Raw genomic sequence first — 57,671 nt, 5'->3', positions numbered from 1 at the left:
TCAATCGCAGGGGTGAGGGGTGGGCATGGTCGTCAGCACATGGACGAAGATCGAGGTTCGGGCACTGCGCAAGGCCGCCCTGCGGATGACGCAGGAGCAATTCGCGGAGGCGCTCGGGTTCAAGGTCGAGACGATTCAGAAGTGGGAGCAGAAGTGTACGGCCGAGCGGCCGGTCAAGGGCGGGTCGGCCGAGGCGTTGGATACGGCGTATGCGCGGTTGGAGGAGGGGCAGCGGGAGAGGTTTCTGGCGGAGCTGTCGCGGGTGCGGGGCGGGGGGCATGCTGGTAGTGGCGGAACGACGTTCGCTGTGGCGGTACCAGGTGGTACCGGTTCCCTTGACTTCGATACCGACACAGGGGAAGTCGATGACGAGATGAGACGGCGCGAACTGGGCAAGTTGGCGGCAGCGGCCACGGGCACCGCGATCTTGGTGCGGGACGGGCAGATTCGGCTCGGGATGGCCGACGCTCGCCGAATTATGGCAGAGGTCGAGGCATTCAGACGACAAGATCGGGAGGCGGGCGGCGCGGCGTTGCTCGAACCCGCGCTTCGGCATTTGCAGGCGGCCAAGGAATTCCTCGACCGCGGCGCGTACGACAACGCAACCGGCAAGGCGTATGCCAGCGCGGTGGGCGAGTTGGCATCGATAACCGGCTGGCTCGCTTACGACGCCGATCGTCACGAACTGGCGCGTCGATGTTACGCCGAGGCAATGACTTTGGGCACAGAGGCCGACGACAACGACCTGATCGCACATGTCTGCATGGGTGCGGCCAACCTCGCATACGTTCTCGCGCGTACCGGCCGGGGCGGAAGTCCTTACCGCGCACTGCAATTCGCCGACCGGGCTCGCACGCTGGTGCGCGGACGGCCGCCGGGCCGGATACACGCGTTGATCGCCATCCGCGAAGCGCAGGCATACGGCCTGCTCCGCGATCGGACAGCGTTCAACCGAGCCGTCGCGACCGCATGGCGAGAACTCGACCAAGCCTTCCAGCTCGAGCCGTTGGCGGAGGCTCCGAAGTGGCTGCACTTCGTCAGACACGCGGAAGTCGTTGATCATGAGGCACGCGCCCACGCCGATCTCGGCGACCTCTCCAAGGCTGCGGAATTGTTCGCGACCGCCGCCGAGAGCCCGACCCAGACCCGAAACGCCACCATCATCCGCGCGTGGTCGGCCGCGAGCAGAGCGCAGCTCGGCGACACGACCGGTGCGTTGGAGCATGGCTCTCAGGCTTTGCTGAAGCTGTCTTCCATCAGTTCGACTCGGACGCTGCGTGTTCTGGAGCCGGTTCGCACTGCCGTGGACAACGTGGCGTCGGGGGCCGAATTCCGGGAGCTGTACGACAGTTTGGCGCGGAAGGCGGCCGGTAGGTGACAGTCCGACGGGAGGTTCTCGAACACCGGCGGCGATCCAGGCCCACGCTGGACGAGACATGGTAAGGACGGCCACCGCCGCTGCAAGGTGGAGGCAGCCCCGTTCGGCGACCTGCGCCACTCGCCCCGAAAACGCGCCACCCTACTCGTAGACCCCACCAGCTCCCGCGCCTACGACCGCTACCGCCACTGGGGCTGGCACAAGGTCGGCTGGCTCCGCCCCCAACCTCCCGAACGCCCCCTCGCTTCGACGTCCTGATCCGTGAATTCACGCAACCGTGAGCGAATCCAGCCGCGGCGGGGTGTGAGTTCCCGAGTCGTCGAGGAGAGCCATGAGCGCGGCCTCCACCTCGGCTGCGCCTGGAACAGACACTCCAATCGGTCGGCGTCGCGAGCGCACACGGATTCCAAGGTGCCCTGAGCTTCGAATTCGGCGACGGTGTCCTGCAACAACATTCACACTACGTCCGGCATCTTGGCTCCCTGGGCCGCGGTGACAGCGTTGTGATCGACCGACGGCAGGAACGGTCTGCTGGTCTTGTTTCAGATCGCGCGTTCGGGTCTCCTGGGAGTCGTGCGCGGCCTTGGCCGCGTCGCCCCCTCGAGCGCCGCGATCAACGCGGCCAATTGGGCGGTGCGGAAGTAGTGCCGAAGCGAGAGAGGACGTACTACGGTGCAACTACTCCGAGGCGACGCGGCCGACGACCCGTTTCGCGAGTGCCGGCGTAGCGCGTTCCACCTCGAGGTCCGGGACGCCTACACCACGGCCACCGAGTCCGAGCCGCTGCGACGATTCCTGAACGGCGAACCGACACCAGCGGACTACGCGGAACGTCCGTGGATCCAGTTCATGCGCGAGACGATCGCCCGCGGGGTTGTCGTCAGCCGTATTCGCGTGGTCACCGAGCCGCATTCGGATTACCACCGGTGGCTGCTGTCCATCACGGCCAGCAATATCGCGGCCGGTGAGGACATCCGCTATGTTCCGCGGCACCGGGCCGGAGACGTTCCCCTTGACGATTGGTGGCTGTTCGACGAGCGAGAGGTGGCGTTCAACCTGGTCGACCACGCGGGGCGGCCCGCGGGGATGGCCGTGACCACCGATCCGGGCATCGTCGGCGAGTGTCTGTCCGTGCAGCGGCGGCTGTGGCCGTCGGCGATTCCGTTCGCCGACTATGTAGGTGCGTCGCCGCAGCAGTGACCAACGAGGTTCACGACGCGAGAGAAGCACTCGGACAACAGCTCCGGGAGATTCGTCGTCGTGCGGGTCTGACGGGACGCCAGCTCGCGGCCTTGGCCGGTTGGCACGAGTCCAAGGTGTCCAAGCTCGAATACGGCAGACTCCGGCCTTCGGATGCCGACGTCCGCGCCTATTGCACGTTCGCGGGCGCGGATGATCAGCTGCCGGACCTCCTCGCCAGCCTGTACCACATCGACGCCGCCTATCTGGAAATGCGGCGACTACTCGGCGCCGGTACCGGCCGGGCGCAGGACGAGTTGGTCAAGCTCGCCGCCCGAACCACCCATACCCGGATCTTCCAGAACGTCCTGATCCCCGGCATCCTGCAAACCGCCGAATACATTCGCGCGATCCTCGAACGTTCCATCGCCCGCCACGCCATCCCGAATGACATCGATGCCGGTATCGCCAAACGTGTGGAGCGCCAACAGTTTCTGTACCGAGGCGACCACCGCTTCGCCATTCTCATCGCCGAACAGGCGTTGCGAACGACGGTCGGCGGGGATGATGTGATGATAGGACAGCTGGACCGGCTGCTGTCCGTGATCAGGCTGCCCCGGGTCCGGCTCGGCATTGTTCCCGCCGAGGCTGAAATTCCCATGCAGACAACCAATTTCGTCATGTACGACAACCGAATGGTGCTCGTGGAAACCATCACTGCCGAGCTGACGATCACCCGGCCACGGGAGATCGCCCAGTACGGTCGCGTTTTCGGTGCGTTGGCGGAGCTTGCGGTCGTCGGCGACGCCGCCCGTGGGCTGATCAGTCGAGTTCTGGAACAGCGGCGCTCGCGCTCCGTCGACGAATGGTAACCCGCGCTCGGCTAGCCAGCCGGGGCGCCGCGTCGACGAGATCAACGTTCGGGTACGGGAATGGTGACCAGCCGCGTGTCGGGATCCAGTACGTGGGGCCAGCCCGCCGCCGGAGCGTCGCCCCACCACTCGCGGCCGTCCGGAGAGGTCCATTCACGGCGGCCCGGGGCGCCGCCGCCGAGTTGGACCGTGTAGAGGTTCGACGCCTGCTCGGAAGCCGTGCGTGGCGGATAGGCCGGACCGAACAGTGGGGACACCTCGGGCCGGGCGAACCGAACGGCGAACCGGCCGCCAGTATTGCTGTAGCACAAGCACAGTGCGAGATCGGTGTCGACCCAGCAGTCGTCGACCACGTGCAATGCGTGCCGCTGGCGGGACAACCACACCACGTTCTCGCCGACCGCGGTCGCCCACCTGCGCCGGGGCTCGGTGAACAGGTCGGCATAGCGGGGGTTGTCCGGAGGCTCACCGATATCGGCGGGACGGGAGGACGTTTCTGTCCATCCCTCGCCGCCCGCGTAGTGCCTGTAGGGACCGGTCATCGAGCCGGAAGCTGGTTGAGCCAATCGGGGCAGCGTGGCATGTTCTCACAGTAGGCGGTGGTTGCTCGGCGATGGAGGATGCGATTCTTGCCGTTCGCGGCCCGCTCCTCGGCTCAGTTGCGAATCTTGTTCTCTCTCAGTCATTTCGGGCGACTAGCAGATGGCCTGGTGCCCTTTGTTCAGTAGGGGGGTCGAGGGAAGCCCGGCCGGTCTGCCAGCCAACGTGACGTGCCGGGCAGCAGCACCAGCACCAGCATCGCGACGTTGAAGACCGTGCCGACGACACCGATCAGGGTGAGTTGGGTGTTCAAGGTGACGCCGGTGTGCACGGTGCCGCCGTGGCGATGGTCGATGATGGTGAAGATGGTCGACAGGGCGAGATAGGCGGTTCCGGCGGCAGCGATCAGGATTTGTCCGGCTTGTTTGCGGAGCAGCAGGAGCACTGCGCCGACGAGCATGATGGCGGCGAGAACCGCGCCGAGGAGGATCAGCGGTTTCACGCTGCGCCAGAAGCCCGTCGGGTCGAGGTCGCTGCCGGGGAGGAATCGGATCGCGGTGAGCGCGTATACGCCGCGTGTGCCGCCGAGCAAAGCCAATATGGCGGCGAACATCGCGGTGACATTGGACTGCTGGCGCATGGGCGACCGCCCCCCCTTCCCCCGGTGAACCCCAAGCCTAACGCGAAGTCTCGCGTCTGCGAAAATCTGTGCTACTCAACAGTTCCCAGCAGGTCGTCCGCGCGTGGGGTCAGTCCGACGGCGCGGTCGAACTCAGGGACAACGAATGTCTCGGTGCGACACACGAATTCCAGCCCATAATTGTTCAACGTCATCGGCAGCGGCTTGTCCGGCGTGAGCCGCGAACCCCCGGTGAGCTGGAACTCCACCCCCTCGATCAGATGCGCCAACAGAGTACTAGTGGTGAACAGCACCAAATTCCGCCCCGGGCATTCCGCCGGTCCCGCACTGAACGGCACCAGCTGCGGATAGCTCTGCGCCCTCCCATCGACCCAGATGTCCGGGGTGAAGGCGTCGGCGAACGGGAGGAGTTCCGCGTCGCGGTGGAACACCGGGGCGGCGATGAGCACCGCCGTGCCGGGCTGGGTGATCGGGGCGTCGTCGCGCCAGGTGACCGGTTCGGTCGTGTCGCGGAGGATGGTGGGGGTCGTGGGCCAGAGGCGGATCGATTCCAGCATGCAGGCGCGGAGGTAGGGGCGGGGCTGGATGCTTTGGGGGGCAACGGATTCGGAGCGGGCGCGGTCGAGTTCGGTGGGGTGGGTGGCGAGCAGGGCCAGGGCTCGGGTGAGGGCTATGCCCGCGGCGTCGAAGGCGAACAGCCATTGGGGGATCTGGCCGATGGGGTCGACCGCGGCGTCGGTGGAGGCGGCGACCACCGCGCCCGCGAGGCTGTCGGGCTGGGGGTTGTCGCAGTAGCGGTAGAGCTGTTCGATGAAGCGGTCGCGGCGGCGGCGGTGTGGGGGTGCGGCGAAGGACCAGTTGGCGGCCGAGCGCAGGCGCCACAGGTCGTCGGTGATGTGGTGGTCGTCGCGGGCGGCGTCGCCGAGGGTGACGCGGCGGGCGATGCGGAACCAGGCGGTGGTGAAGCGGGCGGCGTCGATGTAGCGGTCGCGGAGGGCGGATTCGATCAGGTCGTCGGCCTCCTCGGCGATGACGCGGGCGAAGGGTTCGGCGAGGCGGTGCAGTTCCGAGCCCGTGTCGAGGGCCGCCTCGTTCACCGCGCGCCGCCGCTCCCGCACCGGGCCGCGCGAGATCAGCACGCCGTGCGGCTGGAACTGCCGCAATGCCGCGAGCTTCTCCTTGTTGGCGGGATGGAACGGACCGGGCGACTCCGCCAGCACACGGCCCACGTCGTCGGGATCGGTGACAACCACAACCCGCCGCACACCGAGGTCCAATTCGACCGGCCCCCTATCGAATTCGTCCCGCAGCCGCCGCATCCGGGTCAAGGCCCGCGTATCGGCCTGCCCCCGCTCGAGCAACCCCATCACCCGCCGCCGCCGAGCAATGACCCCCGCCGCCACCGGCGCGAACCCCAGATCCACAAGCACCCGCAACGCCCGCACCCCACGAATCCGCGCCATACCACCCTCCAGCATCCGATCGGCGATCCTTTGGGCAGGCGGTACCCGTCCGGCGAAGATCGAATCGTCTCCCCGCCCGGTTGCCGATACCGGAGCGGAACGGTCCGTCATGGAAAGATGCCGCGGCCGACACCGGGGGCCTAGACTCAATCCGCGGGGTACTCATGAAATAGCTTGATACACAGGGGGTTTGATCATGATTCGAGTGGTGTTCGCGTACTTCTGCGCTGCCGCCGCCGTCGCCTTCGCGGCCGGTCCGGTGTCGGCGCAGCCGCCGGACCGGGGCCGGTATTGGCACGAGGGGCATCTCACGTGGGTGTCGGTGGCATACCTCGAGGCGCATCCAGGGGTGCTGCCCGATCGAGTCGCGGTCGTCGACGGCCGCCTCGCGCTGGTCGGCAGTCCAGAGATGGAGCAGGCGAAGGAGGCGTTGAAATGCCGGGAGCTGACCTGCATCCATGTCTGGGGAGACAGCATCTTCGTGGACAGGTCTGCGCTGTACTACTACTCGCCACCGCAAGGCTGCATGGACAACTCCTGGCAGTACTTCCCGGCCGGTGCGAATCGCGTGGAAGGAATGCATCACACCGCGTGCCCGAAACCGGATGCCGCGGGATCGACGGACGGATTCTACTATGACGACCAGGGCCCAACCGGCGCCATCGCGGATGGGACGTTGATGTGCGGGAGCTGGATCGGCGGCAGGGGCGTTGCCTGCGCGGACATCAAGCGCTGACCTGGAGAGGCGGGACGTGATGGTGTTGACCCCGGTGACCGAGCGGCGCACGGACGGGCGGCTGACCTGGTGGGTCGAGGCCGGGCCCGCCGAGGAGATCATGGCGGCGTTGCATCCGGGCCGCGAGGTGCTGATGACCGATCTCCAGATCTCGGGGCCGGGCGTGAACGAGGGGTGGGGGTTCGGCGGACCGCCGCTGGAGGACGGTAAGCGAGTCGAGTTCATGTACGGCCGAGCCCAGGACGGCACCGAATTCGTGATCACCCGCTTCGACCCCGCCCTCCCCGCCCTGCACCTCGAAACTACCCGTCGCGTCATCACCGTCGACGCCCGCCCCCTCCCCGTCCACTTCGGCCTCAAATTCTGGGCCCAGCCCATCCCCCGCGACGAGGAGTTCGTCACCGCCTACGGTGATCCCTCCGAATCCCCGCCGCTGGGCTGGGTGCCGCCGCGGCACGACGGCTGACCCGGGTCACTCCGCGACGATGTCCACCCTGTTCTTGTAGAACGCCACATAATCCTTGATCGCCGCCGCGGCCTTCTTCGGCTCCGGGTAGTACCAGGCCGCGTCTCGCAGGGGCTGGCCGTCGCCCACGTCGATGGTGTAGTAGCTGGCCGTGCCCTTCCATGGGCAGACGGTGTGAGTTTCGGTGGGGCTGAAGAACTCTCGTTTGATCGAGCCGGGCGGGAAGTAGATGTTGCCCTCGACCGTTTCGTAGGTGTCGGTTTCGGCGATGGTGATGTCGTTGACGACGGCTTTCGCTCCCATACCTCGATGCTGCCGTCGGACGGGGCGCATGGCTCGGAGCCGGGCGAGGAGCAGGGCGGCGAGGGTGTAGAGCCAGGCGGCGACGGCTATCGCCAGCAGGACGCGGGCCACCGGGAGCAGCCGGGAGACCGGGAGGGCGGCGCCGGTGGTGTAGGCGGCCACCGCGGTCATGCCGAGCGGGAAAACCGTTGCCCACCTTCGGATGTCGTAGTCGGGTCGCGGGCGGACGGCCTCGGCGATCAGGAGCACCACGTATCCGGCGAGGTTCGCGGCGAGGACGACCGCGGTCGCCGCGCGCAGGGTGTGCAGCGGCCAGCCGGTCCACTGCCCGGTGGCGAGGAGTTTCGCCCCGGCGAGCGCGGAGATGGCGAGGGCGCCCGTGGCCACCCAGTGATCCCCGTGTCCGGTCCAGATCTGCCGGACGTCGAAATGGGTGAACGCCAGCGGGTACAGCGCCAGACCGCCCACGAAGAACGCCAGCCCCACCCAGCCCAGCCACGAAAGCCCTTCCGCCGCAGCGAGAGTCGCCGACAGCACCGCGATGCCCTGGGTCGACACGCACACCAGGAACGCCGCCCCGGGCATCCGCGCACCCCAATGCCGGATGACGGCGGTGAGCAGCAGCGGCCACACCGCGACGGCGAGGACGAGCCCCACCGCCGCCACGAGCTGCCAGCCCAGCAGCGAGAAGCGCGTCCCCAGCACGGTCGTGGCGGCCACAGCGGTGAGCGCGGGCGGCGTGTCGGCCTCCCCACGCCACCGGTCCCGTTCGTACAGCAAACGACTGGTGAAGTCGATCGCGAGGAGCACCCACACCGCCGCCCCGATCACCAGCCACACCAGCGACAGCACCTCGAGTCCCACGAGATGCCAACCCACCGAGACGATTTCGGTGGCCATCACGAACGACCCGGCCGCCGGGGGCAGGTCCCGCCACCATCGCTGTGCCACCCGGCCAGTCTAGGAGCAACCGCGCAGCGATTCCCACGCGTGTTCTCCCGCGCCCCGCGCGCACGGCGTGTTTTGATGGGCGCGCGAACGGCGGACCGCACCCAGGTGAGGGGAACCGATGAGCGAGGCGGATGCACTGCTGCTGCGGACCGGCAAGTACCTCCGCCGGGCGCGGACCTCGCCGGATCTGCACGCGGTGCACTACGTCGGCGGCCGCGAGGGCGATGCCTTCTACCGGGATCGCTGGAGTCACGACAAGATCGTCTATTCCACGCACGGGGTGAACTGCACGGGTTCGTGCCGGTGGAAGGTGTACGTCAAGGACGGCATCATCACCTGGGAGACGCAGGCCACCGACTATCCGTCGGTGGGCCCGGACCGGCCCGAGTACGAGCCGCGCGGCTGCCCGCGCGGGGCCGCGTTCTCCTGGTACACCTACTCCCCCACCCGCGTGCGCTACCCGTACATCCGCGGCGTGCTGCTGGAGCTGTATCGAGAGGCCAAGCGCCGCACCGGGGATCCGGTGCTGGCCTGGGCCGACATCCAGAACGATCCCGAGCGCCGCCGCGCGTATCAGCGGGCACGCGGCAAAGGCGGTCTGGTGCGGGCTAATTGGGACGAGGCCGTGGAGATCATCGCCGCCGCGCACGTGCACACCATCAAGACCCACGGACCCGATCGCATCGCCGGATTCTCCCCGATTCCGGCCATGTCGATGGTCTCGCACGCGGCGGGCGCGCGGTTCATGGCATTGATCGGCGCGCCGATGCTGTCGTTCTACGACTGGTACGCCGACCTTCCCGTAGCGTCCCCGCAGGTTTTCGGCGATCAGACCGATGTGCCCGAGTCCGGGGACTGGTGGGACGCCGCGTATCTGATCATGTGGGGGTCCAATGTCCCGGTCACCCGTACCCCGGACGCGCACTGGATGGCCGAGGCGCGCTACCGCGGGCAGAAGGTGATCGTGGTCGCCCCCGACTACGCCGACAACGCCAAATTCGCCGACGAGTGGTTGCATCCGCATCCGGGCACCGATGCCGCGCTCGCGCTGGCGATGGGCCATGTGATCCTGCGCGAATACTTCGTCGATCGCGCCGAACCGTTCTTCACCGACTACGTGCGCCGCTACACCGATCTGCCGTTCCTGGTGACACTCACCGAACACGAGAACGGTTACGTCCCAGCGAAATTCGTCCGCGCCGCCGATCTCGGCGACGAGAGCGAGGGCGCGCGGTGGAAGACCGTCGTCCTCGACGAACGCACCGGCGCGCCCGCGGTTCCCGGCGGCTCCCTCGGCCACCGCTGGACCGACTCCGGTCAGGGCCACTGGAACCTCGATCTCGACGGCATCGAACCGATGCTGAGCCTGTACGGCCCTGGCGCGCACCACGTTCCGGTGTCCCTCCCCCGGTTCGACACCGAGACCGGCACCGGCGTCCTGACCCGCGGCGTCCCCGCCCGACGCCTCACCCCCGACGGCCCCCTGGTCACCACGGTGTTCGACCTGCTGCTCGCCCAATACGGCGTCGCGCGCCCCGATCTGCCCGGCGACTGGCCCGCCTCCTACGACGACCCCGCACACCCCGGCACCCCCGCCTGGCAGGAGACCCACACCTCCGTCCCGGCCGCCGCCTGCGCGCGCATCGCCCGCGAATTCGCCGACACCGCGATCAGATCCGGCGGCCGGTGCATGATCCTGATGGGCGCGGGCACCAATCACTGGTTCCACTCCGAGACCATCTACCGCACCTTCCTGGCCCTGCTGCAACTCACCGGCTGCCAGGGCCGCAACGGCGGCGGCTGGGCGCACTACGTCGGGCAGGAGAAGGTCCGCCCGTTCACCGGCTGGTCCACCCTGGCCGGGGCGACCGACTGGGCGCGGCCGGCGCGGCAGATGATCGGCACCGGCTGGTTCTTCCTGCACACCGACCAGTGGCGCTACGACGGCTTCCGCGCCGACGCGCTCGCCTCGCCGCTGGGCAGCGGACGGTTCGCCGACATGACCGCCGTGGACTGCCTCGCCCAGGCCGCGGCCGCGGGCTGGATGCCGAGCTACCCGACCTTCGACCGCAACCCGCTCGTGCTCGGCGACGGTGCGGACGCCGTGGCGCGCGCGGTCGAGCAATTGCGTTCGGGCGAGCTGAGATTCGCGTGCGAGAACCCCGACGAACCCCGCAACTGGCCGCGCGTGCTGACCCTGTGGCGGTCGAATCTGCTGGGCTCCTCGGCCAAGGGCGCGGAGTACTTCACCCGTCACCTGCTCGGCACGCAGTCGACCGCCTCCGCCGCCGAAGCGCCGCCGGACGCCCGACCGCGCGATGTGGTGTGGCGCGAGGAGGCCCCCGAGGGCAAGCTGGATCTGCTGGTGTCGCTGGACTTCCGGATGACCTCCTCCACCCTGCTCTCCGATATCACGCTGCCCGCAGCCACCTGGTACGAGAAACACGATCTGTCCTCCACGGACATGCATCCGTTCGTGCACTCGTTCACCCCGGCCATCGATCCGCCGTGGCAGGCGCGCACCGATTTCGACACCTTCCGCGCGCTCGCCGACAAACTCAGCGAGCTCGCGGTCACCCATCTGGGCGTGCGCCGCGATCTGGTCGCCACCGCGCTGCAACACGACACACCCGGCGAGACGGCGCAACCCGGCGGCGTGGCCCTGGATTGGCGGCGCGGCGAGTGCGATCCGGTGCCCGGCCGCACCCTGCCGACACTGACCGTGGTGGAACGCGACTACACCGCGATCGGCGCGAAGTTCGCCGCCCTGGGACCGCTCGCCGAGCAACTCGGCCTCCCGGTGAAGGGCCTCGCGTTGCGCCCGGACGTCGAGATCGAATTGTTGAAGTCCCGCAACGGCGTCGCCCGTCACGGCCCCGGCGCGGGCCGCCCGCTGCTGGACACCGCCGTGCACATGGCCGACACCATCCTCGCCCTGTCCGGCACCACCAACGGCCGCCTGGCCGTGCAGGGCTTCCGCACCCTGGAGGCGCGCGTCGGAAAACCGTTGGCGCGCTTGGCCGCCGAGCACGAAGGCACCCAGGTCACCTACGCCGACACCCAGGCCGCGCCCGTCCCGGTCATCACCTCGCCGGAATGGTCGGGCAGCGAGACCGGCGGCCGCCGCTACACCGCCTTCACCCAGAACGTCGAACAGCTGCGGCCGTGGCACACCCTCACCGGGCGGCAGCAGTTCTTCCTCGACCACGACTGGATCCACGAATTCGGTGAGGCGCTGCCGATCTACCGGCCGCCGTTGAACATCCAGAAGCTGTTCGGCGAACCGGAATTCGGGCCCGACGGCGACCGGCAGGTGACGGTGCGCTACCTCACGCCGCACAACAAGTGGTCGATCCACTCCGAATACCAGGACAACCTGCTCATGCTGTCGCTCTCGCGCGGCGGCCAGTGCGTGTGGATGTCCCCCGCCGACGCCGCCGCGATCGGCGTGCGGGACAACGACTGGATCGAGGCGGTCAACCGCAACGGCGTCGTCGCGGCCCGCGCGATCGTGTCGCACCGCATGCCGACCGGCACCGTGTACATGCACCACGCCCAGGAACGCACCGTGAACACCCCGCGCACCGAGACCACCGGAACCCGCGGCGGCATCCACAACTCGCTCACCCGGGTGCTGCTCAAGCCGACCCATCTGATCGGCGGCTACGCCCAATTGTGTTGGGGCTTCAACTATCTCGGCCCCACCGGCAACCAGCGCGACGAGGTGACGGTCATCCGCCGCCGCCGACAGGAGGTGCGGTACTGATGCGCGTCATGGCGCAGCTGGCGATGGTGATGAACCTCGACAAGTGCATCGGCTGTCACACCTGCTCGGTGACCTGCAAGCAGACCTGGACCAACCGCGCGGGCATGGAGTACGTCTGGTTCAACAATGTGGAAACCCGTCCGGGACAAGGCTATCCGCGCGGCTACGAGGATCAGGCGCGGTGGCGCGGCGGGTGGCGGCTGGACCGGCGCGGGCGGCTGGTCCCGCGCGCGGGCGGGCGGCTGCGCAAGCTGGCGACGATCTTCGCCAATCCGGTGCTGCCGATGGTCGAGGACTACTACGAGCCGTGGACCTACGAGTACCGCGACCTGCACGCCGCACCGCTCGGCGACGACTATCCGGTGGCGCGGCCGCGGTCGCTGCTGTCCGGCAAGCCGATGGCCATCGAGTGGAGCGCCAACTGGGACGACAATCTGGGCGGGCTGCCCGAGCACGGCGACGCCGATCCGATGGTGCGCGCGGTGCGCGAGAAGACCTCGGAGCGGGTGCGTTTCGAGTTCGAGCAGAGCTTCATGTTCTATCTGCCGCGCATCTGCGAGCACTGCCTGAATCCGGCGTGCGTCGCGTCGTGTCCGTCGGGGGCGATGTACAAGCGCGCCGAGGACGGCATCGTGCTGGTCGATCAGGACCGCTGCCGCGGCTGGCGGATGTGCGTCACCGGCTGCCCGTACAAGAAGGTCTATTTCAACCACCGCACCGGTAAGGCCGAGAAGTGCACCTTCTGCTATCCGCGGACCGAGGTCGGCCTGCCCACGGTGTGCTCGGAGACCTGCGTGGGACGGCTGCGCTACATCGGGGTCGTGCTCTACGACGCCGACCGGGTGGCCGAGGCCGCGGCGGTGCCCGACGAGACGGCGCTCTACGAGGCGCAACTGGGGCTGTTCCTGGATCCGGAGGAGCCGACGGTGCGCGCGGCCGCGGCGGCCTCGGGCGTCCCGGCGGATTGGATCGACGCCGCCCGCCGCTCCCCCGTGCGGCGGCTGATCTGCGAGGACCGGGTGGCGCTGCCGCTGCATCCGGAGTACCGCACGCTGCCGATGGTCTGGTACATCCCGCCGCTGTCGCCGGTGGTGGAGGCGCTGACCGCCACCGGCTTCGACGGCGAGGACGCACGAAACCTGTTCGGCGCCATCGACAGTCTGCGCATACCCGTCGAATATCTGGCCGAGCTGTTCACCGCGGGCGATCCGAAACCGGTGCGCGACGCGCTGGCCCGGCTCGCGGCCATGCGGTCCTATATGCGGGACATCAATCTCGCCGACCCGCCCGACGAGGCCGTCGCGACCGCGGTCGGCATGACCGGGGAGGGGCTGTACGAGCTGCACCGGCTGCTCGCGGTCGCGAAATACGAGGACCGCTACGTGATTCCGACCGCGGCGGCCGGGGACGCCCGCGCGTTGGAGGAGTCCGTGGTGCCCGGCGAATGCAGCCTGGACGTCGAGGGCGGGCCGGGCATGGGCGAACCGGGTCCGTTCGGCGACGAGTCCAGCCGCACGTTCCTGCCGCTGGCCTCGGTGGAGAGCTTCCACGCGCTGCGCCGCCGCCAGACCGCCGACGAGGAGCCGCGATGAGGACCCGGCCCGCCTTCCATCAGGCCGTCGCGCACTGTCTGGATTATCCGGATCAGGCGCTGTATCAACGACTTTCGCTGCTGGAGGCGTGCGCGCCCCGGCTGCGGCCGTTCCTCGCGCACGTGGCCGCGACCCCGCTGGCCGAACTCGCCGAACAGTACGTGCGGGTGTTCGACTTCCAGAATCGGCACTGCCTGCACCTGACCTGGTGGCTGGACGGGGACACCCGCCGCCGCGGCGAATCGCTGGTCGCGCTCAAACGCGCCTACCGCGAGGCGGGCCTGGACCCGGTCGGCGACGAACTGCCCGACTATCTGCCGATGGTGCTGGAATACGTTGCGGCGACCGGGGATTCGACCATCCTGCGCACCCACCGCCCGGGGCTGGAACTGCTGCGCCTGGCGCTCGACGACGCCGATACGCCCTACGCGAGCGTGGTGAGCGCGCTGTGCGCCACCCTGCCCGGCCCCTCGCCCCGCGACCGGGCCGCGGCCCGGGCGCTGGCCCGGTCCGGTCCGCGCGCGGAGAACGTGGGCCTGGCCCCGTACGGACACCTCGAGCTGCTGCCGTTGCACACCCCGGGAGGCCACTGATGCGGACGTTCCTGTGGGCGGGTCTGCCCTACATCGCGCTCGTGTCGCTGATCGCGGGACTGATCTGGCGGCACCGTTACGACCGGTTCGGCTGGACGACCCGCTCGTCGCAGGCGTACGAGTCCAGGCTGCTCAATGTCGCCTCACCGGTGTTCCACTACGGCATCCTGTTCGTGTTCGTCGGCCATCTCATGGGCCTGTTCGTGCCCGAAAGCTGGACCGACGCACTCGGATTCACCGAACACCCCTACCATCTGCTGTCGCTGTTCGGCGGCACGGCGGCCGGGGTGCTGACGGTGGCGGGCATCGCGGTGCTGATCTACCGCCGCCGCACCCGCGATCCGGTGCTGCGCGCGACCACGCGCAACGACAAACTCATGTACGTGGTGCTGGTGGCGGCGATCGTCATGGGCATGTGGGCCAAGCTCGGCGAATCGCGGATCTCCTCGGGCTACGACTACCGGCGGACCATCGCGCCCTGGGCGCGCGGCGTTCTCACGTTGCGCCCGGACCCGGATCTCATGATCGGGGTGCCGGTGACCTATCAGATCCACGCGGTGATCGGGATGGCGCTCATCGCGCTGGTGCCGTTCACGCGGCTGGTGCACATGTTCAGCGCGCCGGTGCGGTACCTGTTCCGGCCTTATCTGGTGTACCGGTCCCGCGATCCGCGGCGGCTCGGTGAGCGCGCGGCGCGGCCGGGGTGGGAACCGATCGAGCGGTGAGCCCTACGTCGCGCTGAGCACGTTCGTGGCGAGCAGGCCCATGACCACCACGCCGAGGACGATGCGGTAGCCGACGAACCAGTTCAGCGAGTGCCGGGCCACGAATTTCAGCAGCCACGCCACCGACGCGTAGCCGACCACGAACGACAGCACCGTGGCCACCAGCAGTTGCGCGCCCGAGGCTTGCAGGCCCTCGCCCGAGGGTTGGAACGCGTCGGGGAGGCTGAACAGGCCCGACGCCAGGACCGCCGGGATCGCCAGCAGGAACGAGAACCGCACGGCCGCCTCTCGGGTCAGGCCCACGAACAGGCCCGCCGAGGAGGTCGCCCCGGACCGCGAGACGCCCGGGATCAGGGCCAGGCACTGGGCGAAACCCATGATCAAGCCGTCGCGGGTGGTGAGTTCCTCGAGGGGTCGCCGCCGCGCGCCGTAGTACTCGGCCGCGGCGATGACGAGCGCGAAGACGATCAGCATCGCCGCCACCAGCCACAGGTTGCGCGCGCCGGTGCGGATCTGATCCTTGAACACCAGGCCGAGCACGCCGATCGGGATGGTCGCGATGATCACGTACCAGCCGATGCGGTAGTCGAGTTCGCGCTGCGCGTCCGGGTCGAGCGCGTGCGGGTCGAAATCGTCGGTGTAGACGGGCAATACGGTGGTCGGCTGTTCGCTCACCGGCACCGGCACCCGCGCCTCACCGCGCACCCGCTCGACCAGCGTGGTGCACCAGGCCACCAGGATCCGCCAGATGTCCTTGGCGAAGTACACCAGCACCGCCGCCTCGGTGCCCAGCTGGGTCACCGCGGTGAACGAGGCGCCCGCGTCGTCGCCGAAGAACAGCGACGACACGATGCGCAGATGCGCCGACGACGAAATCGGCAAGAACTCGGTCAACCCCTGAACCAGGCCAAGCACGAGCGCCTGCACCCAGGTCATCGACTCACCCACGCACACTCCTTCCGTCTCCGGCAGGGACAGTACCGGGTCGGCGCGAGTGAGCCTAGGCGACCAGCTCGAGCAGCCCCCGCGGGTCCCACGGCATGGGGCCGGTCGGGAAGCTCAGGCGGACCAGGCGATGGGGTGGGTCGGCCTCGAAGTGGGCGACCGAGGGGGGCAGGAAGCCGCCGATCACCTTCTCCATGAGCATGTTCAATCCGGTGAAGCGGGGGCGCAGCCGGACCTGCCAGCCGGTGCGGCAGCCGGCGGGCACGTCGATCTCGGCGGTGTGCTCCACCTTGACCGCGAACGGGATGCTCACCGAGAAGGCCAGCCACAGATCGACCAGCTCCTCGGCGCCCTCGGTGAAATCCAGGCCGCGCAGCAGCGTGAGCCCGCCGAGCAGCGGCATCACATTGTCGGGGAACGGCGCCAGGCCGCCGCCGAACTGGAGATGCGCGGTGCCGAGGAAATTCGCCTCCTCCCGCGAGACAACCGTTGTGCCGGAACGGGTTTCGGCCCGGTAGTTCTCGGCCCGCAGCAGCCCGCCCGCCCGCTGGAAGCGCTGTTCGACGGTCATCGCGAAATTGCCGTGCCCCAGACTCACCTCCACGATCGAGCGGTAGCCGTCGCCGTCGTGGCCGACCACGCTGATCAGATCGAGTTTGGGCGGCCGCTCGGCGACGGTCACGGTGTAGACCGACTTCTCGCCGTCGGGGATGCCCGGATCACGAAACGCGGTGTGCACGCGTCCTCCTCACTGCGTTTCCTCGACCGCGGCCACGAACACCGCCTTCAGCGTGTCCACGTACCGTTCGACCGACCCGTGCGCCACGGGGGTGTCGGGATAGATGACGCTCAGCATGGTCCGATCGGCCAACCGGTTGATCCAGATCAGAACCTGTTCGGAGGCGGCGCGATTGGCGTACAGCCCGCACGAGGCGACGTCGAACAGATCGTTGCCGAGCAGTTCGCGGGCGTCGACGAAGGAGATCATCGGCGTCGCCCAGCCGGGCCGCAGATTCAGATCCGAATCGGCGGGCAGCAGTTCCACCACGCGCTGGAACGACGTGGCCGCCAAGCGCATTCCGTTCTCGTAGGCCCGGTGGGCGAGTTTCACCACCCGCGCGAACGTTGCGGTCGGCCCCAACGGGAACGCCACCGGCAGCAGCGTCGCGTACCAGCCGACCGACGCCCGTTCCTCCGGGGAGCTGCGGGTGCTGACCGGGGTCATGCCGAAGTAGTAGTCGCCGCCCACGAGATCGCGCTCGGCCAGCGCCGCGGCGGCGAAGACGCCGCCGACGAACTCCGCGCCGTTGTCGCGGCACACCCGCTCGAACCGCTGCGCGGTGGCCTCGTCGAACAGCGTGACCGTGCGGTGCGCGCTGCGGTTGTACACATCGGTGCGCCGCCCCAGATCCAAAGGGAACGAGGGCAATTCGCCGTCGTTGCCGCGAATCAGCTCCAGCCACTTGCGCACTCCCGGCGAGGACAGGGTCATCCGGCCGGTGTAGCCGCGCTCGGTGGCGCAGTAGTCCAGGTAGCTGGCCGCGGGGGTCAGCATCCCGGTGTCCTCCCACACCTCGTGCAGATACAGCAGCGCGAGGTCGAAGCCGGTCAGGTACTGCCCGAATCCGTCGGTGTGCAGGTGGTCGACCGCGGCGTACACCGTGGTCGACTCCTCCCGCTGAATCGTGCCGAAGGTGAAGCAGTCCCAGTCGAACGGCCCCGGCGTGGTCTTCTGGACGTGATCGCGCAGGGTGTCGGCGTCGTCGATGCGGCCGTACTCGATCGGCACGAACTCCACGTCCTCCTCGGGCACCAGATGCCGTTCGATCGCGCCCGCGGCGTCGATCCGGAACCAGGTGCGGAAGGTGTCGTGGCGCCGCAGGAACGCGTTGACCGCGCGGGTCATCGCGTCCAGATCCAGATCACCGGTCGGGATCTCCGCGGTCACCAGGCACAGGCCCGAGTACCGGAAGTCGGCCTCGGCGTGCCGGTCGGCGAGCCGCAGATACTGTTCCTGCTGATGGGAGGGCGGGGCCGGGTGAACCGGCGCCCGCCGGGCCCGCGCCACCGAATCCGGTGACGCGACCCAGCTGACCAGTCGCCCCGGTCCCGGCTCCCATTCGTCGATCAGTCCGAAACTGACCACGGTGCTACCTCTTTCGACATCGGTCGATCACGGCCGGGCGTCCGCGAGCACCGGCTCGGCGGCCGAACCGTTGCTCGCGACCGGTACCGGCGCCGGTGCCGGGTCCGGAACAGGTTGTCCCGCACCGGTTTCCCCGGCGAGGATCAGTTCCGCCACCTTCGGGCCCGCCTGCTCGAGGCTGAACGAGCGGCCCATCTGCAACGACATCAGGTCGATGCCGAGGGTCTTGGTGACCCGCGCGCCGAGTTCCACCGCCATGAGCGAGTCCAGGCCCAGTTCGGGCACCGGCACCGTCATGTCGATCGATTCCACCGGCACGCCCATGACGACGGCGAGTTCCTCGGCCATCTTGCGGGCCACGAACGCGCCCCGCTTGCTCTCCTCGATCGCGGCCACCTCCGCGCGCAGCCGGGCCAGCTCCGAGGTGTCCTTGGCGCTCGCCTGGGCCAGCGCGATGGTGCGGCCGGTCCGGGTCAGCTGCGGGAAGGTGCCGGTCAGCTTGCCCCAGTCGGTCGGGATGATCGCCGCCCGCGCCATGCCCAGCCGCAGCGTCTGCTCCAGATAGGCGGTGGCGTCGGCCATGTCGATCGGATCGAAGCCGACCAGATCCAGGTACTTGAGCGCGGTCTCGTCGGCGGCCATGCCGCCCGTCGCGCCGGACAGGTGACCCCAGCCGACGCACAGCGCCCGCTCGCCGGCCCGCGACCACTCCTCGGCCAGCGCCTCCACCGCGAGATTGGCCGCAGTGTAGTTGTACTGGCCGTAGATGCCGTACATCGAGCCGCCGGAGGAGCACAGCACGAACATGTCCAGCTCGATCCCGGCGTCGGCGACGGCCTGGTGCACCACGCGCGCGCCGTGCACCTTCGGCCGGTAGACCTTGGCGAGTTCCTCGAATTCCATTGCCGCCAAACGGTTGTCGGCCACCGCGCCGGCGGAGTGGAACACCCCGCGCAGCGGCCGCTCGGCGGTGTGGGCGCGGGCGACGATGGCGGCGATCGCCTCCGGATCGGTCACGTCGGCCCGTTCCTCGATCACCTCCACCCCGATCGTGCGCCACGCCTCGAGCTGACGGCGCGCCTCCTCGGTGCTCGCGCCGCCGCGGCCCAGCAGCACCAGCCGCCGCGCGCCGCGCAGCACCAGCCAGCGGCCCATCGCCATCCCGAAGCCGCCGAAGCCGCCGGTCACCAGATACGTTGCGTCGCTGTGGATCTCGACGCCGGGCAGGTACGGACGCACCGACGGGTTCGCCGAGTCCATCCGCAGCGCGATGCGGGACAGGCCGGTCGAGCGGATGGTCTCCTCGAACGCGTGGGCCACGTCGTCGGTTTCGAACGCCCGGTAGTCCAGCGGCTTGTAGACGCCCGCGATCACTTTCTCGTAGACCCGTTGCAGCAGTTTGGTCAGCCGCTGGGCGTCGACCGCGACGAGGCGGTCCAGATCCATCGAGAAGTAGGCCACGTTCTTGTCGAAGTTGGCCATCTCGAGCAGGCCGCCGGTGTAGATGTCGGCCTTGCCGACCTCCACGATGCGCCCGAATTCGGCGACGGCGTTGAAGTTCTGCCGCAGGATCTCGCCGGGCGCGCTGGAGACCACGACCTCCACGCCCTTGCCGCCGGTGAACTCGAGCACGTCGTCGACGAAGTTGAGCGAGCGCGAGTCGATGGCGTAGTCGGCGCCGAGTTCCAGCACGTGCGCGCGGCGCTCCTCGGTGCTGGCCGTGCCGATGATGCGCGCGCCGCGGTCCTTGGCCACCTGGATGGCGGCCGTGCCGACGCCGCCCGCCGCGCCGTGGATGAGCACGGTCTCGCCGGGCTGGAGGTTGGCCAGATCGTGCAGGGCGTATTCGGCGGTGCCGAAAGCGATTGTGCTGGTGCAGTATCCGGGATCGGTGTCGGGCGGCAGCGGAATGGTGAGCTCGCGCTCGACCACCACGTAGCGCTTCATCATGCCCTTGGCCGCCACCGCGACCTGATCGCCGACCGCGATCCCGGTGACGCCCTCGCCGACCCGGACCACCTCGCCGACGCCCTCCATGCCGGGCACCGTGCCGAAATAGGTGGGGGCGAGCTCGCGTTCGCCGAGCAGGCCGATGACCTTGAGCGGATCCTTGTAGTTCAGGCCGATGACCTTCATCCGCACCTCGAGCTGCCCCGGGCCCGGCTCGCGCCGCGGGCATTCCCGCCACGCCAACGCCGACAGCAGCCGCGTGCGCGGCAGCTCCAGCTCGAAGTTGGCCTCCGGATCGGTCAGCGGCTCCGGGGTGTCGAGGGCGTCGAGGCGCTCACCGAGCGGTTTGGCGATCATCGGGGCCCAGCGCTTGTCGCCGCGCAGCACGACCTCGTCCATGTTGTCGGTCCAGAACGCGCCCGGCACCGCCAGTTCGGTGACCAGCCGGTCGATGTCGGTGTCGGGTTCGACATCGATCAGCCGCCACCGCAGCGCGGACTGCTCGTTGAGCAGCACGCGGCGCGCACCGGCGAGGGCGGAGTGGTTGGAGTTCGGCGGGATCCCGTCGTCGGGCAGCGCGAACGCGCGTTCGGTGACGAGGGTGACGTGGCACCGGCCGTCGCCGAAAACACTCTGCGGCCCTTGGTCGTTGGTCGTCTCGGGGTGCACGAACTCGTCGATGGCGACCGCGATGCGCTCGAGGGTCCACAGGTCGGCCACATCGTCCTCGACCTCGCCCGCGACCACGCAGACGTGCAGCCGGTCGCGACCCTCGTCGGTGGCGGCCCGCAGGGTCGCCGAGAGGTCCGCGGCCAGTTCGCGTCCCGCGACCCCGGCCACGTAGAGCCGCGAACCGGGCAGGGCCGCGGCCAGCTGACCCGCGCGGCGGCTGGTGCTGCCCAGGGCGATGACGACGGTGCTCACCGAATCCTGCGGCAGCGCCGCGGGATCCAGCGCGTCGCGCTCCTCCATGGTCTCGGTGTAGAAGAAGTCGACCATGCGGTGCAACGGATCCTGGCCCGGGGAGATGGCGCCGATCTGCAAGCCGCTCAACCGCATCACGAGGTTGTGGTCGTCGTCGAGCAGATCCACGTCGGCGCGCAGCCGGGCCTTGGGGTCGCGGCGCGCGACGACGGTGATGCGTTCGGGCAACGGCGCGACCAGGCGCACGGCCGCCACCCCGACGGGAACGAGGGTGCCCTCGTCCACGCGGGCGTCGGCGAACAGCAGGGCCGCGCTCTGCATGGCGGCGTCCACGACCGCGGGGTGGGCGAGATGCCCGGAGTCGGCGGCGATGCTGCCGTCCACGGTCGCGACCACCGCGTCGCGGCCCACGCGGGCCGAGGTCACCCGCTGGAACGACGGACCGTACTGCAATCCGGCCGCGGACAGCCCGGTGTAGAACAGCTGCGGGTCGACGTCGACGCCGACCTCGAGGGTCGGCACGTTCACCTTGGTCTGGCGGTGGCTGCCGGTCAGGGTGCGGCCGGTGGCGTGCACGGTCCAGGCGGTGCCGGTCGCCGAGCGAGACCGGATCAGGAAGCGGTTGCTCGCCTCCTCCACGGTCAGCGCGACCAGCGGCACGTCCGGGCCGCCCATGATCAGCGGGGCCACGAACCGGACCTGTTCCAGCGCAACGCGTTTGGTGCCCATCCGGGTCGCGGTCGCGCTCAGCGCCGCGTCGAGGTAGGCCGCGCCGGGCATGATCTTGACGCCGTTGACGACGTGATCGGCCAGCCACGGCAGCAGTTCGGTGCCGACCTGCAACAGCCAGTCGGGACGGCCCTCCACGTCCGGGTCACCGAGCATCGCGTAGCTGCCCGGGGTGCCGAGGCGGGCCTGTTCGAACAGCGGCAGCGCCGAATGCAGCCGGGTGCGCTGCCAGGGGTAGCGCGGCAGCGGAACGTGCGGGACGGCCGGGCCGTCGGCGGGGAACAGCGCGTCCAGATCGAGCACGCCCGCGGCGTAGAGGCCGATCAGGGTGCGGCGCACGCTCTCCGAATCGGGCTGCTTGCGGTCCAGGGTCGACACGGTCGTGCCGTTGACGTCCGCGCCGAGCAGGATCTCGCGAATATTGCCCGACAGCACCGGATGCGGGCCGACCTCGAGGAACACCCGGCTGTCGGCGGCGATGAGTGTGCCGATGGCGTCGGCGAAGCGCACCGGTTCGCGGACGTTGGCGCACCAGTACTCGGCGTCCCAGTCGGGTCCGAGCACCGCCTCGCCGGTGACCGAGGAGTACAGCGGCACGGTCGGGGCCATCGGCTTCAGCTCCGCGAGCACCGTGCGCAGCTCGTCGAGGATGGGATCCATCAGGCGGCTGTGGTAGGGCACCTCGACGCGCAGGCGGCGCGCGAAAACGCCGTCCTCGGTGAGCTTCTCGGCGATCTCGTCGAGCCGGTCGGCGTCGCCGGACAGGGTCAGCGAGCTGGCGCTGTTGACCGCGGCGATGTCCACGCGCGGATCGTCGGCGATGAGCGCGCGGGCCTGTTCGAGCGACATGCCGACCGCGAGCATCCCGCCGGTTCCGGCGGTGGTGGCCTGCAGGCGGGCGCGGTGATACGCCACCAGCACCGCGTCGCGCAGCGACAGCATCCCGGTGACGTAGGCCGCGGACACCTCGCCCACGCTGTGACCGACGACGGCCGCGGGATGGATGCCGTACTGCGCCAGTTCCCGCACGAGCGCGACCTGCACGAGGAAGTTGGCGGGCTGGGCGACCTCGGTGCGCGGAACCCGCGACTCCTCCTCGGGCTTCAGCAGCTCCTCGATGATCGACCAGCCCGCGACCGCCTGGAACTCGGCGTCGATGCGCCGCGCCTCCTCGGCGAAAACGCCGTCGCCGGTGACCAATTCGCGCGCCATGCCCCACCACTGCGGGCCCATGCCGGAGAACACGAACACCGGTTCGGCGGTGCGGGCGATGATCGTGCGCGCCGCGTCGCGGCCCTCGCCCCCGGCGAACTGCCGCAGCTCGTGCACCACGTCGTCGGTGTCGCCGAGCAGCACGCCGGTGCGGTAGTGGTGATGCGCGGTGCGCGTCCACACCGCCTCGGCCAGGCGTTCGGCGTCGGTGCCCGCGCTGATCAGGTCGGCGTAGCGGCCCGCCAGCGCGCGGGCCGCGCCGGTGCTGCGCGCGGAGATCGGCAGGATGCCGAAATGCCGTGCGGGACCGGCCGGTTCGACGGTCTCGTGCTGGCGCGTGGGCCGGTACTCCTGGAGGATGGCGTGCGCGTTGGTGCCGCCGTAACCGAAACCGTTGACCGCGACCGACATCGGCGCGGCGTCCGCGGGCAGCGGCTCGGCCTCGAGCTGCACGTGAAGGCCCAGTTCGTCGAAGGGGATGTCGGGGTTGGGCTTCTCCAGCCAGCCCTGCGGCGGAATGGTGCGATGCCGGATCGCCAGCGCCGCCTTGATCACGCTCGCGACACCGGCCGCGGCCTCGGTGTGGCCGATGGTCGACTTCACCGAGCCCACGCCCAGCGACCGGGTGCGGCCCGCGGGGGCGCCGAACACGCGGCCCAGCGCGCGCAGCTCCACCGGGTCGCCGACCAGGGTGCCGGTGCCGTGCGCCTCGACGTAGGTGATCTCCTCGGGCGCGAGTCCGGCGCGCTGGCACACCGAACGGGCCAGCGCCTCTTGGGAATCGGCGTTGGGCACGGTGATCGCGGTGGTGCGGCCGTCCTGGTTGGCGCCGGTGGCCTTGACCACGGCGTAGATGCGGTCGCCGTCGCGCTCGGCGTCCTCGAGCCGCTTCAGCGCGACCATGCCCGCCCCCTCGCCGCGGCCGTAGCCGTCGGCGGAGGCGTCGAAGGATTTGCAGCGGCCGTCGGTGGCCAGGAAGCCGCCCTTGCACATGAGCACGAACGTCTCCGGCTGCAACATCACGTTGACGCCGCCCGCCAGGGCCATCTCACAGTCGCCGTTCGCGATCGCCTGGCAGGCCAGGTGGAAGGCCACCAGCGACGACGAGCACGCGGTGTCGACGGTCAGCGCGGGCCCGACGAGGTTGAGCGCGTAGGCGATTCGATTGGACAGCATGGTGTAGGACGCGCTGGCCGGGGTGTGCATATCGGTGTGGAACAGCGCCGGGCCGACCACGCCGATCACCGACTGATCGACCACGAAGCCGCCGACGTAGACGCCGATCGAGCGGCCCGCCGCGTGCCGCGCGACACCGGCGTCGTCGAGGGCCTCCCAGGTCACCTCCAGCATCAGGCGCTGCTGCGGGTCGAGCTGGGTCGCCTCGCGCGCGGAGATGCCGAAGAAATCGGGGTCGAACTCCCACGGGTCGATCGTCATGAAGGCGCCGCGCTTGGTGTAGCTGCGTCCGGGCGTGCGCGGTTCCGGATCGTAGTAGCGGCGATAGTCCCAGCGATCGGCGGGCATATCCACCACGCCGTCGCGTTTGTCCAGGACGAATTCCCAAAAGGTGTCGGGCGAGTCGATTCCGCCTGCAAATCTGCAGCCGATGCCGACAATTGCTATATCCGACATGCACATCCCTCCGGGTGCGAAAGTTTGTCGATCGCCATTCTCCAGGCGAATCACTATGAGATGGATAGGTGACGTCGAGGTCAGCGTAACTGCGATCACAGCGAGCGTCAGTGGCTCAGGGACACATCACAATTCGGTACCGGACGCGCTTGTCACATGTCGAGACTCTCGAATCCGCAGCCGAAAATTCGCTGGGAGTTGTTACGTTTGCGCTGTTCGTGGCCCTCGCCGAAATACGATGTCATCGATTAGGAGGAAGGCATTGTTCGCCGAGTTCACCCGCTGGGTCGACGCGATCGTGCGGCGGCGTTTCACGGTCATCGGCGTCGCGGTCGCCGGGCTGCTCGCGCTCGGCCTGTACGGGCTCGGGCTGGGCGACCATCTCAGCGTCAGCGGATGGGACGACCCCGGTTCGGAATCGGCGCGGGCGGCCCGGGTCAAGGACGAGGCGTTCGGGCACGACCACATCGCCGACGTGATCCTGCTCTATCACGCGCCCGCGGGGAAGACGATCGACGATCCGGCGTTCGCGGCGACCGTCACCGGGCAGTTGAACGCGCTGCCGCAACGGTTTCCGGACCGGATCGCCAAGATCAACGGCACCTACTGGCCGACCGAGACGGGGCTGGCGCTGCCCGACGTCTTCGGCACCCCGGACCGCGACTACGCCTTCGCGTCGGTGGCCATTCGCGGCAACGACGACACCGAGGTGATGCGCAACTACCGCGCGGTGGCCGACGAGTTCCGCATACCCGGGATCGATATGGAGGTCGCGGGCGGGCAGCCGGTGGCGAGCGCGTTGAACGACACCATGGCCCACGATCAGCGGCGGATGGAGTTGTTCGCCATCCCGGCGGTGGCGGTGTTGTTGTTCTTCCTGTTCGGCGGGGCGGTGGCGGCGTCGCTGCCGCTCATCGTGGGCGGGCTGACGGTGCTCGGGGCGTGGGGGATCATCCGGGCGCTCACCACGGTGACCGAGGTGAATTCGTTTGTGTCGCCGGTGGTTTCGATGATCGGGCTGGGGCTGGCGATCGACTACGGGTTGTTCATCGTGAGCCGGTTCCGCGAGGAGCTGGCCGACGGGCACGAGGTACCGGTGGCGGTGCGGCGGTCGGTGCTGACCGCGGGTCGGACGGTGGCGTTCTCGGCGACGATCGTGGTGGTCGCGGCGGGGGCGATTCTGCTGTTCCCGCAGGGGTTTCTGCGGTCGTTCGCGTTCGGGGCGATGGTGACGGTGGCGCTGGCGGCGCTGATCTCGGTGACGGTGCTGCCCGCGATGCTGGCGGTGCTCGGGCATCGGGTGGATTGGCTGGGGTTCAACCGTTTTCACGCGCGGCGGGCGGCGGACCGGGGGCGCGACAACGCGTGGGGGCGGCTCGCGGGGTGGGTGATGAGAAGGCCGGTGGCCGTGGCGGTTCCGTTGCTGGTGCTGCTGGTGGTGTTGATCGCGCCGGTGCGGAACGTGGCCTTCGGCGGGATCAGCGAACTGTTCCTGCCGCCGGAGCATCCGGCGCGCACGGCGCAGGCGCGGTTCGATCACATCTTCCCGCTGCGGCAGATCAATCCGGTGGATCTGGTGGTGATCACGCACAACACCGCCGATGTGGACGGGGTGGTGAACGCGGCCGGCAAGGCGCCCGGACTGACCGCGCCGTTCCCGCCCGCGGTGCAGGGGCCGTCGCATCCGAACGTGTTCACCACCTCGACGGTGTTGCGGGACGCGCACGACGCGGACGCGACCATCGACTATCTGCGGTCCATGCCGTTGCCGAAGGGGACGACGGTGTTGGTGGGCGGTCAGCCCGCGATCCAGCGGGACAGCGTGGACGCGCTGCTGCACCGGATGCCGTGGATGATCGCGCTGGTGTTCCTGATCACGACGGTGCTCATGGTGGCGGCGTTCGGCTCGGTGGTGTTGCCGTTGAAGGCGGCGGTGCTGAACCTGCTGGGGCTGGGATCGACGCTGGGCATCCTCACGTGGATCTTCGTCGAGGGTCACGGGGCGGGGCTGTTGAACTTCACCCCGCAGCCCATCATGGCGCTGGTGCTGGTGTTGATCGTCTCCGTGATCTACGGCCTGTCAACCGATTACGAGATCTTCCTGCTGGCCCGCATCGTCGAGGCCCGCGAGGCGGGCGCCACCACCACCGAGGCGGTCCGCACCGGCATCGCCCGCACCGGCTGGATCATCACCGCGGCCGCCCTCATCCTCATCGTCGTCACCGGCGCCTTCGCCCTCTCCGACCTGGTCATGATGCAGTACATCGCCTACGGCATGGTCGCCGCCCTCCTCATCGACGCCACCCTCCTCCGCCTCCTCCTCGTCCCCGCCACCCTCCGGCTTCTCGGAAACTTCGCGTGGTGGACGCCTGCCTTCCTCCGCCGCCGCCGTCACCCGGCTCCTACCCCTGAACCCACCCTCCACCCCTAGGTTCGGGGGTTAGGCATTGTCCCCCAACGGATTTCGTGGGGGCTCGGCTGGCCGAACGATTCAGCGGACCGCCTCGTCTGCGAGGCGTTGCAGATAGCGGGCGAACTGTCGGCGGTCCGCGCCCCGACGACCACAGCTACGAACTGTTCACCGCGGTCCCCTGACCCCCAGGCCCGGCAACCCAGCCGCACCTTTTATTCCGATCCGCACCCCTTCTGGGGCCCTGTAGCGGGTGCGGATTCGAATAAAGGGTGCGGCTGGGTTCGTTAAACCACTTGGTTGTCGGGCTTTTGGGGCTAGGGGGTGGAGAAGGTCCAGGGGGTGGTGGCGGTGGGGGTGTGGTTGGGGAGGGTGAGGGTGAGGGCGGAGAGGAGGAGGGCGGCGGCGGTTATGGCGGTGAGCATGGTGGTGCTGCCGGTGAGGGTGTGGGATTGGAAGAAGACGGCGCTGAGGGTGGCGAGGCCGACCGAGTTGCCGATCTGTTCGATGGTGGGGAGGAGGCCGGAGGCCTCGCCGAGGGAGTGTTCGTCGAGGTTGGCGAGCATGAGGGGTTGCAGGGGGATGCCGAAGACGCCGACGCCGAAGCCCGCGAGGAAGGTGGGGCCCATGACGAGGGGGAGGTTGACCGTGCCGCCGGTGATGTGGAGGTAGGCGATGCCGATGGCCACGCAGACGGCGAACAGCGCGATCCCCGCGGACAGCGCGCGAATGCCCCAGCGGTTCACCAGGATCGGGGAGCCCACCGCGCCCACCCCGGCGCCGACGGCGAAGGGGGTCATGGCGATCCCGGTGCGCAGCGCGGAGAAGTGCAGCACGTCCTGCAACAGGATCGACACGGTGAACACGAACGCCGTGAACACCCCGAAGAAGATCCCCACCAACGTCGATCCCACCGCGAACGCCTTGTCCGAGAACAGATCCAGCCGTACCAGCGCACGCCCCCCGGCCCGCCGGGCCGCCCGCTCGTGCGCGATGAACACCGCCCCCAACACCAGCGCGATCACGAGATACCCGGCGTGCACCGGCCGCCACCCCGCCTGCTGACTGTCCGACAACGCGAACAACAACAGGAACAACGCCCCCGTCGCCACCACCGTCCCCCGCAGATCCAGCGGCTCCCGCTCCGGCGCGGCTCCCATCCGCAGGAACTTCCACGCCAGCGCGATCGCCACCACGCCCAACGGCAGATTCATCAAAAAGATCGCGTGCCAACCCAATCCGAACGGGTCCACCGTGATCAGCGCCCCGCCCAGGATCGGCCCCAGCATCCCGGCGAACCCCGCCACCGCCCCGTACACCGCGAAGGCGTACTGATGATGCTCCCGCCGGAACGTCGCGGTGATGATCGCGATCGTCTGCGCCGCCATCCCCGCCCCGGCCACCCCCTGTACGATCCGCGCGATCACCAATTCCATTGCCCCGGTGGACATCCCGCACCACACCGACGCCGCCGTGAACGCCGCCGCCGACCACAGGAACATCCGCCGCCGCCCGGCTGTCGCCCCGATCCGCGCGGCCACCAGCAGCACGCACGCGAACGCCAGCGAGTACCCCGCCACCACCCACAACTGCTGCGACCGCGAGGCCCCCAGCTCGGTGGTCACCACCGGCAGCGCGGTATTGACGATCGTCACGTCGATCATCTGCATGAACACCGAGATCAGGCACGCCCCGAACGCCCCCAGCGCGACGGTCGCCTCCTGCCGGGTCATCCCAGCGCCGCCTCGAACATCGGCCACGAATTGCGCAGATCCTGCTGCCAGTACGCCCATGCGTGGGTGCCGGTCGGGCGGAAGTCGAAGGTCGCCGGAACGTTCAACTGCCGCAACCGATCCTGCAACTCGTGGGTGCACATGTTCGTCACCGCCTCCAGCGGCGCGCCGAAGATCAGCTGGAACAACAACCGCGCCGGATTGTTGTTCGCGCCCGGCAGATTGTCGTAGGCGCCCGGCTGCCCGGTCCCGCTGGCCACGTAGATCGCGGTGCCGCGCAAGCGATCCGCGTGCAGATACGGGTCGTTGGCGCGCCAGGCCGGATCGGTCGGCGGCCCCCACATGTTCACCGCGTTGCCGCGCTCCTGGGTGACCACCGCCTGCACCATCGCCTGACCGGTCGGATCGCTGGTCCGCACGCACCCGCTGTAGGACCCGATGGCCTTGTACAGGCCGGGCGCGGACAAGGCCAGCTGGAACACCGACGTGCCCGCCATGGACACCCCCGCGATGGCGTTCGTCCCGGTGCCGTGGAAGGCGGCGTCGATCACCGGGGGCAGCTCCTTGGTCAGGAACGTCCCCCACCGCTGCCGCCCGAGGACCGGATCGTCGGAGCGCCAATCGGTGAAGTAGCTGCCCGCCCCGCCGAACGGCACCACGACGTTCACCTGCTTGTCGTGAAAGAAATCGACGAGATCTGTTCCATCCAACCAATTTCCGTCGATTCCGCCGTTGGCGCCGTTCAGCAGATAGAACGTCGGCGCGGGGGCGTCGGGATCGGCGGCCCGCAGCACGCTGATCGTCGTGGTGCTTTTCATCGCCGCGGAATAGACCTCGAGTTCGACCAGCCGATCGGAACGCTCCCGCGTTTCGACGATGCGGGTGCCGTCGGCGGATTCGCCGGTCGGCGCGGGCTCGGCGTGTGCCGCGCGCGCGCCGACCGTCGTGCACAACAGAGTGAGGGCGACGGCGATCGCCGCGCCCGTGCGGTGCGTGAATATGGACATGTTGACTCCTGGCCCCGGGTGGGACGGCTCGAATTCGTAGTCAACAACATCGGTGCGAAGATCACCGCACTTTTCGAGCAACATTGTGTCGGTTACCAATTCGGCACGAGATCGTTTGCCGAAATCACCAAACCGGGCACGCGGCCATTGCCGTCGCGACAGCGGAATCCTAGCGTCGGGCCATGACCTCGCGTCGAGCATCGCACGGATCACGCTGGCGCGCATCCCTGTTGGCGCTGCTGGTCGTCGCGGGCTCCGGCTCCCCCGCCGTCGCCGACGCGCCCCCGAGCCGGGTCGTCGAGCTGTCGGTCCACTCGGCGGCCATGAACGCCACCGTGCCGGTCCGGGTGCTGCCGCCGCGCGATCCGAGCCGCCCGGCCCCGGTGCTGTACCTGCTCAACGGGATCGACGGCGGCGTGGACGGCGACGGCTGGATCGAGCGCACCGACGTCGACCGCTTCTTCGCCGACAAACAGGTGACCGTGGTCGTCCCGACCGGCGGGGCGGGCAGCTACTTCACCGATTGGCGCGCCGACGATCCGGTGCTGGGCCGCCCGCGCTGGACCACCTTCCTCACCCGCGAACTGCCCCCGGTGATCGACGCCGCCTTCCACGGCTCGGGGGCCGACGCGATCGCCGGGGTCTCCATGACGGGCACCTCGGTGTTCCAGCTCGCGATGGCCGCGCCCGGCCTGTACAAGGCGATCGGCTCCTACAGCGGGTGCGTGCGCACCAGCGACCCGGCCGGGCAGGCCATGGTCGCCACCATCGTCACCGCCATGGGCGGCACGGTCACCAATATGTGGGGACCGCCCAACGATCCGGCCTGGGCCGACAACGACCCCTATGTGCACGCGGATCGCCTGCGCGACACCGCGATCTACGTCGCCGCGGGCAACGGCCAGGCGGGCGCGCTGGATCGTCTCGACAGCACCGGCATCAACGGCAACACCGCCAAACTCGCCGACCAGCTGGCGATCGGCGGCATTCTCGAGGCGATCTCCGACGGCTGCACCCGCGCGCTGCGCGACCGCTTCCGCGACCTCGGCGTCCCGGCCACCTTCGATCTGCGCCCGGCGGGCACCCACTCGTGGGGCTACTGGCAGCAGGATCTGCACAGCAGCTGGCCGATGTTCGAATCCGCGCTGAGCTGAGCTGGGACCTGTCACCAAAGCCGTTGGAAACCAACGCAAGTCGCCTAAACTCCCACCGGAAAGATCGCGGTCGAGCCCGGAGGTCAGCGGTGGGCAAGGGTGTCGGTGAGGTGGTGGCGACCCGGACGATCGCCGACCGGGAACGACGAATTCTGATCGAGATCGGCAAGCCGGTGCCGACGCTGTGGGGTCGCGACTTCCGCTGCGGCTTCCGGGTCCAAGGCCGCGGCGAATCGACCGTGCGCGGGGTGGACGGCCTCGCCGCGCTCTACAACGCGCTCATCGCCGTCGGCGACGAACTGGCCGCGGCCCGCCGCGAGGGCGCGGACCTCACCGTGTTCGGCCAGTTCGATATGCGTTTCCCGGTCCGGGCGCCGCGCGGACGGAACCGGCGGCGATGACCGATCGGCTGGGCGAGCCGATCGCGACCCGCACGCTGCGCGGCAACACCGGACCGGTGACGGTCACCATCGGCCGCCCGCATCGCGACGCCGACCGCCCCGACCTGTTCGTGTGCCCGTTCCGGATCGGCGGCCGCCCCGACGCGGTGGGCGTGGGGCTGGACGAGGTGCAGGCGTTGCTGTCGGCGCTGCGCATCATCGGCGCGGTCCTGGCCCTGCCCGACGATTGGCCGGTGTCCCGGCCGCGGTGAGCACCGAGCTCACCCGGCCGGTTGCCCGCCCAACATCCGTTTGAGCACCTTGCCGGTCTCCCCGCGCGGTAACGCGTCGAGGAAGTGGACGTCGCGCGGAACCGAGAAGCGGCTCAACCGGTTCCGGATGTAGGTGCGGATCATGTCCGAGTCCAGTCCGGATCCCTCGCGCTTGACCACGAACGCCGCCAGCCGCTGCCCGAACTCGCGATCGGGCACCCCGACCACCGCGACATCGGTGATCTGCGGCAGATGCGCCAGCGCCTCCTCGACCGGGCGCGGGAAGACGTTCTCGCCGCCGGAGATGATCATCTCGTCGTCGCGCCCGGCGATGAACAGCCGCCCGTTGACGTCCAGATAGCCCAGATCGCCGGTGTCGAGCAGCCCGTCGGCCTCGTCCGGCGGCGCGTAGTTGACGTACCCGTCGAACAGCATGTGGTTGCCCACGAAGATCCGCCCGGTCGCCCCGACCGGCACCGGCCGCCGATCCGGGCCCAGCACAGCCACTTTCGTGCCCAGCGGCGGACGGCCCGCGGTGGTGGGCGAGACGCGCAGATCCTCCGGCGTGGCGACCGTCGCCCAGGACACCTCGGTGGAGCCGTACACGTTGTAGAGCACATCGCCGAAGGTGTCCATGAACCGCAGCACGGTCGCCCCGGCCAGCGGCGCGCCGCAGCTTGCGACCACACGCAGGCTCGAGGTGTCGTAGCGGGCCCGCACCGCCAGCGGCAGATCCAGGATGCGCTGCACCATCGTCGGCACGACGACCAGTGTGCTGGCACGGTTCTCGGCGATCAGCCGCAGGCACTCGCGGGCGTCGAACTCGCGCGGCAGCACCACGGTGGCGCGCAGCGCGGTGCTCAGCTGCAACGCGGCCAGGCCCCAGGTGTGGAACAGCGGCGCGGGGATCACCATGGTCTCGTGGACGCTCCACGGGATCCGCGACAGCAGCGCCGCCACCGTCGCGAAGCCCTTGGGGTGCGGGCGGCGGGCGCCCTTGGGCACGCCGCTGGTCCCGGAGGTCAGCACGATCAACCGGCCCGGCCGCGAGGATCGGCGAAAGTCCTTGTGCCCCAGGTCGATCAGGTCGTCGATGGAGGTTCGCTCGGCGGCCGTGTCGGGGGTCGGATCGGTGCGGTAGCGGCGCACGCCGTCGCTGAGGTACCGCACCAGATGTTCCAGGCCCCGGTCCACGAACAGGGTGGTGAGCCGGTGCCGCTGCACGGTGTCCTCGAGTTGGCGGGAGGAGAGCCCGGCGTTGAGCAGCACCACGTCGACCCCGAGTTTGCCCGCGGCGACGAGGGTTTCGACCGCGCCCGCGTGATTGTGCGCCAGCAGGCCGACCGCGTCTCCGGCGGTCAGCCCGAGGTCGGCCATGGCGGCGGCGAGAGCCTGTGTGCGCGTGTGGATCTCGGCGAAGCTGCGCTGCCCGCGATCGTCGACCACCGCGGTGCGGCCGGGATCGACCACCGCCGCGGCCGCGTAGCCCCCGGCGAGGGTGAACCCCCAGCGCGACAGCGAATTCAATTGCAGCACGGCCTGATCGAGCCGATAGGTGCGGGCCACCCCGCTGGCGACGATCTGGCGCAGCACCGCCGCGTGCTGCCGCAGCGCCGCGCGTTCGCCGTTGGCCGCGACCGCGGTGGACGCGCCCTGCGCCAGCTCCGCCACCCGGCCCAGCCCCTCCTCGAGCCAGGCCCGGATGCGCGCGTTGGGCAGCGGCGCGACGACGGGATGGACCCGGCCGGGCGCGAAGCAGGTGACCGTGATCCGGGTCAGCTCGTCGCGATCGCGCAGCCGCACCACGGCGAAACTGCCGAGCGCCGGGCAGCGCAGCTCGAAGGTCACCCCCGGCACGACGACGACCAGAACGGCTGTGAGCGTGTGGATCTCGGCCTCGGGCGTGCCGATCCGCAGCTGCCACTGCGGGTGTCCGCCGATCGCGGCGACGGGGTCACAGGCCCCGATTCCGGTGAACAGGCGGGCGTAGGTGCCGCATTCGGTGAGCAGCTGCCAGACGGCGCTGCGGGCGACCGCCACCTCGGCGGTCACCTCCATGATGTCGGTGGACAACGTCGTGCTTTCCTCGTGCGCCCACGATCACCCGAGGCGGACCTCGGCCGTCGCGTATCCGAACAGTTTGTGCTCCCCCGCGTCCGCGTCGACCACGATCGTGGCGGTGCGGCAGCGGGGATTGAGCCACCCCACCTGGCCGCGGAAGACCACCCGCCCCGGTCCCGGCGTCCGGTGCAGCCGCGGTGCGTAGTGCAGGCGGCACCGGGTCAGCGCGGCGGGATCGCCCGCCCAGGAACCGACATAACCCGCGGCGAGGCCGAGGCCGATCGCCCACGGCGGGGGTGGTTTGTGGGCGCCGAGCACGACGGCGTGCGGCGGCAGCGCGGTGCCGACCCGTAGCGAGTCGAAGCCGACCGTCGGGCGCACCACGACGGGGCGCGGCGACGAATTCGCGTGGGCGCGAGCGGCTTCGGGGTCGGCGCGGCGGCGGGACAGCGGGATCGACACGAGCGCGCCGTCCGGCTCGCTCGTGCGGGCGCCGTCGTCGGCCGTGGCCAGCCGCCCCTGGATCAGCAGGGTGGTGGTGCGGACGTGCACGAGTTCGTCGTCGCGGTCGCGCAGCCTGGTGGTGAGCGAGACGATGCGATAGTCGCGGTAGTGGTGGAAGGCCTCGCACAGGACATCGGCGTCCAGCGGCTCTCCGGCAACGAGCGGGCGAATGATGTCGAGCACGTATTCCACGTGCAGAATCCGGTCGGCGTCCCAGTTGGCGACCACCGCGGTCAGGGCCGCGTCCTCCACATCGGTCGTCACGGCCGTCCCGGCGGCCTCGGCCGCCAGCACCGCATTCCGGCTTCGGAACCGCCACCGCCCGATAACCGGCTGCGCGTCGGTGTCCCGGACGAATATCGACATCGTGCTCCTCGCGCCTGACCTGACACGCTCATGGTGGCCCACGAACTCCCCTCTCCCGGACGGTTGCGAGTGAATCCGGAAAAATCACCGAACCGCGAGGCGATCCGTGCGCATTTTTCACAGTTACGAGCTGTCAACCTTCCCTGCGGGCGTTCCCGCCGGTGGTGAGGTACCCAGAATGAACGCCGTCGCGGCCGCGAAAGCCGCGCCGCGCCTTACGTTTTTGCCCGTCGCGGTGCACTTCGACCGCACCGTGACCGAACGATGAGGTTCCGCAGGAGGCAAAGATTATGAAACGAAGTGCCGCCCGGCGCGGGCTGCGCGTCGGAATACTCGCCGGCGCCGCGACCCTCGCCATGGCATTGACCACCGGGGGTGCGAATGCCGCCCCGGAGTTGACGCCGGATGAAGCGACACAGCAACAGCAGCTGGCGCAATACATCGACCAAGGGCTGAAGAATCCCGACGCCCATCCGATCGCCGACAGCGGTAGCGCGGGCAGTTCCGGGTCCGCGTGCACATCCGGCAGCGGGGCGGGTTCGGGAAACGGCTCCGGTGATTGTTACGGCGGTTCGGGTTCCAGTTCCGGCTCGTCGGGCGGCCACTATTCCGACACCGTCGGCTACGGCCCGGCATCGACGTCGTTCATCGGCGCGTTCGGCTACAGCCTGCTCAATCCCAACGCGGCCCCGCCCGGCACCAACGACTGGGGCTGCAAGCCGACCGCTCAGCACCCCGAGCCGGTCGTGCTGATCCACGGCACCTGGGAGAGCGCCTACGACAATTTCGCCTACATCTCCCAGCCCATCCACGACGCGGGCTACTGCGTGTTCACCCTGAACTACGGTCAGGCCAACCTGATCGAGGGCGGCGGTCTCGGCTCGGTGCTCCCCGGCGCGAACGCGACGGAGAACATCGCCGAATCCGCCAAGCAGATCAGCGCTTTCGTCGACCGCGTGCTCGCCGCGACGGGCTCGCAGAAGGTGAACCTGATCGGTCACTCGCAGGGCGGCACCGTGTCGCGGCAGTACCTGAAGTTCGAGGGCGGCGCGTCGAAGGTGCACCACCTGATGACCTTCTCCGCCACCAACCACGGCACCACCCTCGACGGCATCGGCGCGCTGGGCCGGGCCATCAACAACCTCGGCATCGACGTGCTGGGGCTGGTGGAGATCTTCGTGGGCCACAGCGGTATTCAGCAGACCGTGGGCTCGGACTTCATCAACAACCTCAACGCCGGTGGTGACACCGTGCCGGGCGTCGACTACACCGTGGTCGGCACCCGCTACGACGAGATCTCCACGCCCTACGACCTGACCTTCCTGAAGGCGGGCCCGGGCGCGACGGTCCGCAACATCACCCTGCAGGACGGCTGCGAGCAGGACGTGTCCGATCACCTGACGATCATGTACTCGCCGCGGGCGTTGTCGATCATCCTCAACACCCTGGATCCGGCCCAGACGCCGAATCTGACCTGCACCTTCAACCCCTGGTTGTTCGGCGGCGGCGGCTCGCTGTAAGACCCTTTTCCCACATGTGCTCGCCGGGCGGATATCGGAGCCTCTCCGCCCGGCGGGCACAGCCGTTTTTCTCAGGAGTACTCATGTTCCGGAACATGCTGCGCCGCATCGCGTTTCCGGCCGTCGTGGTCGTGGCGGGCGCACTGCTCGGCGCGGCCCCGTGCGTGGCCGACGCGCCGGACGGCTCGGCGATCACCGGCCGCTGGCAGGTCGACGAGCGGACCGTGCAGCTACGGGTGCACTCGGCCGCGATGAACACCGACATCATGGTGAACGTGCAGCGGCCCGCCGATCCCGACGCGCCCGCGCCGGTGCTGTATCTGCTCAACGGCGGTGGCGGCGGCCAGGATTCGGCCACCTGGCAGCGCAACACCGATGTGCTCAGCTTCCTGTCCGGCAAGCAGGTCAACGTCGTGCAGCCGGTCGGCGGGCGGTGGAGCTACTACACCGACTGGCGCGCGCCGGACCCGAAACTCGGTGTGTACAAATGGAAGACGTTCCTCACCGAGGAACTGCCGCCGCTCGTCGACGCCGAATTCGCCACCACCGGGGCCAACGCGCTGGCGGGCCTGTCCACCTCGGGCACCTCGGTGCTGCAACTGCCGATCGCCGCGCCCGGCCTGTACCGCGCGGTGGCAGCCTACAGCGGCTGCGCGCAGATCAGCGATCCGCTCGGGCGGCAGTTCGTGAAGCTGTCGGTGGAGCAGTGGGGCGGCGGCGACACCCGCAACATGTACGGCCCCGACGACGATCCGATGTGGGCGGCCAACGATCCGTACCTGCACGCCGATCAGCTGCGCGGGCTGGCGCTGTTCGTGTCCAGCGGCACCGGCATCCCCGGCATCTACGACGTCTACAACGGCAGCCACATGCAGCCCGGTCCCCGCGGGTACGCCAATCAGCTGGTGATCGGCGGGGTGATCGAGGCCGCCGTCGACTACTGCACGCACAACCTCCAGAATCGCCTGGGGCAGTTGGGCATTCCGGCGACCTTCGATTTCGAACCCGCGGGCACCCATTCGTGGGGCTACTGGGAGGACGCGCTGAAGCGGTCCTGGCCGGTGCTCGCGGGCGGCCTGGGCATCGCCTAGGCCGCCGCGGCCGTCACTTTCCCGCCAGGCCCTCCGCCTGGCGGAAAGTGCGGGCGATGATCGCCGAGCGCAAATACCACAGGCCGGAGGTCTCGGTGGGGTCGAAACCGGTGAGGGTGCCGATGCGCTTGAGCCGGTAGTCCACCGTGTTGGTGTGCACGTGCAGCAGCCGGGCGGTGCGCTGGCGGTTGAGGTTGTTGGAGATGTGGCACTGCAGGGTGTGCAGCAGTTCGGGGTGCTCGTCGAGCGGATCGAGCAACGCGCCCAACGACTCCCGGCCCGGCCCCGGCCGGGTGAGCTGGTATTCGAGCGCCAGATCCGGGAAGCGGTACACCCCCGGGATGCAGTGCAGCCGGTGCACCATGTCGAGCAGTTCGTGGGCGCGGTCGGCGGCGCCGGGGATCTCCACCACCGCCGCGGTCACCACGGCCGCGGTGATCGGCACGTGCGCCGCGGCCGACAGGCCCGCCACCAGATCGTCGAGCCCGGCGTCGTCCACGGCGTCGGCGGGCACCAGGATCGTGCCGCCGTCCACCGACAGCAGCGACAGCATCGTCTCGTCGCAGCGGGTGGCCAGTTCGGCCTGCAACCGGCGCAGTTTGCGCCGGGCCACGACCTTGCCGTCCAGCATCGGGTTGTTCTCGTCGGGATGCCGCGGAATCGACAGCGCCACAACCGAATACGATTCGGCGATCTCGATGCCGCATTCGCGGGCCATGGTCGAGGTCGAGTAGCCGCCCAGCAGCGCGGAGGTGAGCGTGTGCACGGCGGTGTGGTGCTCGCTGACCACGGCCTTGTGCTCGCGCACGTAGGCGCGCGCGACGGTGCCGGTCATTGTGTCGAGCATCTCCACCACCAGCCGCGAGGCGGCGACGACGCTCTGGTAGTCCTTGTCGGTGGCCTGCGACATCACCAGGGCCATACCGACTTTGAAGCCCTCGTGGATGGCGTGCACGATCGTGTCGATCGGCACGCCCTCGCGCGCCCAGCCCGCGGCGGCCTCGGCGAGGCGGTCGGTCTTGGCCGGGATGTCCTGTCCGTCGAGCATGCTCACGGCCAGTTCCAGGCACAGTCGGGTGATGGTGGTGACGTCCCCGGACAGGGCGTCGCCGGGCAGGGTCCCGCACGGGACCACGTTGTCGACGAAATGGCCGACCAGCTGCCGCGACAACGCGCGCACGTCCTGCAGGGGCGCCGACATCGGCTTGCCGGACACGGTCAACTGCGTCCGGAACGCTTCGCCGGTGGTAATGGTCGTCATCGTCGGCTCCTCTCCGCCCCGGGCGCTGGGATACCCCGCGCCCTCATCGGGTGATCTACGACACTCTCGTGTCGATGATCGAACTCTAAGCTGGGCGCGCACTCACTTACTACTCCGTTCGAATACTCCGCTCCGCATTTCGCCGCACCGGCCTCGACCTGCGGATATCGTGTCCGCGACGGCGGATTCGAGGACGGTCGGCGACGACTGTTCGGCACCGGTGCTCACTTTTTGCCGCTACGGCGGCTCAGGCGGTGCGGGAGCCGATCTCGCTCTCGGCCATGGCCGTGATCATGCGCGCGGTCATGTCGATGACCTCCTTGCGCTGTTGCGGGTCGACCTCCAGGGCCGAGGCCCGCAACACCGCCGCGAAACCGGTGTTGATCAGCACGAACGTGATCACGTCGTACTCGTGGTCGTCGCCGGGTCCGAGCAGCTGGATGACCAGCACCTTGACCAGCAGCCGCAGCCGGGGCTCGAATTCGGGAATCCCGCTGCTGTAGAACTGAACTCCCGCGACCAGGGCGCGCACGAGCGCCGCGTTGGCGACCAGTTCGTCGGTGATCACCTCGAGGATGCCGGTGACCACCTCGAGCACCTGCTTCTCCGCCAGCCCGAAAACCCGCTGGGTGAACCGGCGTTCGATGTTCTCGAGCAGGCGTTCGAGCAGCTCCTCGACCATCACGGAGCGATCGGCGAAGTAGCGGTAGACCGTGCCGATGCTCACCCCGGCCTCCGCGGCGATGCGGTTGGTCGAGGTGTTGGCGATCCCGCGCTCCCCGAACAGCCGTGCCGCGGTGTCGAGGATGTGCTCGCGGGTGGCCCGGGCGCGTTCCTGCGCCGGGCGATGACGCTGGCCCACTGTTTTCGGCGGCACCGCACCCCTCCTGCTGGCATCGAAAAATGAACGGCGCTCAGTTTAGCGCCGGATGCGATTTCCGATCCAGATTCGAATTTCACGAACCCACGGGCCGCGATGCGGTGGAATGTGGGCATCGGTTTGTGACACATGGAGGTGTGACAGTGAGCGGTCGGGTGCCGAAGAGTCGAATCGCGCGAGGCGGCCGGATGGGCCGCCTCGCGGCGGGACAGGCGATCCGCGGGGTGGGCACCCGATTGTCGATGATCGGCCGGACCGAGGAGGCGCGCCGCGTGCTCGCTGAACGTTCCACCCTCCAGACCGCGCAGCAATTGGTGACCGTGCTCGGCGGTATGAAGGGCGCGGCGATGAAGTTGGGGCAGATTCTGTCCGTGCTCGATGTCGATCTGCTACCGGAATCGCATCGGGAAATGTTCCGCGACAAGCTCGCCGAGCTGCGCGACCGCGCGCCCACCGTGCCCTTCCCGGAGATGCGGCGGGTCATCGAGGGCGATCTGGGCCCGCTGGCACGGGTTTTCGCCGAGTTCGACGAGACGCCGGTGGCCGCGGCCTCGATCGGTCAGGTGTACCGGGCGCGGCTGCGCGACGGCCGCGCGGTGGCGGTCAAGGTGAAATATCCGGGCGTGGATCGGGCCGTCGAGGCGGATATGCGCAATCTGTCGATGATCAGCCGACTGTGGAAATCGTTGCTGCCCAGCGCCGCCGACAGCGAGGTGCTCGACGAGATCGCGCGCAATATCGGCAGCGAACTCGACTATGTGCGGGAGGCGCGCACGCAGCATCGGGTGGCCTCGCGCTACCGGAATCATCCGTGCATCACCGTACCCGACAGTATCGAGGAATTCTGCGGGCATCACGTCCTGGTGACCGAGTTCCTCGAGGGCCGCTCGTTCGGTGAGATGCAACAACTGCCCGCGCCCGAACGCGATCGGATAGGTGAGCTGATCTACCGGTTTTATGTGAGTTCCCTGTTCGCGGACTTCGAATTCTGTGGTGATCCACACCCGGGCAATATCCTGCTCGCCGACGACGGACGGCTGGGGTTCGTGGATTTCGGCCTCTACAACACGATGGACCCCGAGCACGTCGAACTCGAACGGGCGGCGTTGCGGGCGGCGGGCGAGTACCGGGCCCAGGACATCTACGACGCCTGGGTGGCTCGCGGCATCATCGACCCCGAGGGCGAGGTCACCCCGCAGGAGTGCCTGGACTACGTGTGGGCCGCGGCGGGCTGGCATCTGCTCGACGAGGAGCTGACCATCACCCCCGAACTGGCCACGGGCGCGGTGATCATGGCCGTCGACCCGCGGGCCGAGGAGTTCCGCGGTATGCACCAGCAGCGGCTGCCCGCCGAGCACGTCTTCTCCCGGCGGGTGGATTTGTTCACCTTCGCGGTGCTGGGACAGCTGGAGACGACCAACAATTGGCATCGCATCGCGCGGGAGTGGCTCTACGACGAGGCCCCGACGACGGAACTCGGTGTGCTGGAGGCGGAATGGCGCGCGCGGCGGCGCTAGGCGCGGGCGCGGTGGCGGCGGACCTTGTCGTGGGCGCCGCACAGGTCCATGCTGCACCAGCGGCGGGAGCGGTTCTTGGTGGTGTCGTAGAACAGCCAGCCGCAGGACTCGTCGTGGCCGGGGCAGACGCGGATCCGGTCGAGGTCGCCGGTGCGAAGCAGGTCGACGGCGGAGTCGGCGATCGGGCCGAGGACGGCGGACGGACCGGTTCGGGGCCAGGTGAGACGGGCGCGGGGGCCGGTGACGGTGAGGGTGGCGTGGCGCAGGGTTTCGCTGTGCGCGTACAGGATCGCGGCCACGTCCTCGTCGGGGGGTCGCCGGTCGGCGGCGAGGGCGGCGAAGGTGCGGTGGATGGCCTCGCGGAGGTCGAGGCAGCGGTGCAGGAGGTCGTCGCCTCGGAGAGCGTCGGGACCGTCGACGAGTTCGGCGGCGGCACACCAGCGGACGAGGTCGGGGAGGGTGCCGAGGTATTCGTGGGACGCCTTGTCCGGGCGGGAGCGGCGGGGGCCGACGGTGTTGGCGAAGTCCAGGCACAGTCGGCCGCCGAGGCGCGGGGGTTGCATCTATGTCTCCCTTCGGTTCTCGGCGAGGTCGCCGGTGCGTGGGTACACCATCATGGTGGCGACCGCCGCGACGGCCAGTGATGTGAACACCGGTTCCGGTCCGGCGGCATCGATGATCGGGCCGGACAGCGCCGGGCCCAGCGCGGAACCGAGGGTCATCACGACGACGACCGTACTGAATCCGGCTGTCGGCGAACGGGAGTCGACGCGCTCGCTCCACAGCGGCAGCAGGGTGCCGCCGATCATGAATCCCGCGCCGAACAGGGCGGCCGCGCCGACGTAGGCGAACCAGCCGGGACCGGGGAGGGCGAGCAGCAAGCAGAATGCGGCGACGAGGGCTTGGGCGGTCGCGAAGACCGCGCGCAGGCCCCAGCGGGTGACGAGGGTTCCGGTGAGGACGCCCAGCACACCGGCGGCTCCGATCATGCTCCAGAACAGGGGCGTGGGGCCGAATGTGGTTGGGATGCCGGGGAATTCGCCCACCGCCACGCCCGCGTACGCCCAGTATGCCGCGCCGACCGCGCCGGAGGAGAAGGCGGCGAGCAGCAGGCGGGCGCGGGCGGGGGTCGGCCAGGACACGCGGCCGCGCTGGGCGCGCTCGCGTTCGCGGCGGTACGGGTGGGCGTGTGGTGTTCGATGTCGGCGGGATAGCCGAGCACCTCGTAGCTGGGGAAGGTGTCCGCGCTGTGGGAGTAGCCGTGCGCCTTGGCGCCTCGGCACGCTGGCGGTCGGTCCCGGATGCGGAACCGGCGGCAGGACGAGCCGATTCCACAGCGTGACGGCGAGCGCGACCGCCGCCGCGCCCGCCCATACCAGGCGCCAGCCGGACGGGGCGACGAGCACCACCGCGGGACCGGCGACCAGGACACCGAAGGTGGTTCCGCTGCTGACCATCGAGATCGCTTGCGCACGAGACGATTTCCGGGTGCCCGCGTCGATCGCGTCCGAGTACGGGGCCCACACCCAGCCCGGGGCCGTTCCCGCCAGCGCGACGCCGACCGCGAGCGTTCCCGCCGAGGTCGCGCTCGCCATCAACGCCATTCCGGTCGCGGCGAAGAGGCCGCCGATCACGATCGGCACGCGGGGTGCGACCCGGCCCGACAGGCGGCCCACCACGACGACCACGATCAATTCGGTGAGGTAGCCGATGCTGGCGATGGTTCCGAGAAGCCCTGCGCCGCCGTGGAATTCGCGCCGCAGCTGCGGGAGGAAGAGGCCGTAGCCGTAGCGGCCGTAGCCGTAGGTGACGGCGAGGGTGAGCAGGCCGGGCAGGCCGACGTGCCAGGCGCGTGGGAGTTGTCGGGGGGCAGGGGTTTCGAGCTGGGTCATCCGCAGCACCTCTGGTTACCGGCTAAATGGGTTTCAGTGGTTACATACCCGTGGGGGTGGGTGTCAATCGCGTCGAACAGGGCACCACGCGGGTGACGATCGGCGAACGACCGCGCGGCAGTTCGGTCAGCGTGGAGGTCTCCAGGTCGCCGAGGGTGTCATGGCGATGGTGCGCGGGATCGGCGTCGCGGGATCAGGCGTCGTGCGGACGCCCCGGCAACGGATGTTCCAGGAATCCGTCGGCGAAGAACTGCATGGACCCGCACCCGCCGCAGCGGTAGGCGTGCTGTTTGACGATCTCCTGCCCCCACTCGGCCGGATGCTCCGTGAGGAATCCGGCGACCCCGGTGATGAATCCGAGCACCCCGATGTAGTCCCGCTCCCGCGCACACCACGGGCAGCTCAGGTCCACGGCCTCCCGCCGCCGCCGAATCTCCGCCTCCTGCTCCAGGATTCGCCGCCGAGCCCGCTCGATGTACCGATCGGCATCCCCGACCCACACCCGCTCGGGCTCACTCCACACCCCCTCGTACGCCCCGTCGGTCGCGGTGCGCACGAACGCGAACTCCGCCTCCGACCGCCGCACCACCCGAGACCCCCGCAGCCCACCCTCGACCCGAAACGTGACCTCCGCCCGAGACACCCCCTCCGGCAGCCCCCGAGAAATCCGCACCTTCTTCGGGTCATCCTCAGGCTTGTACTCGATCCCCACCACCCCTCAAAACTTACCGGCCCCCTGTAGGGCACCAACCCCAGCCGCACCCTTTATTCGAATCCGCACCCCCTTCAGGGCCTTACAACGGGTGCGGATCCGAACAAGGGGTGCGGCTGGGGGCCGAGGACGGAGAGGAGGTGGAGCTTTTCATGGCTCTCGGTGCCGGGGACGGCGGTGTAGACGAGCAGCAGATGGGACTGATCGGGGTCGACGAGGGTCTGGCACGTCAGTTCGAGGGCGCCGACGTGCGGGTGAACGTAGCGCTTGACGCCGTTGTAGTGGACGCCGATTTCGTGATCGGACCACAGCGCGCGGAATTCGTCGCTCTCGGCGAGCAGGAGGTTCATGAGGTGGGCGGCCCTCGAGTCGGGGCCGCGCAGGGTGACCCGCGCGCGCAGGCCGGAGACGAAGACGCGGGAGTGCAGCGCGTGGTCGTCGGGGTGGTAGAGGGCGCGGATGTCCGGGTCGGTGAACCAGCGGTAGCCGATGCTGCGGGCCGGACCGGTGAAGCGGGTGGTGTCGCCGGTGAGGGCGACGGCGAGGGGGGTTTGGCGCAGGGTCTCCCCGAGTTCGGTCACGATCTCGGCCGGCGTGTCGGCGAGCCGGTCGAAGATCCGCAGCAGGCCGGGCCCGATATGTTCGCTGGCCGCTCCGCGCGCGGGCGGGTTGTGACCGGCGAGGCGGAACAGGTGGTCGCGTTCGTCGAGCGACAGGTGCAGGCCCTGCGCGATCGAGGCGATCATCTGCTCGGACGGATGCGGTCCCCGTTCGCGCTCGAGGCGGCTGTAGTAGTCCGCGGAGATATGGCACAACGCGGCGACCTCCTCCCGCCGCAGCCCGGCGGTCCGGCGACGTTGCCCACGCGGGAGTCCCACGTCCTCGGGTTGCAGGGACTCGCGGCGGCGACGCAGGAATTCGGCGAGTCCCGCTCGGTCGATCACGGGTGCGTCCTCCTCGGATAGGGAATCGTCTTCAGTCTGCCCGGGGTGCCAAGAGGTTGCCTCGGATTGTGGATCCCCCCTTGCGGGTTTGGGCGCGGCCGCGTCCTCCGCCGCGCCGGACCTCGCCCCGGCGGCCGCGCTTCAACCGGCACGGCATCCTCCGCTACGCCCGACCTCGCCGCGTCGGCCGCGTTCCAACCGCCAAGGCATCCTCCGCTACGCCGGACCACGGCCCGCGTCGGCCGCGTTCCAGCCGGGTGGCATCGAGTTCCCCGGAGATCCCCTTTCACGGTTCTGTGTGCCTGGGATCGAGAGGCCGTGGCTACAGCCAGCGGGCGGGGGCAATCTGGGATTCACATCCATTTCGGGCAAATCAGGAGCAAAGCATGGCACGTACTCGACCGGACATCACCGTTCCCGACCTCTCCGGCAAGCTCGCCGTGGTCACCGGGGGCAGTGACGGGGTGGGGCTGGGGTTGGCGAGGCGGCTCGCGGCGGCCGGGGCGGAGATTGTTCTGCCCGTGCGCAATCCGCGCAAGGGCGCGGCGGCGGTCGCCAAGATTCGGGAGGAGTTCCCGAAAGCCGTTGTGTCGCTGCGGGATCTGGATCTGTCGTCACTGGATTCGGTCGCCGCCCTGGGAGAGACGCTGCGGGCGGAGGAACGACCCATCCACATCCTCGTCAACAACGCGGGCGTGATGACGCCGCCGGAGCGGCAGACCACCGCCGACGGATTCGAACTGCAATTCGGCACCAACCATCTGGGCCATTTCGCGCTCGTCGCCCACCTGCTGCCGCTGCTGCGCGCCGGGCGCGCCCGGGTGACCTCGCAGATCAGCATTGCCGCGAACCAGCACGCGATCAACTGGGACGACCCGAACTGGGAACGCTCCTACGATGGCCGCCGCGCCTACAGCCAGTCCAAGATCGCCCTGGGTCTGTTCGGCCTCGAACTGGACCGCCGCAGCCGCGCCGAGGGCTGGGGAATCACCAGCAACCTCTCCCATCCCGGCGTGGCCCCCACCAACCTCCTCGCCGCCCGCCCCGAACTGGGCCGCGCCCGCGACACCACGGCCCGCCGCGTCATCACGACCCTCTCCCGCCACGGCATCCTCGTCGGCACCACCGAAACCGCCCTCCTCCCCGCCCTGCTCGCCGCCACCTCCCCCGACGCCCGAGGCGCCCGCCTCTACGGCCCCAGCGGCCCCGGCCACCTCGGCGGCGCCCCCGCCGAACAGCCCCTCTACTCCCGCCTCCGCACCGACCCCGACGCCCCCCGCCTCTGGCGCCTCTCCGAATCCCTCACCCACACCCCCTTCCCCAGCTGACCACCCCCAGCCGCACCCCTTGTTCGGATCCGCACCCGTTATAGGGCTCTGCAAGGGGTGCGGATCCGAATAAAGGGTGCGGCTGTGTTGCGTGTGCCTGGGGAGGGGTTTGGTTCGGGGGGAGTTAAAGGGTGGTGGGGGGTGCGGGGTGGGGTTACGGTGCTGCGGGTCAGGGATCGGAGGGAATGTGGGCTCGGGAAGGGTTGGGGGCGTGGAGGTTTCGGGGCATCCGTTGGATGATCCGGTGCGGGGGTCGTTGTGGGGGGAGCATCGGCGGTTCGCGACGTGGGTGGGGCGGTGCGGGCGGTACGACCCGGAGGTCGCGCGGTTCGTGGGGCATCCATCGGTGTTGGACGAGCGGGACTGGGAGGATCTGGCGACGTTGCTCGGGCCGGGGGGTATGACGGGATTGCGGGGGTTCGGGCACGAGGTGCCGCCGGGGTGGGAGGTGGTCGAGCAGTTCGATTCGGTGCAGATGGACGGGAGCGGGCTGCGGGTCGCGGACGATCCGGGGCTGGTGGTGCTCGGGGCCGCGGATGTGCCGGAGATCCTGGCGTTGATCGCGCGCACCGAACCCGGTCCGTTCGCGCCGCGCACCATCGAGATGGGGCGGTATCTGGGCATCCGGGTCAACGGGCGGTTGGTGGCCATGGCGGGTGAGCGGATGCATCCACCGGGGTGGACCGAGATCAGCGCCGTGTGCACCGACGCCGAGTTCCGCGGGCGCGGGTTCGCCTCGCGGCTGGTGCGAGCCGTGGGGGCGGGGATCCGGGCGCGGGGCGAGACGCCGTTCCTGCACGCCACCGCGCGCAACACCACCGCCATCCGGCTCTACGAGCGGCTGGGGTTCACGCTGCGCAAGCGGTCCATGCTCACCCTCGTGCGAGCCCCGGAATACGATGCCGCGCAATCGGGTTCGGCCTTGGTATGAAGATCGGCATCAACACCTTCGTCACCGACGAGAGCATCGCGCCGCGGCGGCTGGGTCGCGCGCTCGAGGAACGCGGCTTCGAATCGCTGTTCCTCGCCGAGCACTCGCACATCCCGGCGAGTCGTCAATCGCCCTACCCCGCCGGGGGTGAACTGCCCCGCGAGTACTACCGCACCCTCGACCCGTTCGTGGTCCTCGCCGCCGTCGCGACCGTGACCGAGCGGCTCGTCCTGGGCACCGGCGTCACCCTGCTCATCCAGCGCGACGTCATCCACACCGCCAAGGAGGTCGCGAGCCTGGACCACCTCTCCGGCGGCCGCGCGGTCTTCGGCGTCGGCGTGGGCTGGAACCGCGAGGAGATGGCCGACCACGGCACCGATCCCCGCACCCGGGGCGCGCTGCTGGACGAGCAACTCGCCGCGATCCGCGCGATCTGGACCGACGACCCGGCCGAATACCACGGCCGCTTCATCGATTTCGACCCGATGCACGCCTGGCCCAAACCCGTACGCAAACCGCACCCGCCCATTTTCATCGGCGGCGGCGAGGCCGCGGCGGCCCGCGCGATCCGCCACGGCGTCGGCTGGATCCCCAACGGCATCGGCGATCCGGCCGCGGTCCCCGCCCAACTCGCCCCGCTGCGCGGCACCGACCTGCCCGTCACGGTCACCCCCGCCCCGCCCGACCCGGCCGTCCTCGACGCGTACGCCGCCGCCGGGGTCGAACGGGTCACCCTGAAACTCCCCACTCTCCCCGAGTCCGAAGCGCTGCGCGTCCTCGACGATCTCGCCGCCCTCGCCGGGAAATACGCGGCCTGACCCGGGAGCTCGAATCGGATCGCGCTGACGAGAAACCTGTTGCGCGGCATACGGTTCTGCGAATCTGACCGCGGCGCGCCCCGAATGCGCGGTCCAGCACAGTGATTCGAGGTTCCGGATGTCCACCACCCCCCAGCCCCCGCACGACGACGACACCGACGCCCCGGCGGTTCCCCCGGCCCCCGAGAGCGCGGAAACCGCCGCGGGCCAAGCCGACCCCGACGAGGAGGCCGACCTCGCCGCCCCGGCCGAGCCCGAACCCGCCGCCGTCTCCCGCCGCACCCTCCTCGCGGGCGCGGGGGTCGCGGCGGCGGTCGTCGTCGGCGGCGGCCTGGCCGCCTGGCTCACCACCCGGCGCACCCCGGGCACCGGAACGGTCAACCGCGCCTTGAAGATCGGATTCGGCGGCGGAATCTGCGAGGCGCCCCTGTACGCCGCGCATCATCAGGGGATCTTCGCGAAGTACGGCCTGAATGTGGAGATCGTCAAGACCGGTGGGGACGAGATCAAGGACGCGGTGGGCGCGGGAAAGCTCGACGCCGCGCCGGGGATCTTCTTCTCCTGGCTCAAGCCGATCGAGCAGGGCATCGATGCCAAACTCGCGGCGGGACTGCACGAGGGGTGCCTGCGGATCGCGGTGCCCAACGACAGTCCGATCACCTCGGTGGCGCAGTTGCGCGGCAAGGCGATCGGTGTCGCCGCGATCGGGGATTCGGCCATGTCGTTCTTCTCCCTGGATCTGCTCGACGCGGGGATCAATCCCGCGCAGGACGTCGATTGGCGCGTCTTCCCCGGCGACCAGCTGGGCGAGGCACTGGCCAAGGGCGAGATCGTCGCCATCGCGGGCAGCGATCCGAACGGCCTGCTGCCGATCCTGAAGGGCAATGCCCGCGAGCTGACCAACAATCAGCGCGGCGCCAACCGCGAGGAGTTCTGCTGCACCACCGCGATCAGCGGGCGGCTGTTGCGGGAGGATCCCGAGACCGCGCGCAAACTGGTCACCGCGTGGGCGGAGGGCAGCCGGTGGGTGGGGGCCAATATCGGCCCGGCGGCGGCGCTCGAGGCGGACAACAAGTATGTGGCCGCGGATCGGTCGATCATCGAATCCACCTTGCGCACCTACGGTTTCGCGCCCTCGGCGGCCCGGCTGAAGGGTGAGCTGGCCCCCGGCATCGCGAAATTCGCCAAGACCGGCTACCTGGACCGCAAGACCGATCCGGACGCGCTCGCCACCAAGGTGTACGCCGATCTGGGCCTGACGTGGTGACCACCACCGCGGCGCCGCCCCGCGCCCCGGCCGCCCCGAACTCCGTCCGGCACTATCCCCCGACGCCCGGTTTCGCCGCGGCCTGGGCGCTGTGGGCGACGACGGCCGCGCTCACCCTCGCACTGCCGGACCGCCTCGACGCCGCCGACCCGACCGTCGTCGGCGCCCTGTTCGCGGCCTGGACCGTGCTGCTCGCGGCCTGGGGCGTCTACGCCTACCGCAGCCGCGCCGCGACATTCGCACTGCGCCACCGCGTTCCGTGGTTCATCGCGCTCGCCGCCTGGATCCTGTTCTGGGAGTTGAGCACCGCGAAATCCGGCTGGCTGAAACCGCCGTATTTCGCCTCGCCGCAACACATGCTGTTGGTCTTCACCCAGGACGCGGGCATCCTCGCGTCCAGCACCTGGCATTCGCTGGTGCTGCTGCTCACCGGTTTCGTCATCGGCGCGGTCGGCGGGCTGGCCATTGGGATCGCGGTCGGCTGGTCCCGGGTGGCGGCGTACTGGGGGCTGCCGGTGCTGCATTCGCTGGGTCCGGTGCCCGCGCCGACGCTGCTGCCGGTGGTGCTGGTGCTGTTCCCCACCACCTACAGCGGCAGCGTGTTCATCGTCGCCTTCGGGGTCCTGTTCCCGGTGGCGGTGCTGACCCGCGCGGGCATCGCCGGGGTCGGTCGCGGCTACTTCGACGTCGCCCAAACCCTCGGCGCCACACCGCGTTTCCTGATCTGGCGGGTCGCGGTCCCCGGCGCCCTGCCGAGCATCTTCACCGGCCTGTTCATGGGCCTGGGCGCCTCCCTGGTCGCCCTGGTCGTGGCCGAACTGCTCGGCGTCAAGAACGGCCTCGGCTGGTACATCCAATGGACCAAGGGCTGGGCCGCCTACCCCCGCATGTACGCCGCGATCGTGATCATGGCCGTAGTCTGCCGCACCCTGATGCTGATCCTGTTCCGCATCCGCAACCGCGTCCTGGCCTGGGAGAAAGATCTGGTGCGATGGTAATCCCGCAACCGCGCCCCGCCCCCGAGGAGTGCTCGGTACGCCGGCCACGCCCCACGCGGGCCGATTCGGACTCAATGCCTCGGCCACTCCCCACACGCGGGCCGATTCGAAACTCGATGCGTCGGCCACTCCACACACGAGGGCCGATTCGGAACAAGGGGCTGGTGCCATGGTGAACATACGAGGCAGTGCGGTGGATATCGAGGGGGTGTCGCATCAGTTCGCGGTGGCCGGGCCGCGGCGGCGGAGTGTGGTCGAGGTGTTGTTGGGCAGGCCCGCGCCGGTGCCGACTCGGGCGCAGGAGTTGGGGCGGTTGCGGGTGCTGACCGACGTGTCGGTGCGGATCGAGGCGGGGGAGTTCGTGGCGTTGCTGGGGCCGTCGGGGTGTGGGAAGTCCACGCTGTTGCGGTTCCTCGCGGGGCTGGATCGGCCGACGCGGGGGTCGGTGCGGGTGGACGGAACTCCGGTGGCGGGGCCGGATCCGCACCGCGCCTTGATGTTTCAGGATCCGACCCTGTTCCCGTGGCGTACCGTCGAGCAGAACGTGGCGCTGGGCCCGCAGGCGCGCGGCACGCTCGCCGCGGACCGGGACGGGATCGCGGAGGCGTTGCGGCTGGTGGGGCTGGACGGGTTCCAGAACTCGTATCCGGCGCAGCTGTCCGGCGGTATGGCCCAGCGGGTGGCGCTGGCGCGGGCGCTGGTGAACCGGCCCCGGCTGTTCCTGCTGGACGAGCCGCTCGGCAAACTCGACGCGCTGACCCGAGCGACCCTCCAGGCCGAGATCGAAAGACTCTGGGGTGAGGACGGTTTCACCGCCGTGCTGGTCACCCACGACGTGGACGAGGCGCTGCGGCTGGCCGACCGGGTGATCGTGCTCAGCCCCCGCCCGGGAAAGGTGCTGCGGGATCTGCGCGTCACCCTGCCCCGCCCGCGATCGCACGACTCCCCCGAATACCCGGAACTGCGCCGCGAGGTGCTCGCGCTGCTGGGCGAGCCGGGACGGGCGGCGGCATGAGCGACAACGTCTTCGACTCGGTGGCCGCGGCCATCGGGAACACCCCCCTGGTCCGGCTCAATCGGATCACCGAGGGCATCGCCGCCACCGTCTACCTGAAGCTGGAATACCTCAATCCCCTTGGCAGCGTGAAGGATCGGGCCGCGCTCGCCATGATCGAGGCGGCCGAGGCGGCGGGCGAGCTGCGGCCCGGCGGCACGGTCGTGGAGGCCACCTCCGGCAATACCGGCATCGCCCTGGCGGCCATCGCGGCCGCGCGCGGCTACCGGAGCGTGGTCGTCGTGCCCGACAAGTCGAGCGCCGAGAAGCTCGCGCTGCTGCGCGCCTACGGCGTGGAGGTGCATGTCACCCCGGGCGGCCGTCCGCGCGAACACCCCGAGTTCGTCCGCAATGTCGCCCAACGGCTGGCCGCCGAGATCCCCGGCGCCTGGTACGCGGGCCAGTACGACAACCCGGCCAACCCCGCCGCGCACCGGCGCACCACCGGACCGGAGATCTGGCGCCAAACCCACGGCCGCGTCACGCATTTCGTGGCCGGGGTCGGCACCGGCGGAACCGTCACGGGCACCGGCGAATACCTCAAGGAGGTCTCCGGCGGCGCGGTCCGCGTGATCGGCGCGGACCCGGAGGCGTCGGTGTACGGCGGCGGCGACGGCCGCGCCTGGTACATCGAATCCATCGGCCACTACCTGCACCCGGACACCGCCGCCGACGAATGGCCGCTGTCGTATCGGCCCGCGGTCGTGGACCGGCTCGAACGCATCCCCGACCACGAATCCCTCACCGTCGTACGGCGACTCGCGCGCGAGGAGGGCCTGCTGGCGGGCGGCTCCACCGGCACCGCGGTCGCCGCGGCCCTGCGGGTGGCCCGGGATCTGTCCGAAAACGACGTGGTGGTGGCGATCGCCCCGGACTCGGGCCGCAACTACCTGTCGAAATACTTCGACGACGACTGGCTGACCCGGCTCGGCTTCGCCCCCGCCCTCACCCCGGCCGAACCGGTCGTGGCGGATCTGGTCACCACCGCCGAGGTCCGCGTGATCGGCTCGGCGACCTCCGCCGCCCGCGCCCGCGAACTCCTCGGCGAGGCCACCGCCCTGCCGGTCACGGTGCAGCGCAACGGATCCGGCTCCCCCGTGGTGGCCGAGATCCTCGGCTCGGTCACCCCCGCCTGCCTCGCCGCCGCGCCCGGCGACGACCCGGTGTCCGCCCACCTCGACCCGCCGCTGCCGGTGATCGGCGCGACCGAGACGATCGCCGCGGCGGCCGCGCGGATCGGCGATCATCGCGGCCCGATCGTGGTCGCGCACGACGGATCGATCTCGGCCCTGCTCGACGCGGCCGCCCTGAAAGGCACTGTATGAGAACACCTCTCGCCGTCACCCTCGGAATCGGCGTGACCGCACTGCTGTGCGCCCCGGCCACCGCCCACGTCACCGCCTCCGCCCCGGACGCGACAGCGGGCGGACACACCGTGGTGAGCCTGCGCGTCCCGACCGAATCCGACAAGGCGGGCACCGTGAGACTCGAGGTGACGATCCCCACCGACCACCCCATCACCGAGGCCCGCACCGAACCGATCCCCGGCTGGGACGCGACCGTGCGGCGGACACCCCTGCCCGCCCCGATCGACGACGGCCACGGCCACCGGATCGGCGACGCCGTCTCGACGGTACTGTTCACCGCGCGCGACGGCGCCGCCATCGGACCCGGACAGTTCGCCGAGTTCCGAATCCTGTTGGGCCCCTTGCCCGATGCCGCCGAGCTCGTCCTGCCCACGATCCAGACCTACAGCGACGGCACCTCGGTCGGCTGGATCGAGCGCAGCGCCGACGGCACCGAACCCGACAAACCCGCGCCCGTCCTGCGGCTGTCCGGCGGCCACGAGCACGCCCACGGCGACACCACGGAAGCCGCTGCCCCGCACTCGGATTCGGCCGCGACCTGGCTGGCGGGAGCGGCCCTGGTCGTCGCGCTCGCGGCCGCGGCGATCGCGGGCGCCCCGGCGATCCGGGCGCGTCTCCGAAAGCCTTGAGCCGCACCGCGTTCCGCGCCGCCGCCACGGTCGCGACGCTGGCGCTGCTGACCCTGTGGGCCGCCGTCGCGGCCGCCACGGCCGGGGCACACGCGATCGCGGTGTCGACCGATCCCGCCTACGGGGCCACGGTCGAGCGCGCCCCCGACCACGTCGCGGTGACCTTCGACGAGACGGTGGCCGCCGCCGAATCGGGCGTACACGTCACCGATCGCGACGGTCGCCGCGTCGACGCGGGCGGCCTGTTCACCGCCGACGGCGGCCACACCGTCGGAGTGCGGCTGCCCGCCGACCCACCGACGGGCACCTACGTGTTCACCTGGGTGGTGCTGTCCGCCGACGGCCACACGGTCACCGGCTCCACCGTCTTCGGCATCGGCACACCCCCGGACCTGCTCGCCGCCGACCCGCCGCGCGATCCGCTCGCCGTCGCCGCCGACGGCGCGGCCCGAATGCTCACGGCCACGGGCTATTTCGGCCTCGCGCTCGCGGTCGGCGTCCCGGCCGTCGCCCGCCTCGTGTCCCGCCGGAATCCGCGCGACCCCCTCGTCGGTCAACATACCCGCACGGGGACACTCGCCCTGGCGCGCGACCCCCTCGTCGGCCAACTGGCCCGCGCGGGCGCGCTCACCCTGGCGATCGCCTCCGCCCTCACCGTCACCCTCGCCCCCGTCCGCCTGGCCGGGGCCGCCGGCTGGACCGACGCCGCCGTCTGGACCCGCTCCCTCCTGTCCCCACCCTCCCTGGCCGCCCTGGCCCGCACGATCACTGCCGCGCTGCTGGCCCTGACCTTCCGCGCTGCCCTGCACGCGGTTTCGGCATCGACCCCGGCATCAGCTTCGGCCCCGGCTCCGACCCCGGCCCCGGCATCGACATCGGCATCGGGTCCGACCTCGGCTCCGACCCCAGCATCGGCCTCAGCTCGGGCCCCTGCATCGACCCCAGCATCGGCATTGGCTCCGACCCCGGCTCCGGCCCCAGCCCCAATTTCGGCTTCGGCTTCGGCTTCGGCTTCGGGCGAGGGCGCGGCTCGCCGTCGTGTACCGCTGCGGCCCAGAGTTGTTGCGGCTGCGGTGTTGTCGGTGGTCCTGCTTGTCTCGACCGCACTCGGCGGCCATGCCGTCGCGGGCGCGGACCGCTGGCTCGCCGTGGCGACGACCACCATCCACCTCGCGGCGATGGCGGTGTGGCTCGGCGGGGTCACCCTCGCCGTCCTCACCCTGCGGCGACCCGGCCGCCTCGAATTCGCCGCCCGCTACGGCAGATTCGCGCTCACAGCGGTAGCCGCGCTCATCCTCACCGGCACATACCAGACATGGCGTGCCACGACCCCTCTCGCCGCCCTGTGGACCACAGGGTGGGGCCGCCTGCTCTTGCTCGAACTCGCGCTCGTCGCGGCGGCCCTCGTCGCCGCCTGGCTCGCCCGCGAATTCGTCCGCCACCACGCGACCGCCCTACGGCTCGAACTCGCCACCCAAACCGCGGTCCTGATCGTGACCGCCGTCCTCGCCGGAACCACCCCGGCCCGCGACGCCTACAACCCGCGCGCCTCCCTCACGGCCGAGGCCGGACCCCTGCACGCCACCGTCGATATCGACGGCACCGGCGTCGGCCCCCAGGAATTCACCCTCCGCTTCACCGACAGCACGGGCACACCCTTCACCCCCGCCGAGGTCACCGGGCGACTCACGAAAGCCGACGGCACGATCCCGATCGATGTCGCCTTCCGCCGCGTCGAACCGGTCGACCTCGGCCCCGACCATTTCGTCTCCCAGCGTGTGCGAGTTCCCGCTCCAGGCGAGTGGCGGCTGCGCGTGACCATCCGTGCCGACCGCACGACCGCCTACACCGTGACGGTGCCCTATCGCGTGTGGTGACACGAAAGTCTTCCCCTGGCCACCTTCGTCTCGATGTCGGGCCGCGCCCTCGGTCCGAGCTTCGGCAGATGTACCGGGCTCACTGCGTTCATCAAGCTTCATCGCCCCTCACCCCCGGCGCGGCCAGAGCAGCACGGCGAAGAACACCACCAGCGGCACCACGAACGCCACCCACACCGGCATCACGCGACCTCCGGACCATCGTCCACCACGTCGAGCCGCCCCACTTCGCCAGGGCCGAAACCCCTTGCGCCACTATGGGACTGCCGGGGGACGTAGAACTCCAAATACACTCCGGTACCCGGCTCGTCACCGGGGGATTCCTGCACTTCGAGCATCCCGCCGGGAAACGAGTAAAGCCTTGTGCCCTGGTGTGTTTCGTCTTCGTCTGCGCTCATCTCAACCCCTGTGGTAGGTCGGTGGAAGGCAGCCCGGGACCGGGCCTCTCCTTCACCAGTCCCGGACGTTGGTTCGAAGCTACGAAACGCCAGCCCCGGCGGTCTACAGACTTGCGGAAACTTGCGACAATCAGTCAAACCCGATACACCTGCGGTAAGAGCCTGGGATCATGACTGCCGTAGGCGCAAGTACGTAGGAGTTCATCGATAGGAGAATTCTCGTGGAGATACGTTTTCTCGGGATGGGTGGATCGGGTAGAACCAACTGCCCCACTCTCTACGTCACCGATCGAGGCACGTACATTGTCCAAGGCTGGGAGACGGGAACCGTCGGGACAGTGGAGATTCCACACATGTTGCTCGGTTTCCTGGAACCGAATACCTACCTTGCGGCAACGTTGCTGGATACCGGGAGGGGCACGTTCACAATCACGGGGAGGCCGGTCACGGACCCGGAAACACTCCAAAAATTGACCTTCGACAAGAACGAAACGGCAATCGAAGTGCCCAGCAAGGAAAGGACATGGTTCGGTGGAGTTCAGGCCAGGCGATGACGCTTGGATGGCCCTGCTTCGGGGTGCTCGCAAATCAGCGTTTCATCTCGAAGTGAAAGACATCTACGCAGTACCGGAAGAGTCCGAACCGCTTCGCCGGTTCCTTGCCGGGGAACCGGACGACGAGTACGACTTGGACGAGTGGACCGACGTCATTCGGTCGCTCACTGCACAGGGTCTCGCAATGAGCCGGATACGTGTCGTCACGGTTCCGCACACGGATTACCAGAGGTGGCTGCTCTCGGTAACCGGGCCGTCCGTGGCAGCCGGGGAAGATATCCGGTATATAGATCGGTCGACGGTAGATCCGTCAGCGGTTCCGAAGGATGATTACTGGCTTTTCGATGACGAGACGGTTGCCTTCAACCTCGTGGATTCGGAAGGCGTGCCGGTAGGTCCGGCGGTGACGACCGACCCCGGAATTGTCGGATACTGCCGCACAGCCAGAGAACGCCTCTGGCCCGCTGCCATCCGATATTCGGAGTACATCCGGAAGTGACGAACTCTGTTCAACAAGCGAGGCAAGCTCTCGGCGCACGACTCCGCGAGATCCGCAAAAACTCGGGGATAACCGCACGAGAGCTTGCCAAGCGAGAGGGCTGGCACGAGTCGAAAGCATCCCGTATCGAGCACGGGCATTCCAACCCATCCCCTGGAGATATCAAGGCTTACTGCAAGCATTGCAGCGCATATGATCAGCTGAATGACCTGCTTGCGACGCTGCACAATATCGATAACGCCTATATGGAATACCGTCGGATGCTGAGTTCCGGTGTCGCCCGCGGGCAACAGCTATATGCAAGGCTCGAAGCTTCCGCCACGCTCATACGGAACTACGATCCGCAGATCATCCCCGGGCTTCTCCAAACCTCGGATTACGCCCGCGCGATACTCCGTGAGGTAATCGACTTCTATGAGCTTCCGGACGATTTGGACCGTGGTGTAATCAAACGCATGGACAGGCAGCGCGTTCTTTATGAGCGCGAACACCGGTTCCATTACATCATCAGCGAGAAATCTCTTTACACGACGGTTGGCGGGCCGGACGTCATGATCGGGCAACTGGATAGATTATATTCCATCATCGGGATGCCTCGGTTGACGTTCGGAATAGTTCCGATGTCTGCGCACGCCAAAGTCGTCGTCGAAAACTTTGTGATGTTCGATGACAAGTTGGTGAGAGTGGAAGGGCACACAGCCGAGTTGGCGATTACTCAGCCGAGAGAAATCGCGCTGTACGGCCGGGCCTTCGATGTCCTCGCCGGTCAGTCCGTGACCGGAGATGCCGCCCGAACACTCATCCGCCGAGCTTTGCAAGCCAGGGCCGCGACCTGAGCCCCCCCCCCCGAAGGCTGACACACATTCTGTCCGAGCGGAGATAACCACGTTCGGTGACTTCCGCCCCTGACCCAAGTCCCCCCACCCGACGACCTTCGTCCCGATGTCGAGCCGCCCCCCACTCGCAAGACTGGACGTGCGATCAACAGAACTCGGCCCCCGGAAGGACACGTCGTGACAGCAGCCACCCCGACCACCGCGCACCCGGCCGACGCCTACGAGAACCTCGAACCGTGGTTCGACAAGCTGGCCGCGCTCGACCCCGCCGATCCCGAACGCCCGATCCTGCGCGAGCACATCATCGAGACCGCGCTCCCGCTGGCCGACCATATCGCGCAACGGTATTCGGGTCGCGGCGAACAGGTCGACGATCTGCGGCAGGTCGCGCGGATCGGGCTGGTGCTCGCCGTCGACCGGTTCGAGGTCGGGCGCGGCACGAGCTTCCTGTCCTTCGCGGTGCCCACGATCATGGGCGAGGTGCGGCGGCACTTCCGCGACCACGTGTGGGCCGTGCGGGTGCCGCGCCCGGTGAAGGAGGCGCAGACCCGCTTGGCCGCGGCCATCGAACGGCTCATGCAGCGGCTCGAGCGACAGCCCACCCCGCGCGAGATCGCCGCCGAACTCGCCCTCGACGTGGACACCACCGTGCTCGCGCTGATGGCCAAC

48 protein-coding genes (1 of these 48 only partly in view) are annotated in these 57,671 nt (G+C 69.4%); 29 read left to right on the top strand and 19 right to left on the bottom strand.

Annotation, left to right across the window (positions count from 1 at the left end; genetic code table 11):
* The first annotated feature begins 25 nt into the window (after positions 1-25).
* The 3 genes from ACWDSJ_RS11310 to ACWDSJ_RS11300 all read left to right on the top strand — a co-directional run bounded on the left by ACWDSJ_RS11310 (position 26) and on the right by ACWDSJ_RS11300 (position 3,429).
* Positions 26-1,378, top strand: a complete 1,353-nt coding sequence (locus tag ACWDSJ_RS11310) for a helix-turn-helix domain-containing protein (RefSeq protein ID WP_450031200.1) — start codon at positions 26-28, stop codon at positions 1,376-1,378.
* A 672-nt stretch (positions 1,379-2,050) separates the two neighbouring features.
* Positions 2,051-2,578 (top strand): DUF6879 family protein, encoded by a 528-nt coding sequence (locus tag ACWDSJ_RS11305; RefSeq protein ID WP_450031198.1) that lies wholly within the window; start codon positions 2,051-2,053, stop codon positions 2,576-2,578.
* The gene (locus ACWDSJ_RS11300; protein WP_450031197.1) at positions 2,575-3,429 is read left to right on the top strand and encodes a helix-turn-helix domain-containing protein; all 855 of its coding nucleotides are present in this window, start codon (positions 2,575-2,577) and stop codon (positions 3,427-3,429) included. The genes ACWDSJ_RS11305 and ACWDSJ_RS11300 overlap by 4 nt, the downstream gene beginning before the upstream one ends.
* A 41-nt stretch (positions 3,430-3,470) precedes the next feature.
* Here the strand turns inward: ACWDSJ_RS11300 and ACWDSJ_RS11295 are convergent, their stop codons facing one another.
* From ACWDSJ_RS11295 to ACWDSJ_RS11285, 3 genes are all read right to left on the bottom strand, one after another.
* The gene (locus ACWDSJ_RS11295) at positions 3,471-3,971 is read right to left on the bottom strand and encodes a hypothetical protein (protein ID WP_450031195.1); all 501 of its coding nucleotides are present in this window, start codon (positions 3,969-3,971) and stop codon (positions 3,471-3,473) included.
* Positions 3,972-4,150: 179 nt separating this feature from the next.
* Positions 4,151-4,609, bottom strand: a complete 459-nt coding sequence (locus ACWDSJ_RS11290; protein WP_450031193.1) for a hypothetical protein — start codon at positions 4,607-4,609, stop codon at positions 4,151-4,153.
* A 71-nt stretch (positions 4,610-4,680) separates the two neighbouring features.
* On the bottom strand, positions 4,681-6,087 hold the full coding sequence (locus tag ACWDSJ_RS11285; RefSeq protein ID WP_450031191.1) for a cytochrome P450: 1,407 nt from the start codon (positions 6,085-6,087) through the stop codon (positions 4,681-4,683).
* 181 nt (positions 6,088-6,268) lie between these two features.
* On the opposite strand from ACWDSJ_RS11285, the gene ACWDSJ_RS11280 reads away from it, so the two are divergent.
* Together ACWDSJ_RS11280 and ACWDSJ_RS11275 are read left to right on the top strand one after the other, a co-directional pair.
* Positions 6,269-6,808, top strand: coding sequence for a hypothetical protein (locus ACWDSJ_RS11280; protein WP_450031189.1), 540 nt, complete (start codon positions 6,269-6,271; stop codon positions 6,806-6,808).
* A 16-nt stretch (positions 6,809-6,824) separates the two neighbouring features.
* Positions 6,825-7,274, top strand: a complete 450-nt coding sequence (locus ACWDSJ_RS11275) for a hypothetical protein (protein WP_450031187.1) — start codon at positions 6,825-6,827, stop codon at positions 7,272-7,274.
* A 6-nt stretch (positions 7,275-7,280) separates the two neighbouring features.
* Here the strand turns inward: ACWDSJ_RS11275 and ACWDSJ_RS11270 are convergent, their stop codons facing one another.
* The gene (locus ACWDSJ_RS11270) at positions 7,281-8,528 is read right to left on the bottom strand and encodes an SLAC1 family transporter (protein ID WP_450031185.1); all 1,248 of its coding nucleotides are present in this window, start codon (positions 8,526-8,528) and stop codon (positions 7,281-7,283) included.
* Positions 8,529-8,646: 118 nt separating this feature from the next.
* On the opposite strand from ACWDSJ_RS11270, the gene ACWDSJ_RS11265 reads away from it, so the two are divergent.
* Genes ACWDSJ_RS11265 through narI form a run of 4 tightly spaced genes read left to right on the top strand, consistent with a single transcriptional unit; the run spans position 8,647 to position 15,204 of the window.
* Positions 8,647-12,294 carry a nitrate reductase subunit alpha gene (locus ACWDSJ_RS11265; protein ID WP_450031183.1) on the top strand — a complete coding sequence of 1,216 codons (3,648 nt, stop codon included), beginning with the start codon at positions 8,647-8,649 and terminating at the stop codon, positions 12,292-12,294.
* Positions 12,294-13,886 (top strand): nitrate reductase subunit beta, encoded by a 1,593-nt coding sequence (gene narH / locus ACWDSJ_RS11260; RefSeq protein ID WP_450031181.1) that lies wholly within the window; start codon positions 12,294-12,296, stop codon positions 13,884-13,886. Before ACWDSJ_RS11265 ends, narH begins: the two co-directional genes overlap by 1 nt.
* The gene (gene narJ, locus ACWDSJ_RS11255) at positions 13,883-14,479 is read left to right on the top strand and encodes a nitrate reductase molybdenum cofactor assembly chaperone (protein WP_450031179.1); all 597 of its coding nucleotides are present in this window, start codon (positions 13,883-13,885) and stop codon (positions 14,477-14,479) included. Before narH ends, narJ begins: the two co-directional genes overlap by 4 nt.
* Positions 14,479-15,204 carry a respiratory nitrate reductase subunit gamma gene (narI, locus tag ACWDSJ_RS11250; RefSeq protein ID WP_450031177.1) on the top strand — a complete coding sequence of 242 codons (726 nt, stop codon included), beginning with the start codon at positions 14,479-14,481 and terminating at the stop codon, positions 15,202-15,204. Before narJ ends, narI begins: the two co-directional genes overlap by 1 nt.
* 3 nt (positions 15,205-15,207) lie before the next feature.
* On the opposite strand, the gene ACWDSJ_RS11245 is transcribed toward narI, so the two are convergent.
* The 4 genes from ACWDSJ_RS11245 to ACWDSJ_RS11230 all read right to left on the bottom strand — a co-directional run bounded on the left by ACWDSJ_RS11245 (position 15,208) and on the right by ACWDSJ_RS11230 (position 24,742).
* A complete protein-coding gene (locus ACWDSJ_RS11245) occupies positions 15,208-16,140 on the bottom strand; it encodes an undecaprenyl-diphosphate phosphatase (RefSeq protein ID WP_450031553.1) in 933 nt (310 codons plus the stop codon).
* A 64-nt stretch (positions 16,141-16,204) separates the two neighbouring features.
* On the bottom strand, positions 16,205-16,888 hold the full coding sequence (locus ACWDSJ_RS11240) for a hypothetical protein (RefSeq protein ID WP_387360270.1): 684 nt from the start codon (positions 16,886-16,888) through the stop codon (positions 16,205-16,207).
* A 9-nt stretch (positions 16,889-16,897) separates the two neighbouring features.
* On the bottom strand, positions 16,898-18,295 hold the full coding sequence (locus tag ACWDSJ_RS11235) for a condensation domain-containing protein (RefSeq protein ID WP_387360268.1): 1,398 nt from the start codon (positions 18,293-18,295) through the stop codon (positions 16,898-16,900).
* A 27-nt stretch (positions 18,296-18,322) separates the two neighbouring features.
* The gene (locus ACWDSJ_RS11230; protein WP_450031174.1) at positions 18,323-24,742 is read right to left on the bottom strand and encodes a type I polyketide synthase; all 6,420 of its coding nucleotides are present in this window, start codon (positions 24,740-24,742) and stop codon (positions 18,323-18,325) included.
* Between the two features lie 262 nt (positions 24,743-25,004).
* Here ACWDSJ_RS11230 and ACWDSJ_RS11225 point away from each other — a divergent pair, with 262 nt between their 5' ends.
* Entirely contained in the window at positions 25,005-27,173 is a 2,169-nt protein-coding gene (locus tag ACWDSJ_RS11225) for an MMPL family transporter (RefSeq protein WP_450031173.1), read from the top strand.
* Between the two features lie 296 nt (positions 27,174-27,469).
* Here the strand turns inward: ACWDSJ_RS11225 and ACWDSJ_RS11220 are convergent, their stop codons facing one another.
* Both ACWDSJ_RS11220 and ACWDSJ_RS11215 read right to left on the bottom strand, forming a co-directional pair.
* Entirely contained in the window at positions 27,470-28,912 is a 1,443-nt protein-coding gene (locus tag ACWDSJ_RS11220; protein WP_450031171.1) for an MFS transporter, read from the bottom strand.
* On the bottom strand, positions 28,882-29,892 hold the full coding sequence (locus tag ACWDSJ_RS11215) for an alpha/beta hydrolase (protein ID WP_387360258.1): 1,011 nt from the start codon (positions 29,890-29,892) through the stop codon (positions 28,882-28,884). Before ACWDSJ_RS11215 ends, ACWDSJ_RS11220 begins: the two co-directional genes overlap by 31 nt.
* Positions 29,893-30,074: 182 nt before the next feature.
* On the opposite strand from ACWDSJ_RS11215, the gene ACWDSJ_RS11210 reads away from it, so the two are divergent.
* The 3 genes from ACWDSJ_RS11210 (at position 30,075) to ACWDSJ_RS11200 (ending at position 31,698) form a co-directional block, all read left to right on the top strand.
* Positions 30,075-31,046: an alpha/beta hydrolase gene (locus tag ACWDSJ_RS11210; protein WP_450031169.1), complete on the top strand. Its 972-nt coding sequence runs from the start codon at positions 30,075-30,077 to the stop codon at positions 31,044-31,046.
* Positions 31,047-31,135: 89 nt separating this feature from the next.
* Positions 31,136-31,447 (top strand): DUF6968 family protein, encoded by a 312-nt coding sequence (locus ACWDSJ_RS11205; protein WP_387360254.1) that lies wholly within the window; start codon positions 31,136-31,138, stop codon positions 31,445-31,447.
* Positions 31,444-31,698 (top strand): DUF6968 family protein, encoded by a 255-nt coding sequence (locus ACWDSJ_RS11200; protein WP_387360252.1) that lies wholly within the window; start codon positions 31,444-31,446, stop codon positions 31,696-31,698. The genes ACWDSJ_RS11205 and ACWDSJ_RS11200 overlap by 4 nt, the downstream gene beginning before the upstream one ends.
* 9 nt (positions 31,699-31,707) lie before the next feature.
* Here ACWDSJ_RS11200 and ACWDSJ_RS11195 read toward each other — a convergent pair whose 3' ends face one another.
* Both ACWDSJ_RS11195 and ACWDSJ_RS11190 read right to left on the bottom strand, forming a co-directional pair.
* Positions 31,708-33,771 carry an AMP-binding protein gene (locus ACWDSJ_RS11195; RefSeq protein WP_450031166.1) on the bottom strand — a complete coding sequence of 688 codons (2,064 nt, stop codon included), beginning with the start codon at positions 33,769-33,771 and terminating at the stop codon, positions 31,708-31,710.
* A 27-nt stretch (positions 33,772-33,798) separates the two neighbouring features.
* Positions 33,799-34,629 (bottom strand): hypothetical protein, encoded by an 831-nt coding sequence (locus ACWDSJ_RS11190; RefSeq protein ID WP_450031164.1) that lies wholly within the window; start codon positions 34,627-34,629, stop codon positions 33,799-33,801.
* Between the two features lie 290 nt (positions 34,630-34,919).
* Between ACWDSJ_RS11190 and ACWDSJ_RS11185 the strand changes: the two genes are divergently transcribed.
* Positions 34,920-36,149 (top strand): esterase/lipase family protein, encoded by a 1,230-nt coding sequence (locus tag ACWDSJ_RS11185; protein WP_450031162.1) that lies wholly within the window; start codon positions 34,920-34,922, stop codon positions 36,147-36,149.
* A gap of 83 nt (positions 36,150-36,232) precedes the next feature.
* Entirely contained in the window at positions 36,233-37,240 is a 1,008-nt protein-coding gene (locus ACWDSJ_RS11180) for an alpha/beta hydrolase (RefSeq protein ID WP_450031160.1), read from the top strand.
* A gap of 13 nt (positions 37,241-37,253) precedes the next feature.
* Here the strand turns inward: ACWDSJ_RS11180 and ACWDSJ_RS11175 are convergent, their stop codons facing one another.
* Both ACWDSJ_RS11175 and ACWDSJ_RS11170 read right to left on the bottom strand, forming a co-directional pair.
* The gene (locus ACWDSJ_RS11175) at positions 37,254-38,501 is read right to left on the bottom strand and encodes a PucR family transcriptional regulator (protein ID WP_387360242.1); all 1,248 of its coding nucleotides are present in this window, start codon (positions 38,499-38,501) and stop codon (positions 37,254-37,256) included.
* Positions 38,502-38,748: 247 nt separating this feature from the next.
* On the bottom strand, positions 38,749-39,378 hold the full coding sequence (locus ACWDSJ_RS11170) for a TetR/AcrR family transcriptional regulator (protein WP_387360240.1): 630 nt from the start codon (positions 39,376-39,378) through the stop codon (positions 38,749-38,751).
* A gap of 146 nt (positions 39,379-39,524) precedes the next feature.
* Here ACWDSJ_RS11170 and ACWDSJ_RS11165 point away from each other — a divergent pair, with 146 nt between their 5' ends.
* Positions 39,525-40,898 carry an ABC1 kinase family protein gene (locus tag ACWDSJ_RS11165; RefSeq protein ID WP_450031158.1) on the top strand — a complete coding sequence of 458 codons (1,374 nt, stop codon included), beginning with the start codon at positions 39,525-39,527 and terminating at the stop codon, positions 40,896-40,898.
* On the opposite strand, the gene ACWDSJ_RS11160 is transcribed toward ACWDSJ_RS11165, so the two are convergent.
* The 4 genes from ACWDSJ_RS11160 to ACWDSJ_RS11145 form a co-directional block, all read right to left on the bottom strand.
* Positions 40,895-41,461 carry a CGNR zinc finger domain-containing protein gene (locus tag ACWDSJ_RS11160; protein WP_450031156.1) on the bottom strand — a complete coding sequence of 189 codons (567 nt, stop codon included), beginning with the start codon at positions 41,459-41,461 and terminating at the stop codon, positions 40,895-40,897. The genes ACWDSJ_RS11165 and ACWDSJ_RS11160 overlap by 4 nt on opposite strands.
* Entirely contained in the window at positions 41,462-42,790 is a 1,329-nt protein-coding gene (locus ACWDSJ_RS11155; RefSeq protein ID WP_450031154.1) for an MFS transporter, read from the bottom strand.
* A gap of 193 nt (positions 42,791-42,983) precedes the next feature.
* Positions 42,984-43,505 carry a hypothetical protein gene (locus ACWDSJ_RS11150; protein ID WP_450031571.1) on the bottom strand — a complete coding sequence of 174 codons (522 nt, stop codon included), beginning with the start codon at positions 43,503-43,505 and terminating at the stop codon, positions 42,984-42,986.
* Positions 43,506-43,576: 71 nt separating this feature from the next.
* Positions 43,577-44,446 carry a helix-turn-helix transcriptional regulator gene (locus tag ACWDSJ_RS11145; RefSeq protein WP_387360230.1) on the bottom strand — a complete coding sequence of 290 codons (870 nt, stop codon included), beginning with the start codon at positions 44,444-44,446 and terminating at the stop codon, positions 43,577-43,579.
* 386 nt (positions 44,447-44,832) lie between these two features.
* Here ACWDSJ_RS11145 and ACWDSJ_RS11140 point away from each other — a divergent pair, with 386 nt between their 5' ends.
* The 9 genes from ACWDSJ_RS11140 (at position 44,833) to ACWDSJ_RS11100 (ending at position 54,715) form a co-directional block, all read left to right on the top strand.
* Positions 44,833-45,774: an SDR family oxidoreductase gene (locus tag ACWDSJ_RS11140; RefSeq protein ID WP_450031152.1), complete on the top strand. Its 942-nt coding sequence runs from the start codon at positions 44,833-44,835 to the stop codon at positions 45,772-45,774.
* 211 nt (positions 45,775-45,985) lie between these two features.
* Positions 45,986-46,705 (top strand): GNAT family N-acetyltransferase, encoded by a 720-nt coding sequence (locus ACWDSJ_RS11135; protein ID WP_450031150.1) that lies wholly within the window; start codon positions 45,986-45,988, stop codon positions 46,703-46,705.
* Positions 46,702-47,523, top strand: a complete 822-nt coding sequence (locus ACWDSJ_RS11130; protein ID WP_450031148.1) for an LLM class F420-dependent oxidoreductase — start codon at positions 46,702-46,704, stop codon at positions 47,521-47,523. Before ACWDSJ_RS11135 ends, ACWDSJ_RS11130 begins: the two co-directional genes overlap by 4 nt.
* Before the next feature lie 118 nt (positions 47,524-47,641).
* The gene (locus ACWDSJ_RS11125) at positions 47,642-48,790 is read left to right on the top strand and encodes an ABC transporter substrate-binding protein (protein WP_450031146.1); all 1,149 of its coding nucleotides are present in this window, start codon (positions 47,642-47,644) and stop codon (positions 48,788-48,790) included.
* The gene (locus tag ACWDSJ_RS11120; protein ID WP_450031145.1) at positions 48,787-49,788 is read left to right on the top strand and encodes an ABC transporter permease; all 1,002 of its coding nucleotides are present in this window, start codon (positions 48,787-48,789) and stop codon (positions 49,786-49,788) included. Before ACWDSJ_RS11125 ends, ACWDSJ_RS11120 begins: the two co-directional genes overlap by 4 nt.
* A 169-nt stretch (positions 49,789-49,957) precedes the next feature.
* Entirely contained in the window at positions 49,958-50,803 is an 846-nt protein-coding gene (locus ACWDSJ_RS11115; RefSeq protein WP_450031143.1) for an ABC transporter ATP-binding protein, read from the top strand.
* Positions 50,800-52,167: a PLP-dependent cysteine synthase family protein gene (locus ACWDSJ_RS11110; RefSeq protein WP_450031141.1), complete on the top strand. Its 1,368-nt coding sequence runs from the start codon at positions 50,800-50,802 to the stop codon at positions 52,165-52,167. The genes ACWDSJ_RS11115 and ACWDSJ_RS11110 overlap by 4 nt, the downstream gene beginning before the upstream one ends.
* A complete protein-coding gene (locus ACWDSJ_RS11105; protein WP_450031139.1) occupies positions 52,164-52,838 on the top strand; it encodes a YcnI family protein in 675 nt (224 codons plus the stop codon). Before ACWDSJ_RS11110 ends, ACWDSJ_RS11105 begins: the two co-directional genes overlap by 4 nt.
* On the top strand, positions 52,835-54,715 hold the full coding sequence (locus ACWDSJ_RS11100; RefSeq protein WP_450031138.1) for a copper resistance CopC/CopD family protein: 1,881 nt from the start codon (positions 52,835-52,837) through the stop codon (positions 54,713-54,715). Before ACWDSJ_RS11105 ends, ACWDSJ_RS11100 begins: the two co-directional genes overlap by 4 nt.
* Positions 54,716-54,897: 182 nt before the next feature.
* Here the strand turns inward: ACWDSJ_RS11100 and ACWDSJ_RS11095 are convergent, their stop codons facing one another.
* Positions 54,898-55,113, bottom strand: coding sequence for a hypothetical protein (locus tag ACWDSJ_RS11095; protein ID WP_450031136.1), 216 nt, complete (start codon positions 55,111-55,113; stop codon positions 54,898-54,900).
* A gap of 221 nt (positions 55,114-55,334) precedes the next feature.
* Here ACWDSJ_RS11095 and ACWDSJ_RS11090 point away from each other — a divergent pair, with 221 nt between their 5' ends.
* From ACWDSJ_RS11090 to ACWDSJ_RS11075, 4 genes are all read left to right on the top strand, one after another.
* Positions 55,335-55,667, top strand: a complete 333-nt coding sequence (locus tag ACWDSJ_RS11090) for a hypothetical protein (RefSeq protein WP_387360208.1) — start codon at positions 55,335-55,337, stop codon at positions 55,665-55,667.
* A gap of 7 nt (positions 55,668-55,674) precedes the next feature.
* Positions 55,675-56,166: a DUF6879 family protein gene (locus ACWDSJ_RS11085; RefSeq protein ID WP_387361269.1), complete on the top strand. Its 492-nt coding sequence runs from the start codon at positions 55,675-55,677 to the stop codon at positions 56,164-56,166.
* Positions 56,163-57,002, top strand: coding sequence for a helix-turn-helix domain-containing protein (locus tag ACWDSJ_RS11080; RefSeq protein ID WP_450031134.1), 840 nt, complete (start codon positions 56,163-56,165; stop codon positions 57,000-57,002). The genes ACWDSJ_RS11085 and ACWDSJ_RS11080 overlap by 4 nt, the downstream gene beginning before the upstream one ends.
* A 177-nt stretch (positions 57,003-57,179) precedes the next feature.
* Positions 57,180-57,671, top strand: partial view of a SigB/SigF/SigG family RNA polymerase sigma factor gene (locus tag ACWDSJ_RS11075; RefSeq protein WP_450031132.1) — the 5' portion only. The gene runs 327 nt beyond the window's last position; 492 of the gene's 819 nt are visible here — the first part of the coding sequence; its start codon is at positions 57,180-57,182; the stop codon falls past the right edge of the window.

The organism is Nocardia sp. NPDC003482, from assembly GCF_053588115.1.
The sequence above is the reverse complement of the archived record's forward strand: the minus strand, read 5'-3'. Positions and strand labels throughout refer to the sequence as shown.

Excerpts from the sequence above, each read along its gene's own strand:
- ACWDSJ_RS11190 (WP_450031164.1), bottom strand. The coding sequence starts at position 34,629 with ATGTCGATATTCGTCCGGGACACCGACGCGCAGCCGGTTATCGGGCGG.
- ACWDSJ_RS11115 (WP_450031143.1), top strand. The coding sequence starts at position 49,958 with ATGGTGAACATACGAGGCAGTGCGGTGGATATCGAGGGGGTGTCGCAT.
- ACWDSJ_RS11125 (WP_450031146.1), top strand. The coding sequence starts at position 47,642 with ATGTCCACCACCCCCCAGCCCCCGCACGACGACGACACCGACGCCCCG.
- ACWDSJ_RS11140 (WP_450031152.1), top strand. The coding sequence starts at position 44,833 with ATGGCACGTACTCGACCGGACATCACCGTTCCCGACCTCTCCGGCAAG.
- ACWDSJ_RS11130 (WP_450031148.1), top strand. The coding sequence starts at position 46,702 with ATGAAGATCGGCATCAACACCTTCGTCACCGACGAGAGCATCGCGCCG.
- ACWDSJ_RS11295 (WP_450031195.1), bottom strand. The coding sequence starts at position 3,971 with ATGACCGGTCCCTACAGGCACTACGCGGGCGGCGAGGGATGGACAGAA.
- narJ (WP_450031179.1), top strand. The coding sequence starts at position 13,883 with ATGAGGACCCGGCCCGCCTTCCATCAGGCCGTCGCGCACTGTCTGGAT.
- narI (WP_450031177.1), top strand. The coding sequence starts at position 14,479 with ATGCGGACGTTCCTGTGGGCGGGTCTGCCCTACATCGCGCTCGTGTCG.
- ACWDSJ_RS11180 (WP_450031160.1), top strand. The coding sequence starts at position 36,233 with ATGTTCCGGAACATGCTGCGCCGCATCGCGTTTCCGGCCGTCGTGGTC.
- ACWDSJ_RS11105 (WP_450031139.1), top strand. The coding sequence starts at position 52,164 with ATGAGAACACCTCTCGCCGTCACCCTCGGAATCGGCGTGACCGCACTG.
- ACWDSJ_RS11245 (WP_450031553.1), bottom strand. The coding sequence starts at position 16,140 with ATGACCTGGGTGCAGGCGCTCGTGCTTGGCCTGGTTCAGGGGTTGACC.
- ACWDSJ_RS11160 (WP_450031156.1), bottom strand. The coding sequence starts at position 41,461 with ATGCAACCCCCGCGCCTCGGCGGCCGACTGTGCCTGGACTTCGCCAAC.
- ACWDSJ_RS11175 (WP_387360242.1), bottom strand. The coding sequence starts at position 38,501 with ATGACGACCATTACCACCGGCGAAGCGTTCCGGACGCAGTTGACCGTG.
- ACWDSJ_RS11310 (WP_450031200.1), top strand. The coding sequence starts at position 26 with ATGGTCGTCAGCACATGGACGAAGATCGAGGTTCGGGCACTGCGCAAG.
- ACWDSJ_RS11265 (WP_450031183.1), top strand. The coding sequence starts at position 8,647 with ATGAGCGAGGCGGATGCACTGCTGCTGCGGACCGGCAAGTACCTCCGC.
- ACWDSJ_RS11215 (WP_387360258.1), bottom strand. The coding sequence starts at position 29,892 with ATGTCCATATTCACGCACCGCACGGGCGCGGCGATCGCCGTCGCCCTC.
- ACWDSJ_RS11210 (WP_450031169.1), top strand. The coding sequence starts at position 30,075 with ATGACCTCGCGTCGAGCATCGCACGGATCACGCTGGCGCGCATCCCTG.
- ACWDSJ_RS11200 (WP_387360252.1), top strand. The coding sequence starts at position 31,444 with ATGACCGATCGGCTGGGCGAGCCGATCGCGACCCGCACGCTGCGCGGC.
- ACWDSJ_RS11110 (WP_450031141.1), top strand. The coding sequence starts at position 50,800 with ATGAGCGACAACGTCTTCGACTCGGTGGCCGCGGCCATCGGGAACACC.
- ACWDSJ_RS11280 (WP_450031189.1), top strand. The coding sequence starts at position 6,269 with ATGATTCGAGTGGTGTTCGCGTACTTCTGCGCTGCCGCCGCCGTCGCC.
- ACWDSJ_RS11185 (WP_450031162.1), top strand. The coding sequence starts at position 34,920 with ATGAAACGAAGTGCCGCCCGGCGCGGGCTGCGCGTCGGAATACTCGCC.
- ACWDSJ_RS11155 (WP_450031154.1), bottom strand. The coding sequence starts at position 42,790 with ATGACCCAGCTCGAAACCCCTGCCCCCCGACAACTCCCACGCGCCTGG.
- narH (WP_450031181.1), top strand. The coding sequence starts at position 12,294 with ATGCGCGTCATGGCGCAGCTGGCGATGGTGATGAACCTCGACAAGTGC.
- ACWDSJ_RS11285 (WP_450031191.1), bottom strand. The coding sequence starts at position 6,087 with ATGCTGGAGGGTGGTATGGCGCGGATTCGTGGGGTGCGGGCGTTGCGG.
- ACWDSJ_RS11230 (WP_450031174.1), bottom strand. The coding sequence starts at position 24,742 with ATGTCGGATATAGCAATTGTCGGCATCGGCTGCAGATTTGCAGGCGGA.
- ACWDSJ_RS11095 (WP_450031136.1), bottom strand. The coding sequence starts at position 55,113 with ATGAGCGCAGACGAAGACGAAACACACCAGGGCACAAGGCTTTACTCG.
- ACWDSJ_RS11290 (WP_450031193.1), bottom strand. The coding sequence starts at position 4,609 with ATGCGCCAGCAGTCCAATGTCACCGCGATGTTCGCCGCCATATTGGCT.
- ACWDSJ_RS11085 (WP_387361269.1), top strand. The coding sequence starts at position 55,675 with ATGGCCCTGCTTCGGGGTGCTCGCAAATCAGCGTTTCATCTCGAAGTG.